The following is a 57671-nucleotide window of genomic DNA, read 5'->3' on the forward strand; positions in this document are numbered from 1 at the left end:
ACTAATCAAACGATCCAGGCTATACTTTCCTGCTCCAGAAACCAAAAGAAAGACATAAACCAGTAAATAATGACAAGCCAATTCTTTTTTATCGAAAGGATCTACTGCATGCACCATAAATATGGCAATCAACATCGTCACGATCAAAGGAAGTAGGGCGAATCTGGTTCCCAGTCCAAATAGGAGAAAGATAGAACAGAAAAACTCTGCAAAAACAGCCAATGCTAAGGAAGCGGTTGTTCCAATTCCAAAAAGATCCATAAACTGAATAGGCTCTCCGGAAGTTAAGTATTGTAGTTTTGGATAACCATGAACGATCATCAGTGCTGCGATGCTCACACGAAGTACCAGCAACATAAAGTGCATTCCTTCCTGATTAAAATTAGTGTTGAATAGTTTTTTCATTGCTATAGCTGGTGTTTGTACAGGTTAAATATGGATTAAAATTAACAATTACTTCCTGTTTATGGAGATGATGAAGCCAGAAATTGCATCCTGAAGGATCATTTTCTTCGAAGCATCAGGTTTTCCTTCCTTTTGAATCATTTGAATAGAAACTAAACCATGAAGGATGGACAGGTAAGTATGGTATTTTAAGAAATAATCAGTTTCAGGATGGTTGCTCTCTTCGATTGCTGCTTTAATGGTAGAAATCATGATGCTGGTGGCATATTTCAGCTCTTCGATTTCGTTTACACGATCACAAGCTGGAATTCCCAGACCAAACATCAATTGATAATATTCTTTATGGTCAAATGCGAAGTCCCAGTAAGCATGTGCCATGGCTTCCAGCTGCTCTGCAGGAACCGTATATTGGTCTTTAACCAATTGCAATGTATCTGCCAGTTTCTGAAAACCTTCTTTGGTGAACTCTAAGAGAATGGCCTCTTTATTTTCGAAGTGGTTATAAATGACCGGAATGCTGTACTCAATCGCATCCGCAATCTTGCGGATCGATAAAGACTGCCAACCATCAGAAATGACTTGTTGCCATGCTGCTTCCAGAATACTTGCTCTGAATTCTTCCTTCTGTCTTATTTTACGCTCTGCAATTCCCATATCATCTATACTTTTGTTAACACCGTTAACAAAAGTAATGGGTAAATTATATTTACAAAACTCTTTGCGCTATTCTGACTTAATTACAACAAATAATAGCTTAAAGCGCTGGTTACTTAAACTAAGATCAGCCTGAATGTTAAATTTATCCTCGGTTCGGTCACCTTAATGGTTTTTGGCAAACGATGTTCCCAATAATGTTGCGTTTCCCCTTTCATGATGAGTACGCTTCCATGGCTCAGGTCTATAGAAATGATCGGGAGTTTCTCTTTGTATCTTCTGAATTGAAAAATCCTATGAGCACCAAAACTCACTGAAGCTATGAAAGGGTATTTCCCCAGACTCTTTTCATTGTCTCTGTGCCAACCCATACTATCGCTGCCATCCCGGTAATGATTGAGCAAACACACATTAAATTTCACCTGATAATGCGCTTCAATCCGGTTTTTAACCGCCATTAAGGCATCCGTCCAGGGTAAAGCAGTCATGGTGATTCCGGAATAACTGTAGCTCAGATCCGGGTCTCCATAAAAAGCAGTAAATCTGGGTTGCAAAACAGTTTTACCAAAAATCTGAATAGGCTCCTGTTTCCAGGCTATACCGACAGTCAGTTGTTCAAAAAAGTCATTACTTTCTTCTTCCGTAAAAAAACCGGGAAGGAACAATGCTTCTCCGGGAATGGGAAGCAGGTTAACATGGTCTCCGTACATCAAGTTTGTTATCAAAATGATAATTAATTGAAAAGCTGCTGCTCTTCGGTATAATAGGTTTTTCTAGCTCCTTTTTTTTCAATGAGAATCGTTGCACCACCAGGACTTTTCTCTTTTTGCTGGGTATGTACTTTTAGAAAATCCCTGAATTCCCCGGTGATACTACCTGGATGGGCCTTTCTGATTTCTTTTACCGCATCGGTCAGCACCTCTTTTATCGCATCATGCAAATCCTTAATCTTTTCTTCAGGAATCTTTCCGGCGATAGAAAAAGGAGAAATCCCTGCCTTCCATAAGATCTCATCGGCATACGCATTTCCTATTCCACGAATCTGATGCTGATCGAGGAGAATCCCTTTGATTGCTGCCTTTTTACCCTTTAAATGTTCGCTTAAAAATGCCACAGTTACGCTTTTATCTAAAGCATCTGGCGCTGCTACGGCTCCCGGGTTTAATGTTGCTGCGGCGATCTTTTGTGGATCTGACATCACCAGGCCTATATCTCCCTCAAAATAGAGTTCTATAACAGGGTATTTAATCGCGTGAATTTCTTCAAAGAAATGCAATTGTCCACGCAACATGAGGTGCAGGCCCAGCACATCCTTTTCAAAATTAAAATGAAGTTCTTTTCCCGAGCGGGTCACCGATTTTAACACTTGTCCGGATAACACATTCCGCAGCTCTTCCGCAGTAACATTCAGTTTTTTATCATTAGGTACTTGCAGTGTACTTAATTTTTTACCGGCAAAGGTTTCATTAAGGTTGGCACTAAATACTTCTAAATCTGGTAATTCTGGCATAATAAAGAGTTCAAAAATGAAATTACATTTATTGGGAGTAAAACAATTAAAACTGCTGATAGTTTGCCTTTACTCCTGTTTACTGTCTCTTAACCTTAAAAACGCCTTTACAATAATTTGTGCAGTCTCACATATTGCAATAGCATAATAGTTTTTGCGTCTTTAATCTCTCCGCTTTCCATCATTTTCATGGCTTCTTCTATACCCATTTCCAATACCTCAATATTTTCTTCTTCATGCTCTAGTCCACCACCTTCATTCACTTTCATCGACTGATTATACTCTGCCACAAAGAAGTATAGGATTTCTGTCACAGAACCAGGTGACATATATGCTTCAAAAACCTTTTTCACCTCTGTAATCTGGTAACCGGTTTCTTCTTCTGTTTCTCTTTTGATACAATCTTCCGGGTTATCTGTATCCAGTAAACCAGCACAAGCTTCGATTAGCATTCCGGATTCATTACCATTTAAAAAAGTAGGGAGGCGAAATTGTCTGGTCAGGATCACCTTACGCAGTTCCTGATTGTAAAGCAGAATTACAGCACCATTACCCCTGTCGTAAGCTTCTCTGCTTTGTACCTGTTTGCTGCCATCTTTTTTCAGGTACTCATAAGTTATTTTTCGCAGGGTATACCAATTGTTGGAAAGCACTTCTGTTTCCAGGATTTTCACATCATTAATCATCGCTAAATTGTAATTAGGGTAAGCCCAAATCTACATCTTTCAGGCCATCACCGGATTGCCAAGAATGGGTAATTTTGCAAATTTCAGTACTTCTATACTGGGGTAACCAAAATCCGAAACCACCTTCCCCAGAATCAAATAACAACCTGTGCCTCTAAAGGGATAAACAGGGGTACTTGTCGGAAAATGAGTGGTATCAAAGAAATTTCCTGCGGTATCCAGAAAAGTTCCGAACCACATCTTTTTATTGTTTTTCATGTAAACCGTCTTCTCACAGACATACTGTCCCACCATTTTCACTGTTTCCCCCAGATGCCGGGTTAAGTCTGCAGTACAAAGATCCCCACGATAAGAAGTCTGCAACAGATCAAACATCGACAGGCTGACTGGAAAGCCCAATAATTCCAACTCATGGTAGGCATCTTCCAGGCGGGTGTTCAGCAGCTCAGGAAGTTCATAATGTTTCGCGGCTACCTCAAACAACTCTGCGCGCTGCACTTGTTTCGTCTTACCTCCTAAAAGCAGATGCAACTCCCAAAGCAATACTTTTTTACTCTTAGCAGTAAAGCGCAAAGCGCCTACGCGGATCAGAATAACGGCTTGTTCGAGCCCTATGCCGGTGCGTTTCAGTAAATCTTCCATTCCGGTATAATCCCCGTTCCGTTTTCTCTCTTCGGGGATTAATGCGATGAACTTATTTTCGAGCCCCTGAATACCGATAAAACCAAGATATGCCGCAATTCCTTTGATCGAAACCGCTTCTAAACTATGATTTACACAAGGCAGATTAATTTCTGCGCCTGCCCTTTTCAGTTCATGAACATATAGCCAGCGAGAATAAAATCCGCCATAATTATTGAGTACGCCCACCATAAACTCTCTGGGGAAATACGTTTTTAAGTACAGACTCTGATAACTTTCTACGGCAAAACTTGCAGAATGCGCTTTAGAAAAACTGTAGCCGGCAAAAGAAGATACCTGTCGCCAGACCTCTTTAGTGACCTCCTCGGCTCTCCCCAGCGCTTTAGAACCCTCCATAAACTTCTCTACCAGCTTATCAAATTCCGTTCTGGAGCGATATTTCCCACTCATTCCTCTTCTCAGAATATCGGCATCCGTCCCATCCATTCCGGCATAATGAATACAAACCTTAATCACATCTTCCTGATACACCATCACGCCAAACGTATCGCCAAGCGTCTCCTCCATCACAGGGTGCAGATATTTCACATTTTTAGGATCATGATAACTCTGGATATATGTTTTCATCATACCCGATTTTGCCACTCCAGGGCGGATGATGGAGCTTGCCGCCACCAGGGTCAGGTAATTTTCGCAGCGCAGCTTACTTAGCAACTGCCGCATTGCGGGCGATTCTATATAAAAACAGCCAATGGTATTTCCAGTTTGTAAACGCGCATTGAGCTTCGGATCTTCCATAAAGGTTTTCACCTGATGCACATCGATTTTACGTTGCAGGTTTTCTTCCACCAAACGAACCGCCTCTTTAATGTGACCTATCCCCCGCTGACTCAGAATATCATACTTATCAAAACCGATTTTTTCCGCCTCATACATATCCCACTGCACCGTAGGCATCCCTTTCGGCGGTAAATCCAATGCCGTATAATAGGTAATAGGTTCTTCCGAAATGAGCACCCCTCCGGCATGAATAGAGCGCTGATTTGGCATATCTGCCATCATCGCATAAGCAGCCATAATCTTTTTAAAAGTAGGATGATCCTGATTAGCGACCATCTGTGTGCGGTCGGTAAAACTATCAATCTCTGCTTTTGGTAACCCCATTACCTTTCCGATTTCCCGGATGATACTGCGGTCTTTGAAGGTAGACATCGTGCCCAGCAGTGCCGTATGCGCCTTCCCATACCGTTTAAAGATATAATCCTGCACATCCTCCCTTTCATCCCAGGAATAATCAATGTCAAAATCAGGAGGAGAGCTCCGTTGCGCATTGAGGAATCGTTCAAAATAAAGATCCAGTTCAATCGGATCCACATCGGTAATCCGCAGACAATAGGCCACCGTACTATTGGCACCGGAACCACGGCCTACATGGTAATACCCTTTCGCCATAGAATAGCGGATAATGTCCCAGGTAATCAGGAAATAAGCACAAAAATCGAGGTCGTCAATTACTTTGAGTTCTTCCTTTACCTTATTCAGTGCGGCCCGGTTATTTTTACCGTAGCGGAATACCAGGCCCTCCATGGCCAGCTTATAAAGCAAAGCCTTATCATCGTCCTTTCTCCCGGTAAAAGTCCTCCTGTTGAGGTTAATCCGCCCTTTCGGGTAATCCATCACGCAGGTATTCATCAGATTCCGGGTATTATCGAGGATAAAAGCATACTTATTAAAGCGACTTTCCAACTCCCCCGGAGCAAGAAACATATCTGTATTTCTACATTTATCATCGGGCTCTACCATGGTTAGCAAAGCATTGAGGTCTATTCCGCGGAGGTATTCATGCAGGCGGTAACCTAATTTATCAGCAACAAATACCGGTTGCAGGGCCAGTAATTTATCTTTTATCGCCGACAAATCCTGCTGGTATAACTGCGAAAGTTCATCGAAATGAATGCCCAGGTATTCTCTGGTTTTTAACGGTTCCGCATAACCAAAGGGGTAAATCAGATAAGCGTCCTGCATTTCCGGGGCCGTATCCGGTAGCGCTTTTTGCTCCAGGTTATGCTCCGTCAGAAAATCATTCAGCTCCTTCATCCCCTCTTTATTTTTGGCAATGCCGATATAAAGCAGCTTTTTATTCCTCCTGAATTCTATCCCTCCAATCGGTTTAATCCCTTTTTCATCGCAGGCACGCATAAATTCCATTAGGCCCGTAGAATTGTTGATGTCTGTGAGTACCATCTGGGTGATACCAAATGCCTGGGCCTCCTCCATCAATTTAGGAATAGACATGGTGCCATAACGCAGGCTATACTGAGAATGTACGTTCAGATACATGGCCTATAAATCTATGTTTAAGGTAGAAGCCAGTTTGATGGATTTATCTCCAAAACGGTTCCTGATCTTGTCTAATGCCTGATACAGGTTGTATTGCTCCTGAGATTCGCTGTATAAATCGATCTGTTCATGTCCGGTAACCAGATTGGAAAGTCGTACCCCAACCAACCGCAGCAGCATCCGCTTCTGATATACCTGACGGAACAATTCCTTTGCTTTCAGGATCAGCACGCTATCTAAAGCGGTATAAGAAATGGTGGCTTGTTTGGTTACATCTTCGAAATTCGCATAGCGAATGGTGACGGTAATACAGGCCGTCAGCTTTTTCTTCTGGCGAAGATCGAAAGCCAGGTCCATCACCATCGAGGTGATCAGGTTATTGATGGTATCCACATCAATCGTATCCGCTTTAAAGGTACATTGTGTCCCAATACTCTTTTGCTCCTGATAAGGGATCACCGGAGAATTATCAATTCCTTTTGCCTTTTGCAGTAGCAACAACCCATTCTTCCCTAAAATACTATTCATTTGATCGGGGTGAATCTGCGTCAGCGTATGGATCTTTTTAATCCCCATATCACTCAGCTTCAGAAAGGTTTTTTCCCCGAGTCCGGGGATTTTCCTAATGGATAAAGGGTTCAGAAAATCCTGCACTTCCAGCTGTTTTACATTTAGTTCCCCATTTGGCTTACATTCATTGGTGGCCATTTTAGAGACTGTTTTATTAATCGATAAGCCAAAAGAAATGGGCAATCCGGTTTCTTTAATCACCGTTTTGCGCAGTTCATGGGCATATTGAAGTGTCCCATGAAAGCGGTCCATTCCCGTCATGTCGATATAATGTTCGTCTATACTTGCTTTTTCTATTAAAGGGACACGTGACCTTAAAATCTCGGTAATTTCAAAAGAGGCTTCGGAATAAGCATCCATATTCCCCCTTACAAATATCGCATGAGGGCAAAGCATTTTTGCCATCCGGGAACTCATCGCGGCATGTACCCCAAACTTTCTGGCTTCGTAACTACAGGAAGCTACCACTCCCCGATCCGAGGTTCCGCCAATAATAACAGGTTTTCCAATTAAACCGGGGTCTTTTCGAACTTCTACAGACACGAAAAAGGCATCCTGATCCATGTGGATGATGTGCTTATTTGAAGTCATGAAATATTTTTTAGGTAACCACAAAGTTATGCTAAAATATTCAACATAATTGTAATTTTACTAAATATTTTAGTAATAAAACCCTATAACAAGCCATGACCAACAAGAACTTCATCGGCTTAAAACAACCATTGATGGAAGGCTGCCGACTGCTGGTCAATTCTTTTTTTATAGATCAGATTAAGCTGGTATTTTGGTTAAAACCATCATCCTATGACTAGATTATACCTAATGACCATTTTAACTGAGGACAGCTATTTCTGGTTGTTCGGTTGTTCATTGATTATCATCCTCCTGATCCTTATGCTGATCAACTGGCTTTTAAAAACCAGTTCAGAACCCGCTTGCACCAAAAACAATCAGCTCCAAATAAAAAAGGCCGGAAATCTAATATGATTTCCAGCCTTTCCATTTAGAATGGTCTATCGCTTACATTGGGATTAGCGTAATGCTGCTAATTTCTGCCATAGACTGGCCCTTGACACTTAAAAGCTTTAGCGCTAACCTTAACGATTCAGCACCGATCGCTTGTTGAGAAATATCAACCACACCTGCCTCTACGGTTTTGAAACCAGTGGTTTCCGAGGCAGGAATCACATAATTCAAGGTGTTTTTTTCCAGGGAAATACTCAATTCTCCACCGGTATTCGCATTTGCAAAGTAATTGATCATCACTTTATATTGACCAGGACGTTGAACTTTCATATCCCAATAAACCGCATCTGATTTATTACTCCAGAAAGCAATGGTATTTGGCCTGTTTGGATCATGTGTTGACGCGCCTTTCAGCTTTATACCTGCGTTTCCAACCAGTTTCGCCTGATTTGCAGTCAATACAATTCTCCCATCGGCGAGTGAGCTCACGCGGTTGTTTAATACTTTTATTGCTCCTTTGATATCTAAAACCACAACCATTGGCTTAGGTCCGGAGAAATCTGCCGGCAACTGCACAACTTTTCCTTTGGCGGTAGTCTTTACAACTAAACTTTTCCCTTTAGCTCCTAAGATATAAGCTTTGGAAACCTCATTAGAAAGTGGTACTTCCAATGCACCACCCTGTGGCACCTCAAATACTTCCAGGTAAAGTTTGCCCGGTTTCTGTGTGGCATACCCCCAATCTAAAGGCTGAAAAGGGCTGGCAGTAGTACCATAAATCGCTTCATTGTTAACTTTCATCCAGGTACCGATTTCCTTTAAAATCGCCACAGCCGGCGCAGGAATTACCCCTTCAGCATCAGGGCCAACATTCAGCAAAAAGTTACCTCCTTTACTGACCGTTTCGATAAACAGGCGCATCATTTTATCATATGATTTCCAGTTTTTATCATGATCGCTATAGCCATAACTCTCATTGGTAGTATGACTCACCTCCCAATTCATGCCTGGTAATCCTGTTGGCGGAACATACTTTTCAGGTGTTCCCATATCCCCGTTTTTATTTTCCAATCCATCCCAGAAGCGGTTATTCACCAAGATTCCTGGTTGCCATTTGATCAGGTCGGTCAGGATATGTTTGGTACCCCAGGTTTCTCCCTGTCTGTTTTTCGAACTATAATCTAACCAGAGGATATCCATTTTACCGTAGTTATTGGCCAGCTCTTTAATCTGTCCGTACAGGTAATCTTTATAGACCTCATAGTTTGGATTTTCTTTCGGCGGATTAGGTCCAAATTTATCGTAAGAATCCGGATGTTGCCAGTCTAACAGGGAATAATAAGCCCCGGTTTTTAGCCCTGCTTTTTTAAAGGCAGCCACGGTTTCCCCATATAAATCTCTTCCTTTCGGCGAGATATTAGTACCACCGGTTACTTCATTATTTAAGGAATAAGGTTGCTTACTATTAAAAATACTAAAGCCTTCATGGTGTCTGGAAGTGATCACCATATACTTCATACCGGCTTCTTTTGCCAATGCGGCCCAATCTCCGGCATTAAATTTTGAAGCGGTAAACTTTGGTTTCAGTTCTGCGGCATATTCCTTGCTTGGCACGCCTGCCCAGGTCTCAATCCACTCGGCATAGTGTTGCGGATATTGTTTACCCTTCCAGGAGCCCCCAGCAGCGCTATATAATCCCCAGTGAATAAACATACCGAAGCGGGCATCATTGAACCACTTCATGCGTTGATCTTTTGTTTCTGCCCAACCCGGCACCCCTTCATAGGGTTTAGATTCTACCTGAGCAGATAGCCTCCCTACGGTTAAAAGCAGGGCAGCTATTACAGTTACTTTTTTCATTTTGTGTGTTTGGTTTTGTAGGTTCCTTACCAACCTGGTGTTTGTGTAAGATTTTTATTTATAATCATCATTTACTTCCAGCCAGTGCCCATCGGGATCCTGAAAGTAAATCTGTTTGATGCCATCTACTCTTAGTGTGATACTTTGAGCTGCGCCAGCCCAGTTCTCATAAGCAATCTTTTGTGTTTTTAGTTTTTCAATAAACCCCTCCACAGAAGGTACGCTAAAGCACAGGTGTTCGTTTTTATCGAAATTTCCTTTGCCTTTTGCGCCTTTAATTAAATGAAGTTGCCCCGCAGCCCCAAGGCTAAACCAGGTATGTCTACCATCATGAAAAGGTTCCGGAATCTGGTTAAATTCGAAGGTGTTTTTATAGAAATCTGTAGATTTTTCCAGATCTGTTACATACACTGCAATGTGATTTAATAGTGTAGGGCCCGTCTTTGTGGAGCTTTGCGCCTTACTGTCCTGAAAAGGATGACTAGCTAATGTAAAAATAAGTACCATCGTAAAAAGTTTCTTCATCTGTTATTTTAAATTAAAAAATTCAATTTCTCTGTCTAGTCTGTATAAATCAAAACCTATATCCCAATAATCTTTGATGACTTCCCGAAGCTCCAATCCGAATTTTTCATAGAATTTATAAGCCAGTTGGGAGGTCCGGACCGAGATCGTTTTTATCCCTTCCAGCTCTTTAATTTTCTGAATTCTAAATCGGGTTAATGCAGTCCCCAGCCCTTTCCCCTGGCTATCAGGGTGAAAAAAGTCCCAGCTGAGTTTGCCGGTTTCCCCATCTGCCGACAGATTGAAACCTCCGCAACCCAGAATTTCGCCATCTACTTCCACTACATAGTAATTATCGGCAAAATTGTCCAGATAATCTACCAGATCAGCTTCTTCCTCAGGAGAAAAGAAGGTTGGTATATTTAATCTTAACAAATTGAGAATAGGCTCCCTATCGGCAGCCTGATGTTCACGAATGTCAATCTGGTTCATATTTCTAATTTTAGAGCTTCTTGAAGATTCTTCAGAAAGAAAACTGTTCCTTTCCTGAAGAAGCGCAGGCTATGAAGATAGCAATTGCCCATAACAATCCAAATTAAGATAATAATAAAACCAGAACGAAATATTTATTTCCTTATCAGTTTCAAAAGGAAACAACCACCTTTTTGCTAAAATCAACTAGGATGGACAAAAAAAAGGCTTTGCTGTTTAAATCCGGCAACCAGATAAAAACAGCAAAGCCATAACGAGACAAGACTAATAGATCAGCCCCTAAGCATCCGCCAGGGCTATTATAAAATTATAATTTGAGCAAGCTCAACTATATTAGTGACCTGTTGGGATCAGAATATTTACACCGGCCTGAATCGCAGTACCTGCGAATCTGTTTTTAGCGCCAAAGTTTTGAGTTACCCTGGCCATCAAACCAATTTTTTTAGGGGTGATCCAATAAGAGCCAAAACCTCCGATACCATAGATACGATCGGATGCAAATCCACCGTTTGTACCTTTATCATCGCTGATTTGAGTAGCATGGTTTGCAAATAAGCCCACTTCATCCCCTCTGGTATCTAATAAATAAGTAGCACCTAAATCAATAGTCAGGTGACTTCCTTCTTTAAAGTCGATGTCTTTTTGCCATTGGTTAATTTCGAAAGTAGTTGCTGCCGTTAGCCCAACTTTTTTATTTGGTTTGTACCTTACCGCTCCTCTAATGTTGTGCGACCAGTATCCTAAACCTCCATTATCTAATCCATGTGGTTTAAACTTACCTGTAGGTGCCCAGAAACCATAATTAAAGGCATAACTGAATTTCTCTTTAGTCCAGGACAACCATACCGGCTGCACATACATATCACCAAAGCCTACGGTTTTATTCTTAAAAACGTAGCTTCCATCCCCGGTCTGACTAGAGTAATAATCCAGGGCAATGTTTGCTGTTGGGCTGTTCAACATCGGAATGGCCATCATGCCCCAGTTTGCGCCCAATATTTTCCCTTTACCGCCATAAATAGCCATCAGGATAAAAGAGTGGGTTTTTACATTCTGCTTAATATCCAGGGTCGTTGGATTTCCGGGTGCCGGGTTGATTAGACGATCAGACTGTTTCCCCTCTGCATTGTAATAGTTCATATCGGCAAAGCCATACCATACGGGTATGATAAAGCCTGCGTGTGGCGCAAAATAGTCGCCCGGGTTAAACGAAGAGCCATTGTAATGGCCTTGCGAAAACGCGGAGACATAGGAGAACACCACTAAAATTAGAGTAAATAATTTTTTCATAGTTATATTTTTTATCAAAATTTGGGTAGATTATTTGTTGCACACGCTTATAATAGCCATGCAGCAACAATATTGATTAAACACAAATGGATAAATATTGTTTGTGAATTTTATTGGAATTTCATGAAATTATATAAAGCGTTAAAAACCTATATTACCCAGGCATTTAAAGCAATTGAACCATTCACTAAAACCACAAAAACATGAGTCATCAGCAGCATACTCCCCCTACCGAAGAAATCGTATCCCATAATGTATATTTTGAAGGAAAAGTTCAAAGTTTAGGCTTAGAAACACCCACAGGAAAAGCCACGGTTGGCGTCATGAAAAAAGGAAGTTATACCTTTTCAACGGCTTCCGCAGAAAAGATGGTGGTGATTTCCGGAAGTATGGAAGTGGATTTACCAGGTATTGGCCTAAAGAAATACGAAGCAGCCGATTCGTTTGAAGTGGCAGCAGACAGTTCCTTTCGATTGAAATGCGAAGCTGATGTCGCTTATATCTGCTATTACGCCTAAAAAAAAGGGGTTACAAAGCACCCTGCCTGTAACCCCTTTTAAGGAAATTAAATATATAATGTAACTAAAAACTGCGCTTATGCGGTTTGAAGTTTAGCTATATTTCTGTATGGGAATGAACCGAAGATATGACGACGAGCGAATCTACCTGGAGAATCAGCATTAACCAATTTCACATAAACAGCTTTAGGAACACCGAAGTACTCATAAGCACTGCCATCAAGGAAATGTACGGTCAAAACTAAACTAGCCCAGGTGTAATCAGCAATACCGCATGTAGCAGTAGTTTGCGTATATTCTTCAATAGAAAGCTCTAATGTTTCCGGAGCGATACTTACTAAGAAATGATATGCTTCAATGATTTCCTTGCTTTTAGATTCCGCTTCCAATTTAGCTTCTTCACTATCCTGGAATTTATCCGGGTGCCAGTCTTTCATCAAATTCCTGTAAATGGTCTTCAATTCTTTTAGTTCGGCATCCTTTTGTACACCTAATAGTTTTCTGTAGTCAACAATCTTCTTCATAAATATTTTTAATGGCAATAATTGTCTTGAAAAGCAGCCTGTTTTTTAAGGTTAACCTGCTCCGTTTAAACAATATTTTGCAAAGATACGCTTTTTTATATGAAAGATATAGTAAATGTCATTAACAAATCAACTGATACCCTGAGAGATAGGAAGAAATAAACAGGATCACTATTTTTAAATTACATTTGTGCCTTCAACAAAAACCATTTTTCAGGTATGTTTAAAATCGGATTAGCAGAAGATGACCTCAAAATAGCCGGCTTAATAAAAACCGGATTAGAAGAGCAGGGATACCTCGTTACCATTGAATCTAATGGCGAACAGGCCCTAAAAACATTTAAAGATCAGGATTTTCATCTGGTGATTCTGGACATTATGATGCCCGGATTAAATGGTATCGCTGTGTGTAAAGCTTTACGCCATACCGATAAAAATTTACCAATTCTGATGCTCACCGCTTTGGGAACAATTGACGATAAGGTGACAGGACTGAACTCCGGTGCAGACGATTACCTCGTAAAACCCTTCCATTTCAAGGAGTTAGTAGCCAGAATCGAAGCTTTATTGCGCAGACAACATGGCCTATCCAGTGCTCATACCGAAGAACATATCCTGAGTTTTGACGATATCACGCTGAATACCTATAGCAAAGAAGTTAAAAGAGCAGGAACGCTGATTGAGCTCACCGCAAAAGAACATACCTTGTTAGAATTATTTTTACGCAATCCAAACCGCCTCCTTTCCCGACAATACATCGCAGAAAATGCCTGGGATATTAGTTTTGATACCGGAACTAATGTAATTGATGTTTATATCAATTTCCTGCGCAAGAAAATAGAAAAAGGTTTCGACAGAAAGCTGATTCACACTAAAATCGGCATGGGGTATATCCTCAAATAAGCTCGTTATTTATGAAACTGAAAGACCGCCTTTCTTTATACTTCACCCTCATCAGCACTTTAACCCTGTTGGCAGTATTGTGTGCCGTCTATTTTACGTTCATCAAGTTTTTGGAGGCTGATTTCTTTGACCGCCTCACCGACCGCACAATGGTAACGGCCAAGCTCTACCTGGAAGCCGATGAGATTTCTGCAGATTCCTTAAATACCGTTAGAAATCAATACCTGGAAACGTTAAACGGGGAGGTGATCCGGATTTACAATGCAAATAACAGCGCCACTTTTATCGGTGATGACCAGCAATACTGGAGTCATGAGACCATTGAGAAGGTTAGAAAAAATAAGAAAATTCAGTTTATTGATGGCGACAGGCAGGTAGTCGGCATTTTTTACAAGGATAATCAGGGCGATTTTGTGATCCTGGCTTCTGGAATAGATCAAAGCACACATGTGAGGATAGAGAAATTGCAAAAGATCATGGTGATGATCTTTGTCTTCATTTTTATTGGCTTACTACTTTCCGGTAGGTGGATCGCCAAAAAGATATTAAAACCGCTGGATCTTTTTATCGAAGAGGTGAAGCAAATCAAATCTCATAACCTTCATTTCAGGGTTCAGGAGGGGAATAATAAGGATGAAATCAATTTACTCGCCCAAAATTTCAATAATCTGATGGCACATCTGGAACAGGCTTTCGTTTTACAAAAGACTTTTATAGCCAATGCCTCGCATGAGCTGAGGACGCCAATTACGCGGATGATGATCAGCGCTGAAATCACTTTATCGCAGGAAAGACAAATTGAAGATTATAAAAAAGCCTTGCTTTCTGTGATGGAAGATTCCGAAAAGATGGACAATATCATTACCGGGCTACTCAATCTTGCCCAGGCAGATCTGGAATTCGGGGCACCGGAATTGAAAGACATCAGGATCGACGAAAGCCTCTGGGCCTTATCGGAAGAATGGAACAAAAAAGGAGCTGGTAAGCTGATTGTAGACATTAAAAATATGCCGGAAGACCCGGCTGAACTGCTCGTAAAGGCTAACCCGACCCTATTAGAGATTGCTTTAAGTAATATTATCTCCAATGCCTTTAAGTTTTCGGACCACCAGGATGTACATTGCTTACTGGATATCCAGGCGAAAGAGACGGTAATTTCTATCCGTGATAAAGGTCCGGGAATTCCTGAGGAAGTACAAACGGAAATCTTTAAACCTTTTTACAGTTTCAGTGCAGAAAGTGGCCATGAGGGCCATGGGATGGGACTCTATATGGCACAGAAAATCATCAACCTGTTTAACGGAAAGCTAGTGGTTAGGTCTGAAAAAGACCAGGGCGCTACTTTTATCATTCATTTTCCGAAATACTAAACACGATCTACATTCAACGAAAACATAATCCATATTCCACGAAAATACGATCGGCATTCCTCGCTATCTGTATCAAAGGATGTCTCCTCTAAATTTTAATCCCCTTTTAATTTCTCTTTAATTAGGGTTTAATTCCCTCCGGATAGCTTTGCCGGTAATGAAAAGACAATTAATTCTGTGCAGCCTGCTCTTGCTGGGCTTCTGCCCGGTTGGCATGACTCAAGATAGCCTAAAACTTAGTCTCCGGGAAGCCGAGCAATTATTCATCAAGGGTAATTACGAACTCATCGCCCAAAATTACCAAACGGAACAAGCGAAAGCAGAAATCATTACGGCCAAACTTTTCGACAATCCGGAACTGAGCTATGAGAATCTTCTCTACAACCATGAAACGAAAAGATTTCTGGAAACCTCTAAAGCTACCGGTCAATATAGCGCGCAAATTTCACAGCTGATTAAACTCGCAGGAAAAAGGAATAAGAACATCCAATTGGCTAATACAGGCGTAAAAATGGCGGAATATGAGTATTTCGACCTGATGCGCAGTCTACGTTACCAATTGCGCACCGATTTTTACAAGGCTTATTATGCACAGCAATCCGCAGCAATTTATGAACAACAAATTCATTCTTTAACACAATTACTCGCCGCTTCTGAGCAACAACTTAAGCTCGGGAACATCGCGCTGAAAGACCTCATCAGGATCAAATCGCTGGTTTACAACTTAAAAAACGAATACATCAGTTTACTCAATGATATAGAAGATATGGAAAGCTCGCTAAAGGTGATGACCAATATCAAACCTGATGTTGCCTTACAATTGACCTTGCTTCCGGAAGAGGAACAAAACTTTTCATTTGAAAAACAACCTTATTTACAGCTCTTAGAAAGTGCTAAAGCCAACCGCTCAGATTTGCAGCTGGCCAGAACAGCGGTCAGCTATGCAGAAAACAACCTCAGGCTACAAAAAGCAAATGCCATTCCTGATGTAGAACTTTCAGTCAGCTATGACCTGAAAGGGAATTATCCGGAAAAATACACGGGATTGGGCGTCAAAATTCCGTTGCCTCTTTTCAGTAGAAATCAGGGTGAGATTAAAAAGGCCAGAATCGCTATTGAAGCTGGAAATATGAATTTCAGGCAAAAGGAAAATGTACTCGAAAACGAGGTTTATAACAGCTATAAATCAGCCATAAGAACAGAAAGCCTGTACCAGAGTCTGGATCATAATTTCAGTACCGATTTTACGAAGCTCATCCAGGAAGTGACCAAGAACTACCGCAGCAGGAACATCAGCCTGATCGAATTTCTGGATTTCTATGATTCCTACAAAGAAAACACCTTGCAATTAAACCAGCTGAAATATGAACGGATGAATGCGAAGGAAGAAATCAATTACGTTACCGGTTCTTCCATTTTCAAATAAGTTTTATAAGCTACACCCATTTTAAATCATTTATCCCTCATGCATATCTTTCTAAAAAACATCAGTAAACTGGCTTTAATTGGATTGGTCATCGCCAGTCAGAGTTGCAACAGCTCCAAAGAAGCCCCGGTATCAGAGAAATTTGCAGTCACAGACTCGCTCATCAACAGGCTATTAATAGATACCGTACAACAGGCAAATAACAGGACAGACCTGAGTTTTTCAGCAAAAATCACTGCGAATGAGGAGCGCAAGGCAGAAATCTTCCCGATGTTGAGTGGCACGGTACGCAGTGTACCTGTCAGATTGGGAGATCAAGTAGTTGCCGGACAAGTATTAGCCACCCTGGGTAGTGTAGAAATGGCCGGATTTGATAAAGAAGCGATCAGTGCTGCCGCGGAATTGAGAAATGCGGAAAGACAGGTAAAACAAGCAGAAGAACTTTATAAAAGCGGTTTATCCTCCGCCAGGGAATTGGAAGAAACGAAAAACGACTTCCTGGTTAAACAGGCAGAAAACAAGCGCGCGCTTGCTACCCTAAAATTAAACGGTGGTAATCATACTGGCAATTACACGGTTAAATCACCTTTAACGGGCTTCATCATTGAGAAAAATGTGAATGCAAACATGCAGGTACGTCCGGATAATGACAATAATCTGTTTACGGTAGCAGATCTTTCTAAAGTTTGGGCGATGCTGAACATCTACGAATCTGATATATCCAGGATCAAAGAGGGCGACGAAGTTCAGCTTTCTATCCTTTCCTATCCGGAAAAAACTTTCAAAGGAAAGATTGATAAGATCTATAATGTGGTTGATCAGGAGAGCAAGGTGATGAACGCCAGGGTGATTGTTCCCAATCCAGGGTATTTATTAAAACCAGGCATGATGGCAACGGTATTGGTTGCGGCCAAATCAGGAATCGATTTGCCAGTTGTAAATGCCAGAACGATCATCTTCGATGAGAACAAAAATTATGTACTGGTCGTTGATCCGGGAAATAAAGTACGCATACAGGAAGTGGAAATCGGCCGTAAAACTGCCGACAAAGCCTATATCAGTAAAGGCTTAAAGGCTGGCGACCGTGTGATCGCGTCTAAGCAGGTCTTCTTATTTGAGAGCCTGAAAAACTAACCTATTCCTCAACACAAAAAACAGCTATAATGAATAAATTCATTAAGATGGTTATTGGCTTTTCGCTGAATAACAAATACTTTATTTTCTTTGCCACTTTCATTTTGATACTGGCAGGATACCTCAGTTTTAAGCATACTACCATTGAAGCTTTTCCGGATGTAACCAATACCAACATTACCATTATCACCCAATGGCCGGGCAGAAGTGCCGAAGAGGTGGAGAAGTTTGTGAGCAGACCTTTAGAGATTGCCATGAACCCTACCCAGAAAAGAACCAGCATCCGCTCCTCTTCTCTTTTTGGCCTTTCTATCGTAAAAATCACGTTTGAAGACGATGTAGATTATGCGGAAGCCAGGGTTCAGGTCAACAACCATATTGAAGAAGCAGATTTACCCGAGGGACTGAGGCCGGAGGTACAACCCCCTTACGGGCCCACAGGAGAGATTTTTCGTTATACATTAAGTAGTGATACCAAATCAATAAGGGAGTTAAAAACCTTGCAGGATTGGGTGATCCAACGGGAATTATTATCCGTTCCGGGCATTGCCGATGTGGTAAGTTTTGGTGGCGAGGTAAAGACTTACCAGATCACGGTAGATCCGCAAAAAGCCATACAATATGGCGTGAGTGCGACCGAATTATTTGATGCCGTTTCCAAAAGCAATGTCAATGTTGGCGGGGACGTAATTGTCCAGGCCGGACAGGCTTATGTGGTTCGCGGTATCGGGATTTTGAACAATATTGAAGAGATTAAAAATGTGGTGGTTGATAACTTTAACGGGACTCCGGTCTATGTTAAGACAATCGCAGAAGTCGCAGAATCGGCCTTACCTCGCTTAGGACAGGTGGGCCGGGACCAGGATCCCGACGTGGTTGAAGGGATCGTGGTTATGCGCAAAGGTGAAAATCCGAGCGAGGTGATCAGCAGGTTAAAAGAAAAGATTAAAAACATTAATGAAAATATCTTGCCGGCAGATGTCAGGATTAACCCTTTCTATGACCGGGAAGACCTCGTAAATTATGCCACACACACCGTAATGGGCAATATGATGGAAGGGATTATTTTTGTAACCCTGATTGTATTCTTGTTTATGGCCGATTGGCGGACTACCCTGATTGTGTCCATTATCATTCCTTTAGCCTTATTATTCGCCTTCATTTGCTTGAAAATGAAGGGAATGTCGGCCAATTTATTATCTATGGGGGCAATAGATTTCGGGATCATCATTGATGGCGCCGTAGTCATGGTCGAGGGAATTTTTGTGGCCCTCGACCATAAAGCCAAAAAAGTAGGCATGGAGAAATTCAATGGCCTGAGTAAACTGGGACTGATTAAGAAAGCTTGTTTGGAGAATGGAAAGGGTATTTTCTTTGCCAAACTGATCATCATTACCGGCCTGCTTCCCATCTTTACTTTCGAAAAGGTAGAAGGAAAAATGTTCTCGCCGCTGGCCTGGACTTTAAGTTTCGCCCTCTTAGGTGCCTTGCTGCTTACGTTTACCCTGGTTCCGGCATTGGCAAGTGTCTTGTTGAGGAAAAATGTGCGGGAGAAACACAACATATTTTTGGAGTTCCTCACTAAATACGTAATCCTTTTCTTCGATAAGTGCTTTAAATTCAAAAAACTGGCATTTGGTATTGCTATGGGGATCCTGGTGATCGGCTTGTTCAGTTATCGATTTATGGGGACAGAATTTCTGCCTACTTTGGATGAGGGTTCTATTTATGTGCGTGCTACAGGGCCACTTAGTATTTCCCTGGAGGAGACAAAAAAGCTTTCCAACGAACTCCGCAAGATCTTTTTAAGCTTTGAAGAGGTGAAACAGGTGATGTCGCAAACCGGCAGACCGAATGATGGAACCGATGCTACCGGCTTTTACAATATGGAGTTTCATGTAGACATTTATCCGAAGAAGGAATGGAAGCGAAAACAGACGAAAGAGCAGCTGATTGAGCGGATGCAGGAGAAGTTAAAGAGTTTCCCTGGGATTAGTCTCAACTTCTCACAACCCATCTCTGACAACGTAGAGGAAGCGGTTTCCGGTGTCAAAGGTTCTATTGTAGTGAAGCTGTTTGGCAATGATTTCCAGTTTATGGAGAAAGAGGAAGAGAAGATTGAAGACATTTTGAAAACTGTGGAGGGGATTGAAGACTTGGGGATACTCCGGAATCTTGGTCAGCCAGAATTACAGATCAATCTGGATCAAAAGAAAATGGCCTTGTATGGCGTGAGTACTGCGGATGCCAATGCGGTTATCGAAATGGCTATCGGTGGAAAAGCAGCGACTCAAATCTATGAGGGGGAACGTAAATTCGACCTGATCATCCGTTATCCGGAAGATTTCAGAAAAGACGAAAGTGACATTGCTAAATTGCGTATCCCGACTATTTCAGGGGCAAAAGTGCCATTAGGCGAGATCGCCAGCATCAGAAAAATCACGGGTCCCAGCATCATTTACCGCGACAAACACCAACGTTATGGTGCTATCAAATTTTCTATCCGGGGAAGAGATATGGGCAGTGTGATTGCGGAGGCTCAGGCCAAAGTAAATGAGAAAATCAAGCTCCCTAAGGAGTATAAACTGGAATGGGCAGGTGATTTTGAGAACCAGCAAAGGGCAACCAGCAGGTTATCGCAAGCGGTTCCCATCAGTTTACTACTCATCTTTTTCATTTTATTTGTACTGTTTGGAAACATTAAAGATTCGCTCTTGGTGTTAAACAATGTGCCTTTTGCAATGGTTGGTGGTATCCTGGCCATCCTCGCTACCGGCATCAATTTCAATATCTCTGCGGGGATTGGTTTTATCGCCTTATTTGGAATTTGCGTGCAGAATGGGGTGATCCTCATTACGAAGTTTAAACACAATATGATAGAGTTAAAGCATCGTCCGGACTGGACTTTTGCTGATGCAATAAAAGACGGGGTAGCAAGTAGGATGCGTCCGGTGATTATGACTGCCCTGATGGCTGCAATTGGCCTGATGCCTGCGGCATTGTCTACCGGGATAGGTTCTGAAGCCTCCAAACCTTTGGCCATTGTGGTGATTGGCGGATTAATGACCAATACGCTGTTTAACCTTTTTGTATACCCAATAGTCTTCTATTGGGCATACAAACGAAAAGTTGAATCATATTAAATTAAAACGCTGTTTAAATGCCTATAAGTCCGGTGCGTTATATACTGCTATCTCTGAAAGTACCGGGCAGGCATTTGCTTCCAGAATATGGATACGAATTTTACTTGTTTTTAAAGTAGGAAATGAAAGGATTCTTTTATGTCCGATCGTGCTTTGCGTGTCTATGGTTTTATAGGTATTGTCATCCGCCAGGTACGCTACAGAAAATGATTTGACACGTTGTCCGAGCTTAATATATTCCTGAAGAACCACACGATTAACAGCGCTTACTTTGCCCAGATCGATGGTAATGGTCGCTGTTTTCAGCTGATCATCGGTAGCCCAATAGCTTGCCGGATTTCCGTCAGTCAGGTTTGAAGCTGTAAATTGCGTCCCTTTTCTGGTATTGCTAGCGGTTACTTTTTTCCCTTTGGCCAGGTTTATTTTATAGCTGGCATCAATTGTTTTTCTAAACTCCATCAAACGGGTGGAGTCATTGGGATGGATTAGCCCTTCGCGGTTTACCGGAACATTCAGTAACAGGTTGCCATTACGTCCGATGGAAGTTTCATAAATAGAGACCAGTTCTTTTAAAGTTTTCACTTTATCATCCGTTTTCGGACTGTAGAACCAGCCTGGTCTGATAGAAACATCTACTTCGGCAGGGATCCAGTACTTACCATTTTCATTTCCGGTGTTCAATATTTTAGCTGCAGGTGCATCTGCTCCTACTCCAAAACCATCGGTATTTAAGGTCGACCAGTTTGTGGCACCAGCAACACCGCTTTCATTACCCATCCAGCGGGCATCAGGACCAACGTCAGAAAAAATCACCGCCTGTGGGTTGTTCTTTCTAACGATACTGTTGAACAGTTTAAAATCATAGGCCTGATTTTTCTCTTTTTCTCCTTTTGCACCATCAAACCATTGTTCGAAAACAGGCCCGTATTGGGTGTGGACTTCAGTTAAGGTTTTGGCAAAAATATCGTTGTATTCCGGAGTTCCGTATTTAGGATGGTTGCGGTCCCATGGCGAAAGGTACACGCCAAATTTCAATCCGTATTCTTTACAGGCTGCAGCAAGTTCTTTCAGCACATCACCTTTACCATTTTTCCAGGCACTTTCTCTTACGGTATGGGTACTATATTTACTTGGAAACAGGCAAAAACCATCGTGGTGTTTTGCCGTGATGATGATCGCTTTCATACCCGCAGCTTTGGCGGTACGTGCCCATTGCCGGGCGTCCAGCTTTGTTGGATTAAAAACCTTGGGATCTTCATCGCCATGCCCCCATTCCTTGTCTGTAAAGGTATTTGGTCCGAAATGGATGAACATATAATATTCCATATCCTGCCAGGCCAGCTGATTTTTATTCGGAACAGCCCCATACGGAGCAGGTGCTTTTTGCGCAATCGCACAACTCGTGCTCAGTAAAAAAGAACACAAGAAAAAAAACGAAGACTTATTCATACAGTAAAATTCATTTATGGTTAGGTATTGCCCACTAAATTGCAATATATAAGCGGCTGTAAGTTCATTTTTTTTGCCATTAAATTAAATGATTTTGGCCTGGTTTACAGCAATATGCAAACACTAAGGGCATTTAGGTGTTATATTAAAAATTAAACCCAGCAAACATGAAAGACAAGGAAAAAGGTCCGGACGAGTTTGACATTCATCTGGATATCGATGGTGCAGATACCATCATAACCGTAAAACCGGAGGAAACCAGTGATGGTGCCCGTTATTTCGTCTGCTTTATTGGTCCTGATAAAATCACCCAGCTTCGGGAAGAACTGGATGGAAAATGGGAGCAGATATGGGGAATATTAGACCATTATATGGTCGATGCTATCGGAAAAGAAATTAATCACCGTCATTAATCATGAGTACTCCTTTAAAATTAAGATCCGGCAGGTTCTCTATTGAGAAACACCAGTATGAGAATATCGGCTGGTCGGAACGTATGGTATCGATGTTCCTGAGCGGAGCATTGATCAGTTGGGGTTTAAGAAAACCTTCCAAATCTAAGTTTCTTTATGGTGCTTATATGGCCTATCGCGCGGCTACAGGGCGTTGTTTATTTTATGAACAATTGGGAATTGATGCCCGTAGACCACGTGCGGTTAATATCCGCGGGGAGTTTATCATCGAAAAACCTGCCCATGAAGTGTTTTTATACTGGCGTAACCTGAATAACCTTCCCGGAAGCATTCAGCATCTATTAGATGTAAAAGTAATAGATGAACATTTGTCTACCTGGAAGTCTAAGGTGATTGGCAATTTGTTTTCCGTAAACTGGGAAGCAGAAATTGTAAAAGAAGAGCCCGGACGTTTAATTGGCTGGAAATCCGCTGCCGGCTCCTTGCTTTCCCATGTGGGCAGGGTAGAATTTACCCCTTCGGAAGATGGAAAAGAGACCTTTATGAAAGTGGTATTGTCTTATCGTCCGGTTGGAGGAGGTGTAGGAATCGGTCTTTCGAAACTGATGAATCCTTATCTGGAGGACTTATTGAAAAAGGAAATGAAAAACTTTAAACATACTATTGAGCATAAGACACCGGTTTATACCTAAAGCAAGAAGGCCTGTAAATGATACAGGCCTTCTTGCTTTTATATAAAATTCCCTTCTACTGAAAGCTGATTAAGTTGCCGCACCTATTGCCACTACAATCAATAAAAAGATACTGATTGCCAGGATGGCCAGCATACATATCGTCATAATTCCTACAAATTTAAACAGGGATTTCATCTTCGAGGTTGCTTCTGCCAGGCTATCCTGGTCCAGATATAATACCGCGTGTTGCGCAGCATTAGCATATTTAAACAACATCAGGGAAGGATAAAAATAAAGAATTCCACTGATCAGATAAGTTGCAGTAGTTGCTGCAACACCACCATTACCCACCGGAGCAGCTCCTAAGGCACTGAAGGACGCGAGCAAACTTGGCATAGTTAAAGACAAGATGATCATCAGCACACAACCTACAAATCCAACAATCGACAGAAATTTTGCCCATTTGGCGGTTTCATAGATATCGCTGCGGATATCTTCCGTAATAATAAGTGTTTCAACCTCTGTATGATCTGGTTTTGTTTCTTCGATTTCTTCCATGTAACTGTTCTTAAACGTTAATTAGTTTTTAGATACCCTAAACATAAAGAATATTTTTAAAAAATTGGTAGCTTTGCGGCAAAACTAGAAAAAATCATTCATGGCATTACAATGTGGTATAGTTGGTTTACCAAATGTTGGAAAATCTACCTTATTTAACTGTTTATCTAACGCAAAAGCTCAAGCGGCTAATTTCCCTTTCTGTACAATTGAACCTAACATCGGTGTGATCACCGTTCCAGATGAAAGGTTAACTAAATTGGCCGAATTGGTACAGCCAAACCGTATTGTTCCAAATACAATTGAGATTGTTGATATTGCAGGTTTAGTGAAAGGTGCTTCCAAAGGTGAAGGACTAGGTAATCAATTTTTGGGTAATATCAGGGCTACAAGTGCCATTATCCATGTTTTGCGTTGCTTTGACGACGGAAACGTGATTCACGTTGACGGTTCTGTTGATCCGATTCGCGATAAAGAAATTATAGATACTGAGTTACAACTTAAAGATCTTGATACGATTGCAAAACGTATTCAGAAAGTAGAGAAAATGGCTAAAACCGATAAGGATGCCAAAAGAACTTTCGATATTTTAAGCGTAATCAAAACTCATGTAGAATCCGGCCAATCGGTACGTTCCGCAGCAGTTGCAGCAGAAGATTTCGACTTTATTGAGGAAATGGGTCTATTGACTCAAAAGCCAGTGCTTTACGTTTGTAATGTTGATGAAAACTCTGTGATCAACGGCAATGCTTATGTAGACCGCGTTAAAGAAGCAGTAAAAGATGAGAAAGCTGAAGTTTTAGTGATCTCTGCGAAGATAGAATCAGAAATTGCAGAACTGGAAAGTTATGAAGAGCGTCAGGAATTTTTAGCTGACCTTGGCTTAACAGAATCTGGTGTAAACAAACTGATTGTTGCGGCTTACCGCCTGTTAGATTTATATACTTACTTCACCGCTGGTGTTCAGGAAGTACGTGCATGGACGATTACTAAAGGATTTACTGCGCCTCAGGCTGCCGGTGTAATTCACACAGACTTTGAAAAAGGTTTTATCCGTGCGGAAGTAATCAAATATAATGACTTCGTTACTTTAGGTTCTGAAGCCGCTTGTAAAGAAGCTGGTAAATTAGCTGTAGAAGGAAAAACATATGTTGTAGAAGATGGAGACATCATGCACTTCCGTTTTAACGTATAAATAATTTTAAGCGTTTAAAGAGCTTAAAAAGAAAACCGGATGACTCGTTCTAACGAAGCATCCGGTTTTTTTGTGCCGGTCTGTTTTCCGGTTTATATTTTAAGAAAGGTTTTAGAATAACCTGATTTATTTTAAGTTTTAGAGAAGCACCCCAGTCAGGAACATCACAGCTACTGAGAAGTAAATGATCAGTCCGGTTACATCTACTAACGTAGCTACAAAGGGCGCGGATGAGGTTGCCGGATCTGCACCCAGCTTTTTCAGGATTAAGGGCAGCATAGAGCCTGCCAATGATCCCCATAAAACTACACCAACCAGTGATACGCCAACGGTAATCCCGATCAGCACCCAATGCGGGCCGTACATCGGGGTAAACAAAGTCCAGACAAATATCCTTAAGAAACCAATACACCCCAATACGATACCGAGCATTAATCCTGAAATGAGTTCTCTTCTCATCACTCTCCACCAGTCTCCAACAGTAATTTCGCCCAAAGCCATCGCCTGAATAATTAGTGTAGAGGCCTGAGAACCACTATTTCCACCACTTGAAATGATGAGGGGAACAAACATAGCCAGAATCACCGCCTTGGCAATATCTGCTTCAAAATGTCCCATTGCAGTGGCAGTCAGCATTTCTCCAAGGAAAAGTACCACCAGCCAACCGATTCTTCGTTTAAATAAACCAAAGATTGGCATGTCTAAATAGGGCTCATCCAGTGCCTGGGTACCCCCTATTTTCTGCATATCTTCTGTATATTCTTCATTTGCAATCCAAAGAATATCATCTACGGTTACGATACCTAACAACACATTATGGTCGTCTACAACAGGTAAAGCGACACGGTTATTCATTCTAAAGATGTTAATTGCTTCTTCCTGATGGTCGTTTGCTTTTAAAGCGATCAGTCGGCGGTCGGTTAAATCCCCGATTTTTGCCTCTGGATCTGCCAGGAGAATTTCCCTGATTCTGATATCATCTAATAAGGTTCCGTCTTTATCGATCACATAAATAACATCGATGGTTTCGGAGTTTTTCCCATAACGTCTGATATGTTCCAACACTCTGGTTACCGTCCAGTCCTTTTTTACCGCCACATAATCCGGCGTCATCAACCTTCCTACACTGTCTTCTTCGTATCCTAGAAGGGAAAGTGCTTCGACTCTATCTTTTGCGGGTAGCAAAATGATCAGTTTCGTTACTGCTTCACCACTAAGTTCAGAAAATAAAGAGGTACGGTCATCGGGAGGCAACAGGTTAATTAACTCAGCGAGCTTATGACCGGGAAGTTTTTTAATGATTCTTTCCTGAGTTGGAAAGTCGAGGATTCTAAAAACGTTAACTGCCCTTTTGATGGACAAGGTATCTATAAAGGTAACTGCGTGTTGGGGAAGTTCGTCTATCAGGTGTTCAACGTCCGAAATATTCAGGTTGTCTAAATATTCCTTTAACTGTGTATTGTCTTCCTGCGCTAAGAGCTTTTCGATCTCTTCAACAATCATTTCTTCCATACGCCCCTACTTTACATGATTTTCATTAATGTATTCTTTTAATGCCGAAGTCCTTACGATGCGATTTATGGATCAGCAATTCCTCAGTAACGGCATTTATCATTTTTGCAAAAGTGCCTTTTTATTTTCGAAAAACGGCCTTTATAACGGATTATTATTGTCTTTTCCGGGAAGCTTCTGATTTTGAAAGCAGCGATACATCTATCCTATTCATTATCAAGATTTAATAGAACAGATTTGAGGCTGGATTTGATTTATTTATTTGAGCAAGAAAGCGTAATTTTTCTGACAAATGCCGCATTTTTAATGTATAGACTGGATTTTGATGCCTTAGAAATCAGGAAAAGGTCGAAATTGAAAGAGTATTAAGGAATAACCAATCTAATTGATATATTTGCCGAAATGTTTCCGTAGTTCAATGGATAGAATTGTTGATTCCGGTTCAACAGATATGGGTTCGAATCCCTTCGGGAACACTTATAAGCCTTTCAGTGAAAACTGGAGGGCTTTTTTTATAGTAAATTTTAAATTCAACAGCCAGCTCCGGACGATTAGACGTATTTTTCAGGTAAAACAGGATCGTATTGCAGTAGCAACAACAATCAGTAAGCTGTGCGATTATGTACAGCATAACCGTCCGTTAACGGACAGTAAAGCGATTAAAAGGGCTAATTGACGCTGTTTAGCCGCTTTAGGAAGTATGGCATACAATTGGTCTAGCCCAGGAAAATAAAATAGCATCATGTTTAAGACAAACTTAAAAATCGCAATAAGAAACCTTTGGAAGCACAAAGGCTTTACCCTGATCAATATTGGTGGATTGGCAATTGGTTTGGCCTGCTGCCTGATGCTATTACTCTATGTAAATTACGAATGGAGTTACAATAAACAATTGAAAGATCTCGACCGGATTTACATGACCCGGTTAAATCTAAAAATCAATGAGCGCCTGAGTACTACCCGTGCCACTCCTGGAATACTAGCGGCAACCGCATTACAAACGATACCGGGTGTAGAGCAGGCTGCAAGAATTACCATGGGCACCAGAGATAAGTTTTTTAGTCACCAGGAAAACAACTTTAAACTCAACAGTCTCTTTGTTGACCCCTCCCTATTGAAAATTTTTGATTATCAATTCATATCCGGCAATGCCAATCAGGCCTTAAGCGAACCCAATTCGATCTTGCTGACGGCCAGTACGGCAAAGCGTCTATTTGGAAATGAAAATCCCCTTGGGAAAACTGTAAAATGGGATAACCGCAAGCTTTTAAAGGTTACAGCAGTGATTGAAGATCTTCCGGAAAACCAGAGCTTCCAGTTTGACGCCTTACAAACCAGGGCCCTTTTTGAACAGGAAAATCCTGATGAAAAACAGACCAATTGGGGCTCCATTACCTGCATCACCATTTTTAAACTTAAAGATGCGGATAACTTTGTAGCAGCAGATGCTTCCCTCAGAAAGCTGATTGCTACCCATGATAAAGATACCAACATGGAAGCTTTCTTATTCCCTTATTCCAAATTCCGTCTTTATGACAAATTTGAAAACGGCAAACCTATCGGTGGAAGAATTGACCAGGTGAAGCTTTTTCTCTTCCTTGCTTTTTGTGTTTTGCTAATTGCCAGCATCAATTATATGAACCTTTCTACCGCACGTTCTGAGAAACGCGCAAGAGAAGTAGGGATCAGAAAGGCGATGGGTTCCACCAGATTTAACCTCATGGGTCAGTTTATCCTCGAATCACTGTTATTATCTTTCCTGGCCTTACTACTTGCTTTTGTGTTGCTGGAGCTGAGCTTACCCTACTTCAATAATTTATTGAACATTCAAATCCAGATAGATTACCGTTCTTACCTGTTCTGGGCCACATTGGTCGCGCTGGCCTTATTTACGGGCTTCCTTGCCGGTAGCTATCCAGCCTTCTATCTTTCCTCCTTCAGCCCAATTAAAGTACTTAAAGGATTCAAAGGGAATGGCGCATCCTCATTATCCATCCGTAAAATCCTGGTTATTGTACAATTCAGTTTATCGGTCTGTATGATCATCTGCGCTATAGTAGTCTATACGCAAATTCAATTCATGAAGAACAAGCCTTTAGGGTTCAACAGAGATAACCTTGCACAGCTGGATATTGAAGGAGAATGGACCAAACCTGTTGTTTTAAAACGCTTCAAAGAAGAGCTTAAAAAATCAGGCGCCATTGTTTCTGCCACAGAATTTGCCAATTCCTTTACCGAAGACGGCAGTATAGCCGGTGATATCGGCTGGCCGGGGAAAGCTGCCAACGACAATTCTATCATTGATTACAGAAGCACTGGTTATGATTTCATCACTACCATAGGCGCCAAACTTGTTGCAGGAAGGGATTTTGATCCTAAGTTCCTTGCAGATACCGCAACATCTGTCTTGCTCAATGAAACAGCAGTACAAACCATGGGACTTAAAACCCCGGTCGGCACGCAAATTACCTGGGGTAGCAATCCTCCATTAACCATTGTTGGCGTGGTAAAAGATTACTACAATGAATCTACTGGCTCCAAAGTGAGCCCTACCCTATTCTACTTTGATCCTAAGCAAAGTGAGGTTTTAATCCTGCATTTGAACCCTGCGCTACCTTTATCGAAGTCCGTAGCCCTGGTTAATAAGATCAGTGCAGAAATGAATCCTGCATTTCCACTAACGCTGAATTTCACCAGTCAGGGAATGGAGAAGCAATTAGAAGAAGAAAAACTCCTGAGTGTATTGTCCAATATATTTGGTGGTTTCGCCATTTTCATTTCTTGTCTTGGCTTACTCGGACTTGCTTTATATATGGCTGAACAACGGAGCAAAGAAATCAGCATCAGAAAAGTACTAGGTGCAGATTTGAGGAACATTCTGATTCTTTTAAACAAGGACTTTATGAAACTGGTGATCATTTCGAATCTGATTGCCTTTCCCCTGGCCTATATCATTGCCAAAAACTGGCTCAGTAAATATGACTATAAGATCGAGATCTCCATTTGGCCATTCGTTATTGCAGGTCTGATTTCCTTGATTATTTCCATATTAACGGTCAGCATGCAAACGTTCAAAGTGGCAAAGGCTAATGCAGTCGATGCGCTGAAATATGAATAAATCTTTGCAAATAAAAAACGGGATAGCTTAAGCCATCCCGTTTTTTATTGTGATAAGGTTATCAGATGGATAAGAAATCAATAGATCTGATACCTAACTATTATTTAGTGATGCCAAACATCAATACCAAACGGTCATTCTGATAGAGGTTCAAAGTCTGGTCTGCCACATCGAATTTAAAGTTTTTACCGCCCAAAATGTTAAGGAATTTACTTTCCATTTCATTCAATGCCTGATCCATACAAGCACGACGGGTACTGGCTGCCGAGCCAAAAGCAATACTGGTGCTTCCGGCGTCATAAGTACCGAAGTAATTATTGCAACCTGAATTCCCACTAAAACGACGATCTGCAAGGTTAAAAGAAATCGTAATCGGTGAGTTTTGTTGGGTAACCCCATCCATCTGGATCAGTTTCCAACGGTTTTTACCAATATAACTCCAGATATCATTACTGTTGTTCGCTTCCGTTCTAAACTCCAAAGCTTTATCTTTTCCTTTATAAAAGGTCAGTGTATTTCCACTGGTTTCCAGCCTGTAAGTTTGCTCGCCTAAAGCCCTGGTAAAATCAGACTCCAGCTTATTTACCTTTTCATCTGCACAAGCCATCATGGTTGAAGCCACATTTCCGAAGGTCAGACTTTTACTTTTCGGACTATATTTGAAAGCTCCGAAGATGCTGTTACAGCCACCGGATCCGTTAAATTTATTTCCTTTTTCGTCCAGCATAATAAAAACGCGGTCAGAATTTACCGCTACACCATTCATCCTGCTCAGGGTCCATTTCTGATTTGCCGCAGCCTGTAATGGATCTTTACCTAATGAAGGTTTTAGGGCTATCTTTTCTTTCTTAATTACTTTTTTCAGTTTGTAGGTATAAGCAGACGCATCGGCAGGAACATTTTTCCTTTTTGTCCTGATTACTGAAAGCGTGTAACGATAACCTTCCTGGTGCTTAAAGCCCTGGATTTCGCTATAGAACAGCTCCCAGTTTTTGCTGTTTTTGTATTTTACCTGTAAACAATTCATTGGCGCAACCCCTGTACAGGAGGCACGGTCTTCCTTCACCATCAGCGTGATCACATCCGCAGCCATTGCGCTGGCTATGCTACCAAAAACAATCAGCAGCGACAGAATTCCTTTTTTTGTAATGATACTTTTTAACATTTTGCGTGTATTTAAAATGAGCTATAACAACTGTCCAATCCGACAGCACCTGGTGACTGCAATTCTCACACCAAAATTAAACCGACTTTATATACCACGCAAAATGCAGTAAAATCACCCAAAGTACTAAAGTCCCAGAATCCCTTTCAAACTCGCTTCGGTATATCCGGCACTTGCCGTCATTCCTTTACCACCGATACAAGTACGAATATGGATGCAATCCTCAATGTTATATTCCAGAATACGTTCTGTAGGATGCTGCGGATAAAATCCTGCCCAGGTAGTTCCCATATCACGAAGGTTAAAGTTCACAATACGCTCCCCTTCTTTCAACATCAGCTCATTGATGTGTTGTTTTACATTAAAACCAAGGTCATCAAAATGCGCAACATCAGCATATTCATGAGAATCACCGATGATAAAGCTACCATCAACTGCTTTTTTGAAGAGCATATGAATGCCCCATTCTTTGAGTTCTTTATAATGATCCGGGGTACTCAACTGCTTAAATGAAGGGCAGTATTCTTCGAAACTTTCATACCTTCTGATGGTCAGTCCGGTTAAAATATTCCCTTCTAAAGGCACTTCCGGCATCGGTACGGTGCGCATCATTTGAAGCTTACTGATCACCTGTCCGCTGGAAGCGAATAATTCAGGGAACAACAGTTTAAATTCATAGCCGTTACAAAGTATGGCTTTATCCGCCTGGAAGCTACGATTGCCAGTCACCAGAACAGATACACCGCTTCCTGTAGGTGTACAATCAATAACCGGAGCGTTACACAGCAAGGTATATCCTTCAAATTTCGATTGCATAAATTCCTGAAGACGATAAATCATCAAAGCTGGCTCTACACTAACTTCCTGTTTAAAAAACAGGCCTTCTTTTGCATAACTGCTTCTGATGGCTGGGTATTTAGTTAAAACAGCTTCCTTACTTAGCAACTCCTGTTGATACCCTAAAGTGTCATAATGTGCTTTCAGCTCATGGATCAGGTTTTGTTCCTCGTCATCCGAAGCAATATAAACACTGCCGTTATTACGCACAGAAATATCAAACTGATCTTGAATTTCCTGGTAGATTTCCAGTCCGCGGACACCGTAATCAAACCAAACGCCAGACATTCCCGAAGGAACCACCTGACCGAAGTTACGTACCGTTGCGCCTACCGGATAGTTATCCTTTTCCAGTTGCAAAACCTTTTTCCCAAGCTTTAAAGCATGGTAAGCATGGAAGGTTCCTAAAATTCCACCGCCAATTACAATCAGGTCATAATGCTTTGTATTCATTTTCAAATATTTTTATGTGGTCAAAAATCTTATTTCGTACCCCCCTCTACCTCTAATGCGAGCACAGGAAGGGTAATATTACTTTCTTTTTTCTTATTCTTTACACTTTTCTGGTGAAAATACAGCAGGGAAACCATACTGCAACTTACACCAACTACTGCCGCAACGACTGCACTTTGCCGGAAGAAATGACCCCAGCTGATCTCTGCATCCCCAAATTCTTTGAAGAGCAAAATGCTGACACTACCCAGATAACCGATCGCATCCGAAACATACATGATGAAACCAATATTACTCTTGTAATGAAAAGTAGCAATCATGCGTTCGAAAAATATCGCGTTGTAAGGGATATAAGCCATATAAAGGCCCATGCCTACCAGACACATCCAGGTAACCGGACTAATATAATGGGCATCAAAAAGCAAGGTTGCGAATCCGGTTAAGGCACAGCCTCCGATGATCATCCAGTGAATGATCACAAAAGCTTTCAGGTTGTTCCTCACCAGAATCAGGAAGCCCACCATCGTTAACACAACCAATGCGATAAAACCATCTATTTTCGCATAGATATGGTTGTCGGTTACCCCGAGGTCATGCCAGATTTCTACTTCAAAATTATCTCTAAGATCCCGGATCACGGTGAGTACCACATAGATGATAATGGTTAAAATCACTCCGGGTAAGAAGTTCAACAGGAATTTCTTCCGCTGACTGCCATTCATGGGCAAGCGTTTGGTTCTTAACCGCTGGTCTTCCTCAGTTGGTGGTGGCACCATTTCCAACATTGCGACAAACAAAAGCAAGGGGATGACAAATAATAATCCGGTACAAAAAGGCATCCAGTATTCGTTAACCGGTAGCAAATCCATGAGTGTCCTTGCGACTGTTTTTATAAATCCGGAAGCAAAAATCAGACTTACCGACATCACCGCGCCCATAAACTCTGTATTTCTACGTCCTTCCAGGTAGCTAAAAACCAGGCCCCAGATCATCCCTAAAGGAAAACCGTTGATAAAAAGAAAGGCAATGTTCCATGGTGCAGGCACCATTGCGAACCCCAATAATGCGATCCAGGAAATACCAATCAGCTTTAAAATACTGCGGCCCCTGTTTTCTCCGGAAGATTCCGAGATAAAACGAATCCCATAAAACTTACTAAAGGTATAACCCATCACCTGAGCAATCACCAGCCATACTTTATAATCAATGCCCAGATATTCATGCCCATCAAAAGTACCCGCTGTAAATGCTTTTCTAAACGCATACATACTCGTATAACAGCCAAAAGCCGCTAAACCTGCCATGATAGAAATCAACAGATATGGCCAGGCGGCAACCTTGTTCCGACAATAATTTAACAGATTCACATCGTTTTTAACAGACATCATTCCTCATTTATGTGTTCTGCAATACTAAACTTTGTTCATTAATACTAAACAAAGTTTAAGTTAAGGAATTGTTATATTTCATTTAACTTCGTCCTGGATTCAGACAGCTGGATGTGGATCATTAAGCTCCCGATTAAGGACATTAATACTCAAAAAACAACGAAGATGAAATTCAACCCTATTGCCTTTGTCATTAACCTGGCGATTCCTTTAGCAGCTGGTGCTATTGGAAGTATACTTACCCTGACTTCAGTAAAAACATGGTATCCAACCCTGGCTAAACCTTCTTTTAATCCACCAGATTCTATTTTTCCTCCGGTATGGACCTGTATTTTCATCCTGATGGGTGTTTCTGCGTATTTAGTCTGGCAAAAAAGGGAGCAGATTGCTCATTTTCCGCGCATGATTGCGGTGTATGCGATACAGATTTTACTAAATATGATGTGGTCTTTCCTCTTCTTTTACGCGAAGAATCTGGGCGCCGCTTTATTTGAAGTGGTCTTCTTATTGATTGTCATTGTGATCAACGGAACCATGTTTTATAAAATTGACAAGACGGCCGGTTTGTTGTTCATCCCTTATTTCCTATGGGTATGCTTTGCAACTGCACTGACTTACAGCATCTTTTCCCTGAACGGTTAAATTATTAGCGGAGCTATAAAAACATATCCGCTTTTAGTACATTTGAAAGAATTACTTATCACCAATGATTTTTAGCGCAATGAAACGAATATTCTTAGTGTTTTTGCTATTTATGGCCTTCAGCTCTGTCTTTGCACAACACGCAGACATCAATAATTTCATCGTAAAAGAGAGCTTATTGAAAAACAGCAAACTGGCCATTATTGCGGCAGATTCTCTGGGTAATCCGATAGAGAAAATCAATGGGGTGTATACCTTCACGGTAAGTGGATTCACACAACCGATCAACTTTAATGACGGTATTGCCGTGCTGCCATTGCAACTGGAAAGATCAGCTTTTGTGTACCTGAAACATCAGAACGATAAAGGTATACACAGTAAATTATTATATGTCTATAAGAAAGACGGCACCTTAAATCCTTATACCATTAGCAGTATGTGGTTGGTGTTATTCCCGGTAATCCTGGTGTTTTTAGCTTTTGCCTTCCGCAAATTTATCATCATCGCAGTGATCCTGTTACTCTGTTTCTTCTATTTTAACCATAGTAACGGACTCGATGTTTCCACTTTCTTTGAGACCATTTTTGATGGCCTGAAGAAAATGTTTTAGGCTTCAGACGGACAACTAACCAGCTCCTTTAGAAAGGCATACCGATACCAAAGTTGTACTGCACAAACCGGTATCGGTCTGGCGTATTCATCAAATCATAATCTTCTCTAAACTTCTTACCACCACTCAGGAACTTATTGATTACCCATTGATCTGAACCGGTAAATTGTGGGTCTTTAAGTTTAAGGCCTACGTCAAAGCGGAACACAAAATACTGTACATCGTAACGGAATCCCATACCTGTGCCTATGGCGATCTGTTTAGCCAGATTCTTCATTTTAAAAACAGTCACCTGAGCGCTATCGGCTTCCTTAACTCTAAGGTTCCAGACATTTCCCATATCTAAAAACACAGCTCCTTTTAATTTACCACCAAAGAACTTATTGACCAGCTTGAAACGATATTCCAGATTGGCTTCCATGTGCAGGTCACCAAGTTGATCTACCCCATAAAGTGTTCTACGTACTTCTTCGTCGGGAATTGCCTGCCCACGGTTATAGTTCCCCGGACCTAAAGTCCTGGCCTGCCATGCCCTGACTCCCGAAGAACCACCAGCAAAGAATAACTTCTCAAAGGGCATATCTACGGAATTCCCATAGGCATAGGCTACACCAAGGTTTAACCTGGCTACAAATTGTTTGTCCAACCCAAGTCCTTTATACCATCTAATATCAACTTCCGGACGTACATATTGGTTAAATGGAACATTTAAAATCTTCCTGTCCTTTCCAGTCACCGAATCGCTCTTCGTCCCCAAAAGACTGGTCAGGCCCTGAAGCATATTCCCTGCGACATCAATATTCCCACGGAAATAAATAAAATCATCACCGGTCAGCAATTTATCGGCGTTCAGGGAATAAGCATATTTAATACCCAGGGTAATGCTCTGCCTGGTCAGCAATGCAAGGGTATAGCCATTGTTTTTAACCAGGTCTTTAATATATTGAGAGGTATCACTCTCGTTGAAAAGCAGGTCGCCAAACCGATACTCAAAGTTGATCGGAGTAACCGAATGAAGCTTAGATTTTGTCTCTATAAATTCATAAGTAAGGGAATTTAAAAACACCCTACGGGTAAAGAAATCCTTCTGCAATGCAAATACATAACTGGCAGAAAAAATGGTATGTGGCATTCCGCCCTTGCCTGTCACGTATTTAGAAAAGAAAGGCATCATCAACCGGGGAACAGAAAGACTAGAACTTACCGAGAAATCACGCTGGTAGATATCGCTAAAAATAGAGCCACCCTGACCTACCCTGGATTGCAATCCACCTTTAATCTGGAATTCAAATCGTTCTGTACCTCTGAATAAATTGTTATTGGTATAGGTATTACTCAGGTTAAATCCAACGGTTCCTCCGTTAAAAGGCACCTCCCCTTCTATTCTATTACTCATGATCTTTTGAGGGATCAGCTGTATAAATGGGTTTACGAGGAGGCTACTGTCTTTCGCTTTCTGATAGTCAATTTTAACATTCTTAAATACGTTTAGCTCATATAACCTATCAAAAGTGGTGTTCTCATTCCTGATGTCGTATTGCTCACCTTCACGAAGAAAATTATAGCGGACAATGGGATTTCTTCTGAACTTCTTAGAAAGGTCAGTATACCTGATACCATTAAAGATGCGTTTATTCAACACCACAGAATCCGGATAACCATCCGAATTTGGCGCTACAATAATATTTGTCTCCCCGATTTTATACTTTTCATGCTTAGCTTTATCCAGAGGATTATCGATCAGTAGTGTTACCTTGGCCTTACTGGCATTACTATTCGTATCGACCAAAAACCGGACATACGGCTTGGCGAAATCAAAATAACCGTTCTCTTTCATCAATTGATAAATCTTGTCTCTTTCATAAGCAAGGGAATCATCATCAAAACGCATCCCCTTATTAATATGGGTAAACAAATCTCTCCGGGAAAGGTATAACTGCTTTACTGCCGAATCTGGAATCTGATAGTTAAATTCTGAGATTTTAAACTCCGGCCCCTTATTTACGGTAAAAATAACCTCCGCTTTCTTGTCTTTCACTTTAATATCAGACTTCACTTTCGCATTGAAATAACCCTTACTGTTCAGGTATTTTTGAATTTGATTGCGGGAAATATCTACAATTGCACTGTCCAGAATTGGTGGCGGACTCCCCAAAGGTTTGATGTTACTGGTCTTATAGCGCCCGTCTTTGGTATTGAACATATTATACAGCAACACATTGATGCCTAACTTAGAAGTAGGGCGAATGTCCTTTTGGATATAGTTATAGGCTTCCTCTTCGAAAGCTTTTCCAATGCTGTCAATTTCTACTTTCTTAACGATGGATTGGTAGGGCTCAATGTATTTTGTTGAAGAACATCCTGCCGCAAAAAGAATAATAAGTAGTAAATTTGCAAGAAACTGGACATTCTTCTTATAATTATAGTATGCTTTCAAAATCTCAAATAGGTTTTATAAAATCGTTACATCAAAAAAAGTACCGTAAAGAAAATGGGATATTCATTATTGAAGGTATAAAATCTATTGCAGAATTTATTCAATCTTCCTACCAGGTTCACAGCATCTATTATCTGGCTCAATATCAGTCTCTACTCCCTCAATTACCCGCAAATATAAAGTTATTTGAAGTAAACCCTACGGAACTGGATAAGATAAGTACTTTGAAAACCCCACAGGGGATTCTGGCCCTGGTTCATTTACCTGAAAACAGGAACCTGGATACAAAACAGCTCAAAAACAACTTTTCTTTAGTCCTTGATGGTATACAGGACCCTGGAAACCTGGGCACAATCATCCGTACCGCAGACTGGTTTGGCTTTAAACAGATCATCTGTTCTCCAAATACCGTAGAAGTTTATAATCCGAAGACGGTACAGGCTACAATGGGCTCCCTGAGCAGGATGGAAATTTACTACCAGGACCTTGTACCACTACTTTCTGCCCCCCCGGTTCCGGTGTTTGGAGCCGTATTAAATGGCAAAAGTATGTATAAAGTGGATTGGGGAACCGAAGGATTGGTCATTTTAGGGAATGAAGGGCAAGGGATTTCTCCTGAAATTATGGAATTAATTACGGTACCAGTGACAATTCCGAGGATTGGCGGAGCAGAATCTTTAAACGTAGCTGTTTGTGCTGCAATACTATGCGCAGATATCAGCAGAAATTTTCAAAAATAAATTGCATACTTAGATTTAATTGCTACTTTTGCATTCTAAATTTTTAGAAAGGTCGAGTGGCCGAGTGGCTAGGCAGAGGTCTGCAAAACCTCCTACAGCGGTTCGAATCCGCTCTCGACCTCAGATTTACAATAAAAAAATAAAGGGTTACACCATGGCAGTTACTAGATTAAAAAGAAAAGACAGAAGAAATAAGACTTTCGCTAAATTAGATGTGAAAAACTTAAAATTAGCTACTAACATTGAATTAGGTAGCCGTTCTAAACAGTCTACTACAGATCAATTGGCTAAAAACAATGCTGTTCTAGATAAACTTACTGCAAGAGCATAAGTTTCTGTTTCAAGAAATAAGAAAAGACTTTAGGAAATTCCTAAGGTCTTTTTTTTGTGGTTGGATTTTTTAGTCCTCCCCTGTTGTCCACAAAGTATTAAATCTATCGAAGGCTGGAATACTTTACCCTGAAGAGGGCAAAGCTTCCTGAGGCCTTCTCACAGATTCAAGACTTTGTTCCCTCAAGGCCATACCTTGTTGATTGTTTAAAGATCAGGTTCCACAACAACTACAGGTTTGCTTAAGTATCAGGTTGCTAAAATATAAGACATAAAAAAACCAGCAATGAGCTTTTCATTGCTGGTTTTTAATTTTCAACGCTATTTTAAAGCGGGAATAACGCGTTTAAACGAGTTCTTTACAGATTCGCTTCACAATACCCGGACCTTCATAAATAAAGCCTGTATAGAGCTGTACCAGGGAGGCACCGGCTGCTAATTTATCTTTAGCATCCTGAGGAGAATGAATCCCTCCTACTCCGATAATCGGGAATGCTTTATTTGATTTCGTAGAGATATACCTGATCACTTCCGTTGAACGGGTAGTTAAAGGCTTTCCGCTTAATCCACCAGCTTCGCCGGTTAATTCTGCCGGACTGTTCAATCCAGATTTATCAATGGTCGTATTGGTAGCGATAACACCGGCAATGCCTGTTTCTAAAACGATCTCCACAATATCATCCAGTTGCTCATTGGTTAAGTCAGGCGCGATCTTTAACAAGATTGGTCTGCTTACCTTGTGAGTCAGGTTTCTTTGTTGCAGGGTGTTTAATAAATTCATTAGCGGTGCTTTCTCCTGCAACTCTCTTAATCCCGGAGTATTTGGAGAACTTACATTCACTACAAAGTAATCGACAACGTCAAAAAGACGGTCGAAACATTTGATATAATCACTTACAGCATCTTCATTTGGGGTATTCTTATTCTTGCCGATATTACCACCGATCACGATACTTTTATCTTTGGCTTTTAAAAGTCTTAATCGCTCTGCAAGGGTATCTACCCCTTTATTATTGAATCCCATGCGGTTGATCAGGGCCGAATCTTCTTGTAAGCGAAACATTCTTGGCGCATCATTTCCCGGTTGTGGCAATGGGGTTACTGTTCCTACTTCGATGAAACCGAAGCCCAGATTACTCAGTGCCTCTACATATTCTCCGTTTTTATCAAAACCAGCAGCAAGTCCTACGGGATTTCTGAATTTAATTCCGAAGACTTCGCGCTCCAGTCCTTTGATATTGATATCAAAGCTGCTGCGTAAAATTGTTTTTCCCATTGGGAAGTGATCATTGAACCATTTCAGTTGTTTCACCACAAAATGGTGTACTTTTTCTGGCTCAAACTGGAAGAATAAAGGCTTAATTAGACGGTACATGGAACGAATATAGAAACGTTTTGATATAGGACAAAGGTCAGTAAGATGATTGTATCCTGAGATACAACATCTTCCCTCCCAAAAACGCAAAAATACATAGTAATGTTAACAAAGCAGTAACAATAAATATAAAATTCGCCGTCCTGAAAACAGTGGATTTTCTATAGATGGGGAGAAAAATGCGTAAATACCCTCATAACACGCCTTTAGGGACTGTCGGAGGCCAAAAATAAATTACAAAACGATCACTATTATATGCAATTGTAAAGCAAACAAAGTTGTATTTTTGCACGCAAATGATTTCAATAAACGACTTAACATTCCTGATAGGCTCCAGAGCTTTATACGACGAGGCAAACTGGCACATTAAACCAGGAGAAAGAATTGGATTAATCGGAGCCAATGGAACCGGTAAATCTACACTTCTAAAAATAATAGTTGGCGAGTATGGCCCTTCTTCAGGCAGTATTTCCATGTCGAAAGACCTGAAAATAGGCTACCTGAACCAGGATTTACTTTCTTACGATTCACACCATAGCATTTTACACGTAGCGATGGAGGCCTTTGAGCGCCAAAATCAATTACATGATGAAATTGAAGAACTCCTAAAAAAGATAGAAACAGATTACTCGGAAGAAGTATTAAACAAACTGAGCGATAAGCAACAGGAGTTTGAAGCTTTAGACGGATATAGCATAGAATACAGAGCAAATGAAATCCTTGCAGGTCTTGGTTTCAGCACTGAAGATCAGCACAGACCATTAAACACCTTCTCCGGAGGTTGGAGAATGAGAGTAATGCTGGCAAAGATTCTTTTGCAGACTCCAGACATTCTTTTACTGGATGAGCCTACCAATCACATGGATTTACCCTCTATTAAATGGTTAGAAACTTATTTATTGAGCTTTGAAGGTGCCATTGTGATCGTTTCTCACGATAGGTATTTCTTAGATAAAGTAGTAAACCGTATTGTAGAATCCCGCAAAGGAAAATTAACTCCTTATGCAGGTAACTATAGCTTCTATCTGGAAGAAAAATCCCTTCGTGGTGAGATCCAAAAGGGAGAATTTAAAAATCAACAGGCAAAAATCAAGCAGGAAGAGCGTTTGATCGAGCGTTTCCGTGCCAAAGCTTCTAAAGCGAAAATGGCGCAATCCAGAATGAAAGCCCTGGATAAAATGGAGCGTGTGGAAGATGTTGATGATGACAATCCAACAGTAAACTTCCAGTTCAAGTTCTCGAAACCTTCAGGACGTCACGTAATCCGCGTGGATGAAGCTTATAAAAGCTATCCAAACATCGATATCCTAAACAATGCAGATGGTTTGATCGAGAAAGGTGATAAAATCGCTTTAATCGGTGCCAACGGTAAAGGTAAATCTACCTTACTACGAATCATTGCTGGTGCAGAAGATTTTGATGGTAAATGTGAAGTGGGTCACAATGTGACGACTACTTTCTTTGCACAGCATCAGCTGGAATCTTTACACCTTGAAAACACCATCCTTGAAGAATTGCAGGCTTTCGCGCCTAAGCATTCCGATACGGAATTACGTGGTATTTTAGGCTGTTTCCTTTTCACTGGTGATGATGTATTCAAGAAAATCCGCGTATTATCAGGTGGGGAGAAATCAAGGGTAGCTTTAGCGAAATCTTTAACTACAGACTCTAACTTCCTGATCCTGGATGAGCCTACGAATCACCTGGACATTCAATCTGTGAATATCCTGATTCAAGCTTTAACCCAATACGAAGGTACTTTTATTGCCGTATCCCATGATAGGTATTTCTTAGATCACGTAGCCAACAAAATCTGGTTCATCGAAGATCAAGACATCAAAGAATATCCTGGAACGTATGCAGAATACGAAGAATGGAATTCAAAAAGAGTGCCTGCAACACCATCAAGCATTCCGGTTAGACCAGACAAAGAGGTTAAACCTAAAGCAGCAGTGGTAGAAAAAGCAACTCCAAATACACAACAGCAACTTAAAAAGCTGAACGAGCAATTGAAAAAGATTGAAGCAGAAATTGCTGAATTTGAGGAAAGTGTGAAAGCTATTGAAGCGCAAATCGCTGATGAAGCCGTATATTCGAATTCAGGAAAACTTGCTGAAGTCAATAAAAGCTATACGACTGCCAAGCATCAATTAGACAATGCCCAGAATAAATGGGAAGAACTGGCTTCCGATATAATGGAATTAGAAGGATAATGATCAAACTAAGCGGATTGTTTTTCGTGCTTTTATTTAGTATGCAAATTGCTGTGGCTCAAAACCAGCAATTTGTATACGAAAATAAGGTGTATTTGCCGGAAATCCGGACCGTACAATGTTATAACACACAAAAAGAACAGTCGCTGCCAGTGATTGCCCTGAAATCCAATGAGCTTTTATACTTCTCTTTTGACAACCTTAATGGGGGCAGCAAAATCTACAGCTATACCGTAGAACATTGTACTTCCGACTGGAAACCTTCCCGCCTTTCTCCTTTAGATTACCTGGAAGGGATGTCCGAAGATCGCATTACGCAGTATAAATACGCTTTTGGGACCTTGCAACAATACACCAATTACGCCCTTACTTTACCCAATTCCCAGATTAAACCCAAGATTTCCGGCAATTACCTGTTGAAGGTCTATGAAGACGGAAATCTTCAGAAACCGGTAGTTTCTCAGCGGTTTTATGTGGTGGATAGTCAGGTTGCGATTGGCGTAAATATTACCGCTAGTCCGCAGGTGGACTTACGCAGGACCCATCAGAAGGTCGATTTCACTATTTCCCATAGCAATCCGATTCAGAATCCAACCTTAGACTTAAAGGCCGTGGTGATGCAAAACGGGATTCCGCAAACCGCTTCCTGGAATAAGACGCCTACTTTTGTCAGACCAGGTTCATTGGTTTACAACGATGTAAATGACAATAATTTTCCAGGTGGAAACGAGTTTAGAAAGTTTGATATGCGTAGTTTCCGTTATAAAGCGGAGAATGTGAAAGAGATCATCAGAGATACCGTCAACAAAGTGATTCTGTTTACTGATCTGAATGGAAATGTAGCCAAGTTTACCAATCAATTTGATGAAAATGGTAGCTTTTTTATTAGAAACCAGGAAGGTCGTGATCCAAACACCGACAGTGACTATGCGCGGGTTTATTTTACTTTAAATTCTACCGTTCCAACTACGCCAGGCGATGCTTATGTGGTTGGTCGTTTCAACAATTACACCCTTAATGAAGCTAGTAAGCTGGTTTATGACGCAGCTACTAAACGTTTTCATACCAGCATCCCTTTGAAACAAGGCTTATATGATTACAAGTACGTGTGGCTGGACAAACAAACCGGCAAGACAGACCTGACCGTTTTTGAAGGTTCTTTCTTTGAAACGGAAAATACGTATCAGGTATATGTTTATTACCGCAAACCAGGCTCCCGCTGGGAAGAACTGATCGGTTATATCAATGTAAACACCACTAAACGATAGTCCAGACCGACACGCTTTCTGCGTTACAGAAAAACTCTGCCCAGCCCTTTTCATCTATCCTAACCTTTTCTTTTCTGTTGCCAAGGGCATCAATCATTGTTTTTCCTTCGTTTTCAAGTCCCATTTCCATTGCTTTATAGCCTTCCGATCCGTTACTCATCATCACCGCAATGCCCGAATTTACTTTCTCCGGAATACCGGTTCTGGTCCAGCCGATACAATTTGGAAAGTCCAGATAATCGCGTTGCAGTCCATAGGAAAGGTCTTTTCTGATCCTTAGCATTGCTGGTAATTCCAGTAAAGGGACAAGATTCACATCCACTTCGTCCTTTTCTTTGTCTTCATCCCGATATTTTGCCCCGTACAAATCGGCGTAGAATATACAGGGAATCCCATCTTCTCTTAATAAAATCAGCGCATAAGCCAATGGGCGAAACCAGAAATCTATATAGGATTCCAGGGCTTGCAGGGGTTGAGAATCGTGGTTATCTACAAAAGTAACGCTGTACAAAGGCTGCGATTGAACTAAGGTGCCCTCAAAGATTTTAGACAGGTCGTATTCTTCTTTTTCTTCCCCTGCGAGGAAAAGGTTATGATGAAGTAAGGAATCGAACAACTGCATCCGCCCTTTCGTGATTTCAAGATATTGCTCCAGCTCGGCTACATTGTCGATATTCCAGTTTTCTGCGACCACAAAAAACTGCGTATTAAAAGTTTCATTCATATGATCCAGCCATTCGATCAGGAAATCCGTAGCGATATGTTTTACGGCATCAAGGCGAAATCCTTTCATCCCGCAGCTGTTTACATACCATTCGCCCCAGCGCTTTAATTCTTCCCGAACTGCCGGATTTCTAAACTCGATGTCGTTATACATCAGGTAATCGTAATTTCCAAGTTCTTTAGAAGGCACCTCTTCCCAACCCTCGCCATAGACGTTCTGAATGGAATAAATCCCGGTTTCCTTTAAGTCTTCTGCCCAGTCGATCCCACTGAAACAATCTTTATCCCAGATAAACGGAGAATACTGACCATTTCTACCTTTAAAATTAAACTTTGTCCAGGCCTCAATTTCGAAGGGTTCAGAGGTAAATTCTTCTCTATCTTCCGGGTTTACGGTTCTTACGGTTACTTTTTCGAGCTCATCCCCTCCTGCTTTATGGTTGAAAACGATATCGGCAATGACACTGATCCCGTTTTCCTGAAGGATTTGGATGGCATTCTGGTAATCTTGTTTAGTCCCGTATTTAGTAGCTACGGTATTTTTCTGATCAAATTCGCCAAGATCATAAAGATCGTAGGGATCGTAACCCACAGAATTCTCTCCGGAATTGGCCTTATAAGCAGGTGGCAGCCAGATTCCGGTAATCCCCATTTGAGCAAGGTTAAAGGCCTCTTTTCCGGCTTTAATCCATAACTTGTCGTCTTCATGATAATACCAGTGGAAGTATTGTACTAAGGTTTGATTCTCCATGTCTTAAAACAACATTGATCCTGTTCATTTGTTTAAGGAAACAGCAGCTGCATGATTCCGGAAGCATTAGCCTAAATTTGAGCTGGTAGAAATTTGGGTTTCTGGGGCCTTGTCAGGGCCATACCCCTCCCCTGTAAGCCTGGTTGCAGGGCTGGTAGCCCTTCCATCATCCTGTCAAATAAGGCCCAACGATTAATTTAAACCGCTAAACATAAAAACAGTATGGAGCTCCTTCCTTGTATCAATTTCATTGATTTTCGGTCTTAAAGCTGCCAAATCCAGTTGATTTCTCCCCAGGTATGTTCATTTTTACTTACTTTTGCAGAGATTATGAGTACAAAGATAAAAAGCCCGAAAGAGTCATTTACCATTATGAATGAGTTGGTATTACCGAATGATACCAATACATTGAACAATTTAATGGGAGGCCGATTACTCCACTGGATGGACATCGCTGCTGCTATTTCTGCGCAAAAACACTGCAATAGAATCGTTGTTACTGCATCGGTAGACAATGTTTCCTTCAAACAACCCATCAAATTGGGTGATGTAATTACCATCGAAGCAAAAGTAACACGCGCCTTCAATACTTCAGTAGAAGTGAGATTGGATGTATGGGCAGAAAACATTCCTTCCGGAGCCCGTGTTAAATCAAATGAAGCCTATTATACGTTCGTAGCCATTGATCAAAGTGGCAGAACGATCCCTGTTCCTGAAATTTTACCAGAAACAGAAGATGAAACCGAATTATTTGCAGGGGCATTAAGAAGAAGACAACTTCGCTTAATCCTGAGCGGTAAGATGAAAGCAAATGACGCTAAAGAGCTAAGAGCTTTATTCTTCGAAGAGTAAATCCAGCTATACATGAATCAGATAGATACTAAAAAGAAAATATGACGACTTATACCACATTAATCATTTTAAGCGGACTCGTCATATTTTCTTATCTATTCGACCTGGTTGCCAGTAAAACCAAACTTCCCTCCGTATTGCTGCTGTTACTACTCGGTATCGGCTTACGGATACTGGTCGACAATCTTCATTTACAAACCTTCAATTTCCTGACTGTTTTACCAACTTTAGGTACGGTAGGTTTGATTCTGATCGTTTTTGAAGGCTCCCTCGAACTCAAATATGAAAAGGGAAAGAATAAGGTGATCAAAGGAGCGTTTATGTCCGCCTTTTTTGTGTTACTCGCCACAGTATCGGTCATCACCTTTATCATTTACCAGATCACCGGAAAAGAGCTGTACGTGTGTTTCACGAATGCGATCCCTTTCAGTGTGATCAGTTCGGCCATCGCCATTCCTTCTGCCGCAGCATTGAGTAAGAAAAGCAAGGAATTCATCATTTATGAATCTTCTTTTTCGGATATTCTCTGTATCGTTCTTTTCAATTTTGCCATTACAAATCCGCATATTTCCATGTCCTCTTTTGCAGGTTTGGGATTGAATACCGTGTTGATTATCATCTTATCAGCGATTTCCTGTATTACACTGCTGTATCTGATGGGCAGGATTTCGCACCATATCAAATTCTTTCTGATCATTTCTATCCTGATTCTGGTGTATGCCATCGGACAGTCCTACCATTTGTCTTCTTTAGTCTTGATTCTCGCTTTTGGCTTATTCCTAAACAATGCGGATACGATTAAACATGCCTATTTCAGGAGCGTCTTTATTTACAAGAACTTATCAAATGATTTGACGCAACTGCACCAGCTTTCTGCCGAAAGTGCGTTTATCATACGTACGTTTTTCTTTGTGATTTTTGGCTTTACGATGAATATCTATGCCTTAAACGATGGCCCGGTAATTGCCAATGGATTGATCATTCTGGCCACCATCTTCCTCATTCGCTTTGCCTACCTGAAGATTTTCAGAAAAGAAAACTCCGGTTCGGAGAGTTTCATCGCACCGAGAGGTTTGATCAGTATCTTACTGTATTTTAACCTACCTCCGGCATTAAAAATACCAGAGGTAGGTACGGCTTTTCTGTTCCTTGTGGTACTTGGATCCAGCCTGATTATGAGTATTGGATTGCTATCGGCAAAGAAAGTAATCCATTTCCCTGAAGAATCAACTCACTAAACTGAGCCCATTTCCAGAATTTTATCAAACTCTTCCGCTTTTACTGGCATCACTGATAAACGCCCTTGTCTGACTAAAGAAATGTCTTGTAAGCTTTCTTCTGCTTTGATTTGCGCTAAGGATACCGGATTTTTTAAAGCTTCTACCGGTGCCAAATCTACTACCACCCATTTGATGTCATCCGTAGTAGGATCCTGGTAAAATTCTTTAACAACTTTGGCAATTCCAACTACGTTTTTACCTTCGTTACTATGGTAAAACAACACTAAATCGCCTTCTTTCATGGCTTTCAGGTTATTACGCGCCTGGTAGTTTCTTACGCCATCCCAAAAGGTACGTCCATCCTTGTTAAACTGATCCCAACTGTATTTAAACGGTTCACTTTTGACTAGCCAATGATTCATTTTATCTATGTTTAAATGCGATTATACTTGAATTTACCCGGTTATTTCAAGGATTCAAATATTCTTTTGTCTATTTCTATAATTATAACTCCAAAACTAACGAATCAGAATGGATTAAGAAATACAAAGGGAATAATGGCGGCAATAATAAAGATAAATCCAGGATAAATGGTCTTGAATTGGTTATATTCGGATGGGCTCAACCAACGCTAATCCCCAACTCTCATGAAACGACTCTTACTCATTATCAGCCTCATCCTCCCTTCATTTACGGTATTTTCGCAGGGAATAAATTATAACACCGGCGAGACTTCCACAAAAAACTATTACCAGGAGATTCCCTATGAATCCATTAATGGGAAAATGATTGTTGAGGTTAAGGTAGCAGGAAAAAACTGCAGGTTTCTATTTGATACCGGTGCCCCTACCTCCATCAGTAAGGAATTAGCACTTACTTCCGGATCTAAAAACCTACAAATGGGATTGATCAGCGATGCCAATGGGCTTAAGGATTCTGTATTGGTGGTTTTGACAAAAAGTATTCAGATTGGCGATCTCGATTTCAATAATATCACGGCTATAGCTTTAATCCCTGAATTCATGAAATGTTGGAATCTCTCAGGGATCATCGGTAGTAACCTACTTAGAAATAGCATTGTCAGAATTGATGCTGCTAAGAAAATTATTACCCTGACCGATCAGGCGGACCGGCTAAACCTCAGCAAAAAACACAGTACTCCACTGGCTTTAAATAATAATCAAAGTGATCCGGGAATTATTGTTGATCTGGGAAGACGGGTAAGTGGCACTCGCCTTTGATACCGGCGACAGTGGCTTCCTAAGCCTTTCAGAAGATTTCATGCATCAGCTGAATAAAATAACAGTAATTGATCTGCTTTGCAAAGGAAATGGCAGTTCAAGTACGGGTGCTTTTGGCAATGAAAAACAGGCAGAAAAACACTTGATCAGGTTTGCAACCTTTGATATCGGAAAGGCTAAATTCAAGAATATCATCACACAAACGACTAAGAATGGGGTATCAGCAATCGGGACCAAACTGCTAGATCATGGATTGGTTACTTTGGATTATATCCATAAGAAATTTTACTTTGAGCCCAAACTACAGGTTACAGATCTAAATGAGAAAAGATGGCCTTTTGAGCTTTCTGTGGTCGGCAACAAACTCGTAATTGGTGTGGTCTGGGATAAAGATGCTTCCCAAAAGGTTAAACCCGGTCAGCAAATCGTCGCAATTAACGACATTCCATATCCCGAAGTAAATCTATGTGAAATTTTAAATAAACCCAGCGTATTTACCGGAATGGAGACTGCAATAGTTACCCTGAAAGAGGACGACGGATCTCTGAGAAAAGTAGCGTTTAAGAAAGAATATCTTTAAGTATTAAACTTTTAGGACTCATAAAGTTTAATATATTTACATTATGAAAAAATTGCTCTTAATCTCTATTGCCATGCTGGGACTTGCTGCATGTGCTAAAAAAAAACCTTTTGAATCTGTTAAACCAGGTATGACTACGGCCAAAGTAGCGGAACTAGTTGGTGAACCTGAGCAGAAAATGCCCATGATGATCGCCGAATGGTGGGTTTATCCTGTGGATAATAAAATGATCATTATGGTAAATGATACGGTTTCAAAAGTGGTGATCGATTTAAAAGCGGTACAAGACAGTATGCAATCCGTAACCGGAGACCTTAAAAGCCTGGAAAATCAATTGAAAACTCAGTTAGATAGTCTGAAATAAATTACTCCTGATCCCTCCCCAAAGTATGGAGTACTTGTTTTAGCTCATCCGGTTTATGGGTGCCGATTAATAAGCGCTGATAGTCATTAAACTCTAATTGTAGCCCCTGGTCACCAGAAACATTGAAAGCACGCGCTCTGGTGAGCAGTCCGAGGCGGATTCCCCAGCCTCCAAACTCCATTAGCGGACTATACTTCCTCACTTTTACCTTATTGATACTTTCCCATGGATAATATCTGAAGGATAAATGAAAAGGATAAAACCTCACATAAATCCCCTTGTCATTGATCTGGGTTTCCAGTCGGAGGATAAAAAACAACACTGTTAGGAGCAGTAAAACGAAAACAGAAATCAGTAAGCCGGAGTCACTCATGGGCTGATCGCCAAAAGGCTTGCCTTCAACAACCTGATTAAAAGCACCAATCAGAACTGTGCCATTCAACACCAGAAAAATCAACCACAACCACCACTGTCTAAACTTTTGTTTCTCCGAGAAAATTATACCTTCCTCCATTTATTTCGTCTGTTATTTTGTGAGCATTGATTTTCAAAAGTCGTTTAAACCTCCCCACAGATACAAAACTCCTTTGTAATGACCAATTTAGCGATAATCCTTCACAATAAGCCTAAAAAAAACAAAAGCCCGACCGTTTCAAATTCTATATTTGTACAAACGAAGTATAAAACCCCTTCCGGTAAAACTACATCCACCAAAAATGGAAACCATCAAACAGATCATCAATAATATTACGCCTGTTGCTGAACCGGCTTTAGAAAAGCTGGCCAGCCTTTTTGAGGAAATTCAGTACCCTAAAGGGCATTTATTGTTCCGTCAGCATGAGGTAGACCGTACCGTTTACTTTATAAAATCGGGTATGGCCAGGGCCTATTATCGTACCGAAGAATCTGATGTAACTTTTTGGTTTGGCAAGGAAGGAAATTCTGTTTTTTCCTATAATAGCTATATCAACCAAACGCCAGGCTATGAAAGTATCGCCTTGCTGGAAGATACCACACTATACCGCATAGATTATCACCAGCTGGAAACCCTCTACGCCACAGATATTATCATCGCCAACTGGGGAAGAAAATTGATAGAAAAAGAAATTATTCTGGTAGAAGAAAGACTGATTTCCAGACTATTGCTCAATGCCAGCGAACGTTACAAAAACCTGATGGATCATTATCCGGAACTTTTACAGCGGGTACAATTGAATTATATTGCCTCCTACCTGGGCATTACCCCGGTTTCTTTGAGTAGAATCAGGGCCGAAATCAGGTAGTTTTTAACAAGCGTAATTTCTTATCATTTGTTTAGTCGCTTTTTACCCTCAAATACGGAAATTTGCCTTCACATTACCGAAGCCTGAAATTACAGTAGCCGGCAATTAAATAACAATAAAATGAACTGGATAATATTAATTCTTGGCGGTCTTTTTGAAATCGCCTTCGCTTCCTGCCTTGGAAAAATGAAAGAGAGTACAGGAAACGCCACCATCATGTGGGGTGCAGGCTTTTTAGTATGTTTAACAATTAGCATGGGCCTATTGCTTAAAGCAACTCAGACGCTTCCCATTGGAACCGCTTATGCCGTTTGGACAGGTATTGGAGCTGTTGGAACTGTATTGGTAGGGATTTTTGTGTTCAATGAACCTGCTACTTTCTGGCGCATTGTGTTCATTACCACACTAATTTGTTCTATCATCGGATTAAAAGCAGTTTCTTCTCACTAGTCCTAAAAGACTGTTGATCTGAAAATATTTTGTAAAAGGATGGCTGCTATGGCCATCCTTTTCTTTTGATTACTATTCATTAAATCTAATGAATACTTAATGCAGCATTTTAAACAGCAATTCTTTCAATAATTCTCCGTCCGTAATATTACCGGTGCTGTCTACGCCCTTACTTTTAAGGTCATATTCTCTTAGTAAACTAATGATATCGAAGGTTTTATTTAAGTTATAGCTGCGCGCAGCGGTTTCGTAATCCTTGATGAAATAAGGATTCACACCCAACTCTTTTGCTGCTTCTGCTTTATTCGGTAAGTAATGATACTTGAGTATTTTTGAAAAATAGGCATTCAGGTTCGCCATCACCATGACCATCGGATTTGCCTTAGGGTTGTCGGCGAAATAATTAATGATCTGGTTACATTTCAGCACATTTCTTACAGCCAATGCCTTTTGCAATTCAAATACGTTATATTCTTTACTGATTCCTATATTTCGCTGAATCAGATCCGTGTCTATAGTCACTTCCTTTCCGATATTCAGCAACAGTTTTTCTACTTCATTGGCGATTTTGGAAAGATCAGCACCTAAATATTCTGCCATCAGGGCGGATGCCTGTGGCGCAATCTTATATCCCTTCTCTTTTACAAAATCGTCGATCCAGGCCGCTAACTTATAATCACGAACCAAATCCGATTGAAAGATCACGCCATTTTTGTCAATTGACTTATAGATTTTCTTTCGCTTATCAAAATTGGCGTATTTGTAGCCCAGCACCAAAATGGTACTTGCCAGCGGTTTTTCAAAGTAACTCTGCACAAACTCTGCTTCCTTACTGCTTCCCTCCGCCTCCTTGGCCCATTTAAGGTCCTGTGCTTCCTTCACAACTATCAATTGATAGTCTGACATCATAGGATAACGTTTGGCCGCATTCATGATCGTAGCCATGTCTGTGTCTTTCCCGTATAAAACGGTCTGGTTGAATCCTTTTTCCATATCGCTCAACACATTTTCCTCCATATAGTGGATAATCTGATCGATATAGTAGGGCTCTTCACCGTGTAAAAGGTAAACAGGCTTAAACTTTCTGGCTTTAATGTCTTTGATTATATTGGCAACACTCATATATTTATCCAAATGTAACGGCTAAAAACTAATTATTAAAGGTTATTTTTGCACAAATGGCATTTAACCCTACAGCGCTGAACCTTCCAGAGTATCCTTTTAAAATTACATTGAAGGATAGCAAGCACTTTATTTTCGACGAAGTCCGTAAGAAACACCTGGTTCTGACGCCTGAAGAATGGGTTAGGCAACATTTCATTCAGTATCTTATTCTCATCAAAAAATTCCCTAAAACACTGATCCAGATCGAGGGTGGCTTAAACCTGAATCAACTCAGGAAGCGAAGTGACATTGTCATTTTTAATACTTCCGGAGAACGGATTATGGTGATCGAATGTAAAGCTCCGGCAATAAAAATCACGCAGGCTGTTTTTGATCAGGCCTCCAGATACAATTCCGTCCATAAAGCGAAATGGCTGGTTGTGACCAACGGACTGATGCACTGCTATGCAACAATCGACCATCTTGCAGAAAGATTCCAGTTTATCGAAGAATTGCCGGAATACCAGCAGCTGTAATTATTTTAGTATTACCTTTGTACCATGACCGTTTCCGACTTAGAAGACTACTTTTCTGGTATCAATTTACCACAAACCCTGGAACTTTATCCAGGAACCGTATTGAATGATGTGCCTCATTGTGTCGCAACACACCTCGATGTGTTAAAAATATATGGCAATGTAAGGCCTTATGAATGTTTCTACGACCGTTTGATGAAGATCAAAGAAATGGTAGAACAGGAACAGGAAAACTCAGAAGAATAATATAAAAGAGAAAAAATAATAGTTAAAAAAAGAAAAAGACAACCTGATGAAGGTTGTCTTTTTCTTTTGATCAAATCTTATGAAAAGCTGTCATTAACAACTAGCCTAAAGATTCGATTTGTCCTAGAATGGTGCTGATTTTAGATTCCGCATCTGCTTTTTTACTACGTTCATTCGCAATGATCTCCGGTTTAGCATTTTGAACAAAGCGTTCATTGCTCAACTTCGCATCTACCGACTTCAGGAAGCCTTGTAAATAAACCAATTCTGTATTTAAGCGTACTTTCTCTGCTTCCACATCAATCGTCTCATTCAGCTGGATAAAGAACTCATCTTTTCCAACCATGAAGCTAACCGCACCAGCAATTTTATCTGATACAAATTCCACTTCAGAGATATTTACCACCTTAGCAATCACGTTCAACCAGTTTTCATAATTGATCCCTGTATTCGCTTTAATGCTCAATGGCAACGCGTCTTTAGGAGAAATCTGTTTCGTGTTACGTACATTTCTGATCTCTGCAATCAGACCTTTCACTACTTCTACATCTTTCAGTAAAGCGGTGTCAATTGAACCTACAACAGGGTATGAAGCCACAATACAGCAGTCCATTTCTTCTTTTGCACCGAACAATTCATCATGCCATAGCTCTTCTGTTAAGAAAGGCATGTATGGGTGTAAAAGTGTCAGAATCTTCTCAAAGAAACCGATGGTAAACTTCAACGTTTCCGCATCAATTGGGTGCTGATAAGCTGGTTTCACCATTTCAAGGTACCAGGCACAGAAATCATCCCATACCAATTTATAAGAAGCCATTAGCGCTTCCGACAAGCGGTATTGTTTAAAGTTATCTTCAATCTCTACTAAAGCTTCATTGAAACGGTTTTCGAACCATGAAATCGCTTGTAGATTAGGGTTTGGCAGCGAATAATCAACTTCCCATCCTTTTACCAAACGGAATGCATTCCAGATTTTATTAGCAAAATTCCTTCCTTGTTCGCAGTAACTTTCATCAAACATCAGGTCATTTCCGGCAGGAGAGCACAATAGCATACCTACACGAACCCCATCAGCACCATATTTTTCAATCAGGCCGATTGGATCAGGAGAATTTCCTAATGATTTAGACATTTTACGCCCTTGTTTATCTCTAACAATACCTGTTAAGTAAACATTGGTAAATGGTTTCTGACCACGGAACTCATGTCCGGCCATAATCATTCTTGCTACCCAGAAGAATAAAATCTCAGGAGCAGTTACCAGATCATTGGTTGGATAATAATAATTGATGTCTTTATTGTCAGGATTTTTAAAGCCGTCGAACACAGAAATAGGCCATAACCAGGAAGAGAACCAGGTATCCATTACATCAGGATCCTGATTTACAAACGGTGCCAACTGATGTTTGAAACCATTAGCTTCTTCTTCAGTAAATGCGCCATCAACATCTTTCAGTTTTAAGAATTCTGTTAACGCTTCGTCTTTAGTTTTTGCAACTACCCAGTTACCCTGGTTGTCGTACCATGCCGGAATTTGTTGTCCCCACCATAACTGGCGACTGATATTCCAGTCACGGATATTTTCCATCCAATGGCGGTAAGTATTCTGGAATTTCTCCGGAATCAGCTTCACATCACCATTCAATACATCATCTAATGCTGGCTTCGCCATTTCGTCCATTTTACAGAACCATTGCATTGATAATTTTGGCTCAATCGCCGCATCCGTACGCTCAGAGAAACCTACTTGTGATTTATAATCTTCTACCTTATCCAGGTGTCCGGCTTCATCTAATAATTTAGCGATCTTCTTTCTGGCGATGAAACGGTCTTCACCAACAAGAATTTGTGCTAATTCATTTAACGTACCATCGTCATTTAAGATGTCGATTACCGGTAATTTATGTCTTAATCCTAACTCATAATCGTTCAAATCATGTGCAGGAGTAACTTTTAAACAGCCTGTTCCAAAATCCATCGTCACATAATCATCCTCAATAACAGGAATCTCACGGTTGATTAATGGAACAAATACTTTTTTCCCTTTCAGGTGCGCATAACGCTCATCATTTGGATTAACACAGATTGCTGCATCAGCCATGATGGTTTCCGGACGGGTAGTCGCAATAGTCAGGAACTCCTGATCGTTACTTCCCGCAACCGTATATTTGATATAATATAGTTTTTGATTTACCTCTTTACGGATCACTTCTTCATCAGAAACAGAAGTCTTTCCTGCCGGATCCCAGTTTACCATTCTTACCCCACGGTAAATTCTGCCCTTTTTGTATAAATGGATGAAACTGTCAATTACCGCGTCAGACATATCGTCTTCCATCGTGAAACGAGTACGCTCCCAGTCGCAACTGGCACCCAATTTCTTCAATTGCTCCAGAATAATACCTCCGTATTTTTCTTTCCATTCCCAGGCATATTTCAAGAATTCTTCCCTTGTCAGGTCTTTCTTGTCAATACCGCGCTCTTTTAACATCGCCACAACTTTTGCCTCTGTAGCAATGGAAGCATGGTCAGTACCAGGTACCCAACATGCATTCTTACCCTGCATTCTCGCCTTACGAATCAAGACATCCTGAATCGTATTGTTCAACATATGTCCCATGTGAAGTACACCTGTGACATTTGGTGGAGGAATTACAATAGTATATGGCTCGCGCTCATCCGGCTCAGAATGGAAAAAGTTCTTTGACATCCAGTAGCTGTACCATTTATCTTCGGTTGCCGCCGGGTCGTATTTTGTGGAAATGCTCATTATTATGAAAAAGTATCTGTTGAGATGCAAAAATAGCTTTTTAATTCAGAAATTGAAAAATTCGGGTTACTACTCTCCGACTCAAATCTTTTGCAGAAGGGCAAAATATTTACAGGTCGGCTCTTAGCATTCCCTCATTTTTAGTAAAGCGGCCAACCAGGGCGTTGAAAGGAAGGTCATTAAGCTTAACCACAAGATTGCTTTTTTTTATTAATCGGCCACAAATGATATCGAAAGCCGTATAATTAAGGCTATTACAAACTATTTTTATTAATCAGCCACAAATGACATTGAAAGCCATATAGGCAACATTTACCTTTCAAAACCCCATTTAACACTCCCTCCTCACGCCAACAAGCAAAACAATAACCATCCAATTTAACCCCCTCCACCAGGAACCTTAACTATAAAAAAAGCGGGTTGTGCTTTGAGGGCCTGTAAAATCTTTTTTTTCAAAAGATTTTGAGACCGAAAAGTACAACCCGCTTTTTTTAACAGTTCTTATTTCCGAATACTACTTTTTCAGATTTTGCATAAAGTAATCTGTAACCTTCTGATACAGGTGTACACGATCTTTACCGATCACATTGTGCTCATGACCAGGATAAATCATATAATCCAGCTGAATGTTCTTATCCACCGCATGTTTGATAAAATCTACCGTGTGTTGTTGTAAAACTACCGGATCTTGTACGCCATGAATCAAAAGTAATTTACCTTTCAGACTACCAACATGGTCAGATAAGTTTGTTTCTGCATAACCTTCAGGATTCTCCTGAGGCGTATCCATATAACGTTCCGTGTACATGACTTCATAGAAGTTCCAGTTGATCACCGGACCACCAGCAACCCCGGCTTTGAACATCCCCGGTGCTTTCAGCATCACATTAACAGTGCTAAAACCACCAAAGCTCCAGCCAAATAAGCCCATATTATCAGCATCTACATAAGGTAAAGACTTCAGGTAGCCTACCGCTTTCTTCATATCTTCCAGCTGAACAGCGCCAGCATGTCTAAACATCGACTGCTCAAAAGCTTTTCCTCTGTTGTCGCTACCACGGGTATCCATCGTTAGCACTACAAAACCTTGCTGCGCCATATATCTGAACCAGTAGTCACCAGCACCAGCATTCCAGCTATTGGTAATCAATTGCGCATGCGGACCGCCATACCAGTAAACAATTACCGGATATTTTTTTGTGCTGTCGAAATTTACAGGTTTGTAAAGGCTGCAATAAAGATCATCGCCAGTATCACTTTTAATGGTGAAGATCGATGAATTTACCGTGGCATAATCTGCTAATGGGTTTTTCGACTTCAACAATACCTTGGTTTTTTCCGTCGCTACTTCAATCAATTGAATCACTTTAGGCAGCTCAGGACTGCTGTAACTATCAATCACGGTATTTCCAGTGCTGCTGATTTGTGTATTGTGTACGGCGAAACCTGTAGTAATACGCTTAGATTTAGCCGATTTGATCGCTAGTGAATATAAGTTTCTGGTGATCGGAGATTCTGCGGTAGACACATAAAACAACTGATCGCCCTTAGGACTGAATCCTTTCACTTCTGTCACTTCCCAATTTCCTTTCGTTAATTGTTTCAGCACTTTCCCTTTTAGGTCATATAAGTACAAATGATTCCAACCATCACGGTTACTTTGCCAGATAAATTTCGAAGGATCTGTTTTAAGGAACAACATAGGCACCAATGGCTCTACATATTTTTCATCTTGCTCTTCGAAGATTGTTTTAACGAAATCACCGGTTTGGGCATCATACTGATTAAGTTTCATATGATTCTGCTCACGATTCACTACCGCGATAAACACAGATTTATCATCCGGACTCCAGGCGATATTAGTCAGGTATTGTTCTGCTGGCAAACCTGTTTTCAGGTAAACCACAGCTTTTGTCGCAGGATTATACACCCCAACCGTTACCTGGTGACTTTTATCACCGGCCATCGGGTACTTAATATTCACGTTTTTTGCAGGGCGGGTAGTCCAGTCTGAGATCGGGTAATCGCTTACCATCGTCTGGTCCATTCTGTAGAAAGCCAATAGCTTGCCATTGTTACTCCAGAAAATCCCTTTAGAAATCCCAAATTCCTCTCTGTGAACAGAAGAAGCATACACGATATCGGCAGTACCATCGGTAGTTACCTGCTCCGTAGTGGTTCCATTGGAAACAAAAAGGTTGAATTTATCCAGGTAAGCCACATAACCGGCTTTACTA

General features: G+C 40.9%; 51 protein-coding genes and 2 tRNA genes (2 of these 53 cut by a window edge). 27 read left to right on the forward strand and 26 right to left on the reverse strand.

Annotation, left to right across the window (positions count from 1 at the left end):
• The 11 genes from R2Q66_RS07045 to R2Q66_RS07095 all read right to left on the reverse strand — a co-directional run.
• On the reverse strand, window positions 1–405 hold the 5' portion of the coding sequence (locus R2Q66_RS07045) for a DoxX family protein (protein ID WP_316747305.1). It extends 27 nt beyond the left edge of the window; the window shows 405 of its 432 coding nt (coding positions 1–405); it begins with the start codon at window positions 403–405; its stop codon lies beyond the left edge, outside the window.
• Between the two features lie 48 nt (window positions 406–453).
• Window positions 454–1059, reverse strand: a complete 606-nt coding sequence (locus R2Q66_RS07050) for a TetR/AcrR family transcriptional regulator (protein ID WP_316747306.1) — start codon at window positions 1057–1059, stop codon at window positions 454–456.
• Window positions 1060–1175: 116 nt separating this feature from the next.
• Complete coding sequence (locus tag R2Q66_RS07055; protein WP_316747307.1) at window positions 1176–1769, reverse strand: alpha-ketoglutarate-dependent dioxygenase AlkB; 594 nt, start codon at window positions 1767–1769, stop codon at window positions 1176–1178.
• Window positions 1770–1792: 23 nt separating this feature from the next.
• Window positions 1793–2569: an Fpg/Nei family DNA glycosylase gene (locus R2Q66_RS07060; protein ID WP_316747308.1), complete on the reverse strand. Its 777-nt coding sequence runs from the start codon at window positions 2567–2569 to the stop codon at window positions 1793–1795.
• Window positions 2570–2676: 107 nt separating this feature from the next.
• A complete protein-coding gene (gene nudK, locus R2Q66_RS07065; protein ID WP_316747309.1) occupies window positions 2677–3255 on the reverse strand; it encodes a GDP-mannose pyrophosphatase NudK in 579 nt (192 codons plus the stop codon).
• A gap of 39 nt (window positions 3256–3294) precedes the next feature.
• Window positions 3295–6237, reverse strand: coding sequence for a DNA polymerase III subunit alpha (gene dnaE, locus R2Q66_RS07070; RefSeq protein ID WP_316747310.1), 2943 nt, complete (start codon window positions 6235–6237; stop codon window positions 3295–3297).
• Window positions 6238–6240: 3 nt separating this feature from the next.
• Entirely contained in the window at window positions 6241–7398 is a 1158-nt protein-coding gene (gene dinB, locus R2Q66_RS07075; RefSeq protein WP_316747311.1) for a DNA polymerase IV, read from the reverse strand.
• 429 nt (window positions 7399–7827) lie between these two features.
• Window positions 7828–9633 carry an alpha-L-fucosidase gene (locus R2Q66_RS07080; protein WP_316747312.1) on the reverse strand — a complete coding sequence of 602 codons (1806 nt, stop codon included), beginning with the start codon at window positions 9631–9633 and terminating at the stop codon, window positions 7828–7830.
• A gap of 54 nt (window positions 9634–9687) precedes the next feature.
• A complete protein-coding gene (locus tag R2Q66_RS07085; protein ID WP_316747313.1) occupies window positions 9688–10158 on the reverse strand; it encodes a VOC family protein in 471 nt (156 codons plus the stop codon).
• Between the two features lie 3 nt (window positions 10159–10161).
• Window positions 10162–10629 (reverse strand): GNAT family N-acetyltransferase, encoded by a 468-nt coding sequence (locus R2Q66_RS07090; RefSeq protein WP_316747314.1) that lies wholly within the window; start codon window positions 10627–10629, stop codon window positions 10162–10164.
• 333 nt (window positions 10630–10962) lie between these two features.
• Window positions 10963–11919, reverse strand: a complete 957-nt coding sequence (locus tag R2Q66_RS07095) for a transporter (protein ID WP_316747315.1) — start codon at window positions 11917–11919, stop codon at window positions 10963–10965.
• Between the two features lie 203 nt (window positions 11920–12122).
• Between R2Q66_RS07095 and R2Q66_RS07100 the strand changes: the two genes are divergently transcribed.
• Window positions 12123–12437: a pyrimidine/purine nucleoside phosphorylase gene (locus R2Q66_RS07100; RefSeq protein ID WP_316747316.1), complete on the forward strand. Its 315-nt coding sequence runs from the start codon at window positions 12123–12125 to the stop codon at window positions 12435–12437.
• A 77-nt stretch (window positions 12438–12514) separates the two neighbouring features.
• On the opposite strand, the gene R2Q66_RS07105 is transcribed toward R2Q66_RS07100, so the two are convergent.
• Window positions 12515–12961: a KTSC domain-containing protein gene (locus tag R2Q66_RS07105; RefSeq protein WP_316747317.1), complete on the reverse strand. Its 447-nt coding sequence runs from the start codon at window positions 12959–12961 to the stop codon at window positions 12515–12517.
• A 219-nt stretch (window positions 12962–13180) separates the two neighbouring features.
• Here R2Q66_RS07105 and R2Q66_RS07110 point away from each other — a divergent pair, with 219 nt between their 5' ends.
• The 5 genes from R2Q66_RS07110 to R2Q66_RS07130 all read left to right on the forward strand — a co-directional run bounded on the left by R2Q66_RS07110 (window position 13181) and on the right by R2Q66_RS07130 (window position 20937).
• Window positions 13181–13864: a response regulator transcription factor gene (locus tag R2Q66_RS07110; RefSeq protein ID WP_316747319.1), complete on the forward strand. Its 684-nt coding sequence runs from the start codon at window positions 13181–13183 to the stop codon at window positions 13862–13864.
• A gap of 11 nt (window positions 13865–13875) precedes the next feature.
• Complete coding sequence (locus R2Q66_RS07115; protein WP_316747320.1) at window positions 13876–15234, forward strand: ATP-binding protein; 1359 nt, start codon at window positions 13876–13878, stop codon at window positions 15232–15234.
• A 157-nt stretch (window positions 15235–15391) separates the two neighbouring features.
• A complete protein-coding gene (locus R2Q66_RS07120) occupies window positions 15392–16660 on the forward strand; it encodes a TolC family protein (RefSeq protein WP_316747321.1) in 1269 nt (422 codons plus the stop codon).
• A 39-nt stretch (window positions 16661–16699) separates the two neighbouring features.
• Window positions 16700–17794 carry an efflux RND transporter periplasmic adaptor subunit gene (locus R2Q66_RS07125; RefSeq protein WP_316747322.1) on the forward strand — a complete coding sequence of 365 codons (1095 nt, stop codon included), beginning with the start codon at window positions 16700–16702 and terminating at the stop codon, window positions 17792–17794.
• Between the two features lie 29 nt (window positions 17795–17823).
• A complete protein-coding gene (locus R2Q66_RS07130) occupies window positions 17824–20937 on the forward strand; it encodes a CusA/CzcA family heavy metal efflux RND transporter (RefSeq protein WP_316747323.1) in 3114 nt (1037 codons plus the stop codon).
• 21 nt (window positions 20938–20958) lie between these two features.
• Here R2Q66_RS07130 and R2Q66_RS07135 read toward each other — a convergent pair whose 3' ends face one another.
• Window positions 20959–22386, reverse strand: a complete 1428-nt coding sequence (locus R2Q66_RS07135) for an alpha-L-fucosidase (protein WP_316747324.1) — start codon at window positions 22384–22386, stop codon at window positions 20959–20961.
• Between the two features lie 167 nt (window positions 22387–22553).
• On the opposite strand from R2Q66_RS07135, the gene R2Q66_RS07140 reads away from it, so the two are divergent.
• Window positions 22554–22799, forward strand: a complete 246-nt coding sequence (locus R2Q66_RS07140; protein ID WP_316747325.1) for a hypothetical protein — start codon at window positions 22554–22556, stop codon at window positions 22797–22799.
• Between the two features lie 2 nt (window positions 22800–22801).
• A complete protein-coding gene (locus R2Q66_RS07145; RefSeq protein ID WP_316747326.1) occupies window positions 22802–23491 on the forward strand; it encodes an SRPBCC family protein in 690 nt (229 codons plus the stop codon).
• 69 nt (window positions 23492–23560) lie between these two features.
• Here the strand turns inward: R2Q66_RS07145 and R2Q66_RS07150 are convergent, their stop codons facing one another.
• Window positions 23561–24031, reverse strand: coding sequence for a DUF5362 family protein (locus R2Q66_RS07150; protein WP_316747327.1), 471 nt, complete (start codon window positions 24029–24031; stop codon window positions 23561–23563).
• Window positions 24032–24131: 100 nt separating this feature from the next.
• Between R2Q66_RS07150 and ychF the strand changes: the two genes are divergently transcribed.
• Window positions 24132–25226: a redox-regulated ATPase YchF gene (gene ychF, locus R2Q66_RS07155; RefSeq protein ID WP_316747328.1), complete on the forward strand. Its 1095-nt coding sequence runs from the start codon at window positions 24132–24134 to the stop codon at window positions 25224–25226.
• Window positions 25227–25364: 138 nt separating this feature from the next.
• Here ychF and mgtE read toward each other — a convergent pair whose 3' ends face one another.
• A complete protein-coding gene (gene mgtE, locus R2Q66_RS07160; protein WP_316747329.1) occupies window positions 25365–26738 on the reverse strand; it encodes a magnesium transporter in 1374 nt (457 codons plus the stop codon).
• 404 nt (window positions 26739–27142) lie between these two features.
• Between mgtE and R2Q66_RS07165 the strand changes: the two genes are divergently transcribed.
• Both R2Q66_RS07165 and R2Q66_RS07170 read left to right on the forward strand, forming a co-directional pair.
• Window positions 27143–27214, forward strand: a tRNA-Arg gene (locus R2Q66_RS07165).
• Window positions 27215–27480: 266 nt separating this feature from the next.
• Complete coding sequence (locus tag R2Q66_RS07170) at window positions 27481–29856, forward strand: ABC transporter permease (RefSeq protein WP_316747330.1); 2376 nt, start codon at window positions 27481–27483, stop codon at window positions 29854–29856.
• A gap of 100 nt (window positions 29857–29956) precedes the next feature.
• Here the strand turns inward: R2Q66_RS07170 and R2Q66_RS07175 are convergent, their stop codons facing one another.
• The 3 genes from R2Q66_RS07175 to R2Q66_RS07185 all read right to left on the reverse strand — a co-directional run bounded on the left by R2Q66_RS07175 (window position 29957) and on the right by R2Q66_RS07185 (window position 33699).
• The gene (locus R2Q66_RS07175; RefSeq protein WP_316747331.1) at window positions 29957–31021 is read right to left on the reverse strand and encodes an META domain-containing protein; all 1065 of its coding nucleotides are present in this window, start codon (window positions 31019–31021) and stop codon (window positions 29957–29959) included.
• Window positions 31022–31147: 126 nt separating this feature from the next.
• Window positions 31148–32311, reverse strand: a complete 1164-nt coding sequence (locus R2Q66_RS07180) for a TIGR03364 family FAD-dependent oxidoreductase (RefSeq protein ID WP_316747332.1) — start codon at window positions 32309–32311, stop codon at window positions 31148–31150.
• A 29-nt stretch (window positions 32312–32340) separates the two neighbouring features.
• Window positions 32341–33699, reverse strand: a complete 1359-nt coding sequence (locus tag R2Q66_RS07185) for a DUF5690 family protein (protein WP_316747333.1) — start codon at window positions 33697–33699, stop codon at window positions 32341–32343.
• Window positions 33700–33864: 165 nt separating this feature from the next.
• Here R2Q66_RS07185 and R2Q66_RS07190 point away from each other — a divergent pair, with 165 nt between their 5' ends.
• Entirely contained in the window at window positions 33865–34341 is a 477-nt protein-coding gene (locus tag R2Q66_RS07190) for a TspO/MBR family protein (RefSeq protein WP_316747334.1), read from the forward strand.
• Between the two features lie 79 nt (window positions 34342–34420).
• Window positions 34421–34951 (forward strand): hypothetical protein, encoded by a 531-nt coding sequence (locus R2Q66_RS07195; RefSeq protein ID WP_316747335.1) that lies wholly within the window; start codon window positions 34421–34423, stop codon window positions 34949–34951.
• A gap of 28 nt (window positions 34952–34979) precedes the next feature.
• On the opposite strand, the gene R2Q66_RS07200 is transcribed toward R2Q66_RS07195, so the two are convergent.
• Window positions 34980–37388 carry a BamA/TamA family outer membrane protein gene (locus R2Q66_RS07200; RefSeq protein WP_316747336.1) on the reverse strand — a complete coding sequence of 803 codons (2409 nt, stop codon included), beginning with the start codon at window positions 37386–37388 and terminating at the stop codon, window positions 34980–34982.
• Here R2Q66_RS07200 and R2Q66_RS07205 point away from each other — a divergent pair.
• The 3 genes from R2Q66_RS07205 (at window position 37379) to R2Q66_RS07215 (ending at window position 38459) form a co-directional block, all read left to right on the forward strand.
• Window positions 37379–38128: an RNA methyltransferase gene (locus tag R2Q66_RS07205; RefSeq protein ID WP_316747337.1), complete on the forward strand. Its 750-nt coding sequence runs from the start codon at window positions 37379–37381 to the stop codon at window positions 38126–38128. The two genes, R2Q66_RS07200 and R2Q66_RS07205, sit on opposite strands and share 10 nt — an antisense overlap.
• 50 nt (window positions 38129–38178) lie before the next feature.
• Window positions 38179–38249, forward strand: a tRNA-Cys gene (locus R2Q66_RS07210).
• Window positions 38250–38282: 33 nt separating this feature from the next.
• On the forward strand, window positions 38283–38459 hold the full coding sequence (locus R2Q66_RS07215) for a hypothetical protein (RefSeq protein ID WP_062550053.1): 177 nt from the start codon (window positions 38283–38285) through the stop codon (window positions 38457–38459).
• 345 nt (window positions 38460–38804) lie between these two features.
• Here the strand turns inward: R2Q66_RS07215 and R2Q66_RS07220 are convergent, their stop codons facing one another.
• The gene (locus R2Q66_RS07220) at window positions 38805–39833 is read right to left on the reverse strand and encodes a quinone-dependent dihydroorotate dehydrogenase (RefSeq protein ID WP_316747338.1); all 1029 of its coding nucleotides are present in this window, start codon (window positions 39831–39833) and stop codon (window positions 38805–38807) included.
• A 296-nt stretch (window positions 39834–40129) separates the two neighbouring features.
• On the opposite strand from R2Q66_RS07220, the gene R2Q66_RS07225 reads away from it, so the two are divergent.
• Together R2Q66_RS07225 and R2Q66_RS07230 are read left to right on the forward strand one after the other, a co-directional pair.
• Window positions 40130–42046: an ABC-F family ATP-binding cassette domain-containing protein gene (locus R2Q66_RS07225; RefSeq protein ID WP_316747339.1), complete on the forward strand. Its 1917-nt coding sequence runs from the start codon at window positions 40130–40132 to the stop codon at window positions 42044–42046.
• Entirely contained in the window at window positions 42046–43314 is a 1269-nt protein-coding gene (locus tag R2Q66_RS07230) for a DUF5103 domain-containing protein (protein WP_316747340.1), read from the forward strand. The genes R2Q66_RS07225 and R2Q66_RS07230 overlap by 1 nt, the downstream gene beginning before the upstream one ends.
• Here the strand turns inward: R2Q66_RS07230 and R2Q66_RS07235 are convergent.
• Entirely contained in the window at window positions 43304–44788 is a 1485-nt protein-coding gene (locus tag R2Q66_RS07235) for an alpha-amylase (protein ID WP_316747341.1), read from the reverse strand. The two genes, R2Q66_RS07230 and R2Q66_RS07235, sit on opposite strands and share 11 nt — an antisense overlap.
• A gap of 330 nt (window positions 44789–45118) precedes the next feature.
• Between R2Q66_RS07235 and R2Q66_RS07240 the strand changes: the two genes are divergently transcribed.
• Entirely contained in the window at window positions 45119–45640 is a 522-nt protein-coding gene (locus R2Q66_RS07240; RefSeq protein ID WP_182960115.1) for an acyl-CoA thioesterase, read from the forward strand.
• A 41-nt stretch (window positions 45641–45681) separates the two neighbouring features.
• Entirely contained in the window at window positions 45682–46878 is a 1197-nt protein-coding gene (locus R2Q66_RS07245) for a cation:proton antiporter (RefSeq protein ID WP_316747342.1), read from the forward strand.
• On the opposite strand, the gene R2Q66_RS07250 is transcribed toward R2Q66_RS07245, so the two are convergent.
• Window positions 46875–47282 carry an EVE domain-containing protein gene (locus R2Q66_RS07250; protein WP_316747343.1) on the reverse strand — a complete coding sequence of 136 codons (408 nt, stop codon included), beginning with the start codon at window positions 47280–47282 and terminating at the stop codon, window positions 46875–46877. The genes R2Q66_RS07245 and R2Q66_RS07250 overlap by 4 nt on opposite strands.
• Window positions 47283–47507: 225 nt before the next feature.
• Here R2Q66_RS07250 and R2Q66_RS07255 point away from each other — a divergent pair, with 225 nt between their 5' ends.
• Genes R2Q66_RS07255 through R2Q66_RS07265 form a run of 3 tightly spaced genes read left to right on the forward strand, consistent with a single transcriptional unit; the run spans window position 47508 to window position 49045 of the window.
• Window positions 47508–48101, forward strand: coding sequence for a retropepsin-like aspartic protease (locus tag R2Q66_RS07255; protein ID WP_316747344.1), 594 nt, complete (start codon window positions 47508–47510; stop codon window positions 48099–48101).
• On the forward strand, window positions 48085–48681 hold the full coding sequence (locus R2Q66_RS07260) for a hypothetical protein (protein ID WP_316747345.1): 597 nt from the start codon (window positions 48085–48087) through the stop codon (window positions 48679–48681). The genes R2Q66_RS07255 and R2Q66_RS07260 overlap by 17 nt, the downstream gene beginning before the upstream one ends.
• Before the next feature lie 43 nt (window positions 48682–48724).
• Window positions 48725–49045: a hypothetical protein gene (locus R2Q66_RS07265; RefSeq protein WP_316747346.1), complete on the forward strand. Its 321-nt coding sequence runs from the start codon at window positions 48725–48727 to the stop codon at window positions 49043–49045.
• Window position 49046: 1 nt separating this feature from the next.
• Here the strand turns inward: R2Q66_RS07265 and R2Q66_RS07270 are convergent, their stop codons facing one another.
• Window positions 49047–49559, reverse strand: a complete 513-nt coding sequence (locus R2Q66_RS07270; RefSeq protein WP_316747347.1) for a DUF6141 family protein — start codon at window positions 49557–49559, stop codon at window positions 49047–49049.
• Window positions 49560–49761: 202 nt separating this feature from the next.
• Between R2Q66_RS07270 and R2Q66_RS07275 the strand changes: the two genes are divergently transcribed.
• Both R2Q66_RS07275 and R2Q66_RS07280 read left to right on the forward strand, forming a co-directional pair.
• The gene (locus tag R2Q66_RS07275) at window positions 49762–50328 is read left to right on the forward strand and encodes a Crp/Fnr family transcriptional regulator (protein ID WP_316747348.1); all 567 of its coding nucleotides are present in this window, start codon (window positions 49762–49764) and stop codon (window positions 50326–50328) included.
• Between the two features lie 120 nt (window positions 50329–50448).
• A complete protein-coding gene (locus R2Q66_RS07280; RefSeq protein WP_316747349.1) occupies window positions 50449–50778 on the forward strand; it encodes a multidrug efflux SMR transporter in 330 nt (109 codons plus the stop codon).
• Window positions 50779–50874: 96 nt separating this feature from the next.
• Here R2Q66_RS07280 and holA read toward each other — a convergent pair whose 3' ends face one another.
• The gene (gene holA / locus R2Q66_RS07285) at window positions 50875–51900 is read right to left on the reverse strand and encodes a DNA polymerase III subunit delta (RefSeq protein ID WP_316747350.1); all 1026 of its coding nucleotides are present in this window, start codon (window positions 51898–51900) and stop codon (window positions 50875–50877) included.
• 56 nt (window positions 51901–51956) lie between these two features.
• Between holA and R2Q66_RS07290 the strand changes: the two genes are divergently transcribed.
• The gene (locus tag R2Q66_RS07290) at window positions 51957–52418 is read left to right on the forward strand and encodes a type I restriction enzyme HsdR N-terminal domain-containing protein (RefSeq protein ID WP_316747351.1); all 462 of its coding nucleotides are present in this window, start codon (window positions 51957–51959) and stop codon (window positions 52416–52418) included.
• A gap of 24 nt (window positions 52419–52442) precedes the next feature.
• Window positions 52443–52664 (forward strand): DUF6965 family protein, encoded by a 222-nt coding sequence (locus R2Q66_RS07295; RefSeq protein WP_316747352.1) that lies wholly within the window; start codon window positions 52443–52445, stop codon window positions 52662–52664.
• A gap of 100 nt (window positions 52665–52764) precedes the next feature.
• Here R2Q66_RS07295 and R2Q66_RS07300 read toward each other — a convergent pair whose 3' ends face one another.
• Complete coding sequence (locus tag R2Q66_RS07300; protein WP_316747353.1) at window positions 52765–55434, reverse strand: valine--tRNA ligase; 2670 nt, start codon at window positions 55432–55434, stop codon at window positions 52765–52767.
• Window positions 55435–55948: 514 nt separating this feature from the next.
• On the reverse strand, window positions 55949–57671 hold the 3' portion of the coding sequence (locus R2Q66_RS07305) for a S9 family peptidase (RefSeq protein WP_316747355.1). Its footprint extends 434 nt past the window's final position; 1723 of the gene's 2157 nt are visible here — the last part of the coding sequence; its start codon lies beyond the right edge, outside the window — the gene reads right to left on this strand; it ends in the stop codon at window positions 55949–55951.

The sequence above is a fragment of the Pedobacter gandavensis genome, assembly GCF_032677645.1.
Taxonomy (GTDB): Bacteria; Bacteroidota; Bacteroidia; order Sphingobacteriales; family Sphingobacteriaceae; genus Pedobacter; species Pedobacter gandavensis_A.

What these genes read in the sequence shown, in the direction of transcription:
- R2Q66_RS07100 (WP_316747316.1), top strand. Translation starts at nt 12,123, where the DNA reads ATGAGTCATCAGCAGCATACTCCCCCTACCGAAGAAATCGTATCCCAT.
- ychF (WP_316747328.1), top strand. Translation starts at nt 24,132, where the DNA reads ATGGCATTACAATGTGGTATAGTTGGTTTACCAAATGTTGGAAAATCT.
- R2Q66_RS07220 (WP_316747338.1), bottom strand. Translation starts at nt 39,833, where the DNA reads ATGTACCGTCTAATTAAGCCTTTATTCTTCCAGTTTGAGCCAGAAAAA.
- R2Q66_RS07110 (WP_316747319.1), top strand. Translation starts at nt 13,181, where the DNA reads ATGTTTAAAATCGGATTAGCAGAAGATGACCTCAAAATAGCCGGCTTA.
- R2Q66_RS07175 (WP_316747331.1), bottom strand. Translation starts at nt 31,021, where the DNA reads ATGTTAAAAAGTATCATTACAAAAAAAGGAATTCTGTCGCTGCTGATT.
- nudK (WP_316747309.1), bottom strand. Translation starts at nt 3,255, where the DNA reads ATGATTAATGATGTGAAAATCCTGGAAACAGAAGTGCTTTCCAACAAT.
- R2Q66_RS07140 (WP_316747325.1), top strand. Translation starts at nt 22,554, where the DNA reads ATGAAAGACAAGGAAAAAGGTCCGGACGAGTTTGACATTCATCTGGAT.
- dinB (WP_316747311.1), bottom strand. Translation starts at nt 7,398, where the DNA reads ATGACTTCAAATAAGCACATCATCCACATGGATCAGGATGCCTTTTTC.
- R2Q66_RS07270 (WP_316747347.1), bottom strand. Translation starts at nt 49,559, where the DNA reads ATGGAGGAAGGTATAATTTTCTCGGAGAAACAAAAGTTTAGACAGTGG.
- dnaE (WP_316747310.1), bottom strand. Translation starts at nt 6,237, where the DNA reads ATGTATCTGAACGTACATTCTCAGTATAGCCTGCGTTATGGCACCATG.
- R2Q66_RS07265 (WP_316747346.1), top strand. Translation starts at nt 48,725, where the DNA reads ATGAAAAAATTGCTCTTAATCTCTATTGCCATGCTGGGACTTGCTGCA.
- R2Q66_RS07120 (WP_316747321.1), top strand. Translation starts at nt 15,392, where the DNA reads ATGAAAAGACAATTAATTCTGTGCAGCCTGCTCTTGCTGGGCTTCTGC.
- R2Q66_RS07225 (WP_316747339.1), top strand. Translation starts at nt 40,130, where the DNA reads ATGATTTCAATAAACGACTTAACATTCCTGATAGGCTCCAGAGCTTTA.
- R2Q66_RS07300 (WP_316747353.1), bottom strand. Translation starts at nt 55,434, where the DNA reads ATGAGCATTTCCACAAAATACGACCCGGCGGCAACCGAAGATAAATGG.
- R2Q66_RS07190 (WP_316747334.1), top strand. Translation starts at nt 33,865, where the DNA reads ATGAAATTCAACCCTATTGCCTTTGTCATTAACCTGGCGATTCCTTTA.
- R2Q66_RS07060 (WP_316747308.1), bottom strand. Translation starts at nt 2,569, where the DNA reads ATGCCAGAATTACCAGATTTAGAAGTATTTAGTGCCAACCTTAATGAA.
- holA (WP_316747350.1), bottom strand. Translation starts at nt 51,900, where the DNA reads ATGAGTGTTGCCAATATAATCAAAGACATTAAAGCCAGAAAGTTTAAG.
- R2Q66_RS07105 (WP_316747317.1), bottom strand. Translation starts at nt 12,961, where the DNA reads ATGAAGAAGATTGTTGACTACAGAAAACTATTAGGTGTACAAAAGGAT.
- R2Q66_RS07090 (WP_316747314.1), bottom strand. Translation starts at nt 10,629, where the DNA reads ATGAACCAGATTGACATTCGTGAACATCAGGCTGCCGATAGGGAGCCT.
- R2Q66_RS07145 (WP_316747326.1), top strand. Translation starts at nt 22,802, where the DNA reads ATGAGTACTCCTTTAAAATTAAGATCCGGCAGGTTCTCTATTGAGAAA.
- R2Q66_RS07055 (WP_316747307.1), bottom strand. Translation starts at nt 1,769, where the DNA reads ATGTACGGAGACCATGTTAACCTGCTTCCCATTCCCGGAGAAGCATTG.
- R2Q66_RS07085 (WP_316747313.1), bottom strand. Translation starts at nt 10,158, where the DNA reads ATGAAGAAACTTTTTACGATGGTACTTATTTTTACATTAGCTAGTCAT.
- R2Q66_RS07050 (WP_316747306.1), bottom strand. Translation starts at nt 1,059, where the DNA reads ATGGGAATTGCAGAGCGTAAAATAAGACAGAAGGAAGAATTCAGAGCA.
- R2Q66_RS07275 (WP_316747348.1), top strand. Translation starts at nt 49,762, where the DNA reads ATGGAAACCATCAAACAGATCATCAATAATATTACGCCTGTTGCTGAA.
- R2Q66_RS07215 (WP_062550053.1), top strand. Translation starts at nt 38,283, where the DNA reads ATGGCAGTTACTAGATTAAAAAGAAAAGACAGAAGAAATAAGACTTTC.
- R2Q66_RS07080 (WP_316747312.1), bottom strand. Translation starts at nt 9,633, where the DNA reads ATGAAAAAAGTAACTGTAATAGCTGCCCTGCTTTTAACCGTAGGGAGG.
- R2Q66_RS07195 (WP_316747335.1), top strand. Translation starts at nt 34,421, where the DNA reads ATGAAACGAATATTCTTAGTGTTTTTGCTATTTATGGCCTTCAGCTCT.
- R2Q66_RS07240 (WP_182960115.1), top strand. Translation starts at nt 45,119, where the DNA reads ATGAGTACAAAGATAAAAAGCCCGAAAGAGTCATTTACCATTATGAAT.
- R2Q66_RS07235 (WP_316747341.1), bottom strand. Translation starts at nt 44,788, where the DNA reads ATGGAGAATCAAACCTTAGTACAATACTTCCACTGGTATTATCATGAA.
- R2Q66_RS07245 (WP_316747342.1), top strand. Translation starts at nt 45,682, where the DNA reads ATGACGACTTATACCACATTAATCATTTTAAGCGGACTCGTCATATTT.
- R2Q66_RS07130 (WP_316747323.1), top strand. Translation starts at nt 17,824, where the DNA reads ATGAATAAATTCATTAAGATGGTTATTGGCTTTTCGCTGAATAACAAA.
- R2Q66_RS07290 (WP_316747351.1), top strand. Translation starts at nt 51,957, where the DNA reads ATGGCATTTAACCCTACAGCGCTGAACCTTCCAGAGTATCCTTTTAAA.
- R2Q66_RS07095 (WP_316747315.1), bottom strand. Translation starts at nt 11,919, where the DNA reads ATGAAAAAATTATTTACTCTAATTTTAGTGGTGTTCTCCTATGTCTCC.
- R2Q66_RS07185 (WP_316747333.1), bottom strand. Translation starts at nt 33,699, where the DNA reads ATGATGTCTGTTAAAAACGATGTGAATCTGTTAAATTATTGTCGGAAC.
- R2Q66_RS07125 (WP_316747322.1), top strand. Translation starts at nt 16,700, where the DNA reads ATGCATATCTTTCTAAAAAACATCAGTAAACTGGCTTTAATTGGATTG.
- R2Q66_RS07180 (WP_316747332.1), bottom strand. Translation starts at nt 32,311, where the DNA reads ATGAATACAAAGCATTATGACCTGATTGTAATTGGCGGTGGAATTTTA.
- R2Q66_RS07250 (WP_316747343.1), bottom strand. Translation starts at nt 47,282, where the DNA reads ATGAATCATTGGCTAGTCAAAAGTGAACCGTTTAAATACAGTTGGGAT.
- R2Q66_RS07115 (WP_316747320.1), top strand. Translation starts at nt 13,876, where the DNA reads ATGAAACTGAAAGACCGCCTTTCTTTATACTTCACCCTCATCAGCACT.
- mgtE (WP_316747329.1), bottom strand. Translation starts at nt 26,738, where the DNA reads ATGGAAGAAATGATTGTTGAAGAGATCGAAAAGCTCTTAGCGCAGGAA.
- R2Q66_RS07230 (WP_316747340.1), top strand. Translation starts at nt 42,046, where the DNA reads ATGATCAAACTAAGCGGATTGTTTTTCGTGCTTTTATTTAGTATGCAA.
- R2Q66_RS07135 (WP_316747324.1), bottom strand. Translation starts at nt 22,386, where the DNA reads ATGAATAAGTCTTCGTTTTTTTTCTTGTGTTCTTTTTTACTGAGCACG.
- R2Q66_RS07150 (WP_316747327.1), bottom strand. Translation starts at nt 24,031, where the DNA reads ATGGAAGAAATCGAAGAAACAAAACCAGATCATACAGAGGTTGAAACA.
- R2Q66_RS07255 (WP_316747344.1), top strand. Translation starts at nt 47,508, where the DNA reads ATGAAACGACTCTTACTCATTATCAGCCTCATCCTCCCTTCATTTACG.
- R2Q66_RS07170 (WP_316747330.1), top strand. Translation starts at nt 27,481, where the DNA reads ATGTTTAAGACAAACTTAAAAATCGCAATAAGAAACCTTTGGAAGCAC.
- R2Q66_RS07295 (WP_316747352.1), top strand. Translation starts at nt 52,443, where the DNA reads ATGACCGTTTCCGACTTAGAAGACTACTTTTCTGGTATCAATTTACCA.
- R2Q66_RS07205 (WP_316747337.1), top strand. Translation starts at nt 37,379, where the DNA reads ATGCTTTCAAAATCTCAAATAGGTTTTATAAAATCGTTACATCAAAAA.
- R2Q66_RS07280 (WP_316747349.1), top strand. Translation starts at nt 50,449, where the DNA reads ATGAACTGGATAATATTAATTCTTGGCGGTCTTTTTGAAATCGCCTTC.